This window comes from Kiloniella sp. EL199, from assembly GCF_900313065.1.
In the GTDB taxonomy this organism is placed as follows: Bacteria; Pseudomonadota; Alphaproteobacteria; order Kiloniellales; family Kiloniellaceae; genus Kiloniella.
In genome coordinates, this window is sequence record NZ_OMPU01000014.1 from 230,687 (window position 1) to 288,357 (window position 57,671).

Below are 57,671 nucleotides of genomic sequence, written 5' to 3' on the forward strand. Positions count from 1 at the left end.
AAAGGTTTAATAAGTTCTTCAATATATTCTTCATCACCCGGGGTTGCGTTTCCCTCGCCCCAAACATCCTGAATAAGCTGAATACGGAGGCTTTCCCATTCATGGCTGTCAGCACGAACATCATGCTCTTTTATAGCAGGCATAGGCGGTGCTTTTGGTACTATGCGTAATTCATAGCCAAACCACCAGGCTTTCAACCGGTCAAAAAACGATATCTGGCCTTTCATGACTTGCGTATTGGCTGATTTTGCCATCTAAGCAATGCTCCTCATGCCCAGAAGGCTACCGTACTGATATGCAAACCACAAACGCAAACAAACCCATCTCCTACACCGACCACTGATATAGTGGTCATCCCCCAAATATTTACAGTATCATTACCTTAAAATGTAATAATCCATTATAATAACGTTATTACATCTAATATTAAGAGAAACATTAATAACAGCATTTCATGATCAAGAGCAACCATCGGTTTGTCCGGGATCACGCTGAATTGAGATCAAGGCCGATATTCGCGGACTATGAATTGCCGCACGCGAAATTTGTGTCCTCTCGATAATATTATCAAAAATCAGAGGCTCATAATTATAATAAACTTCAGCAATAATTATGTTATCCAATGGATCCACATTCAAACCATTTGGGATTTGTGCAGTCGTTCCTACAGCACCAACACTCCCTGTAACAGCCAAATTACCGGCGCCGCATTGTTTCCAGTTAACTTGCGGGGGGTCTTCTCCGGTTCCACTAACAGACGAAACAATAATCACCCCATTATTTTGAAGGTCAAAGGGGTGAATAATATAGTCTGCCGCATTAAAAAGAACGTTCATCTCTGTCGCTGACATACTTCTGGATTGCGTTACAAGGTCGCTAATTTCAGCAGTTAATCTTAATATTTTGTGATGTATCCAGATATATCGGCTCATTTCAATGACGCCTGATAACATGATTAGGAGCACGGGAAGAATCAGGGCCAGTTCAACCAAAGCCACACCCTTATCACACTTAAGGAAAGGATTAAGATACTGCTTCGTACGACGAACTACTCGATAGACAAAGGAGGATGTTAGCACGACGCACCTCCTCCGTAAGGTTCATTACGGACAGCGACACTGGCCCGCAGTTTTACTTTACCGTCTTTTCCAACTAAATGAGCGATGTACCCCGTAATCAACTGTGTCTCATGTTCAACCGTATAGAGAACAACTTCAGAGCCATTCCCGGCACCATCAAACCCGGAATCAGAATCCCAAGCCCCGTTACAATTCAAATCTGTAAAAGCTTCACCAGCGTCATAAGCATTATTCCCATCGGCATCGACGTAAGGTTCTGGATCACCAATCGAATCAAAATCTTTATAAACAAGCGTGGATAATTCATCTGCCTTCACCTGAACAAAACCGGCACCATGAAAATTAATCGTTTCTAGTATTTTTTCTTCTTTTGTAACTCCTGGTGCCAAATTACCTGTCACACCATAACGCGCAGCCTCACGCAACCCACCTTCCAACAAGATAGAGGCAAAATAGACGCCACCAAGATCAAATATCCCCAAAACCATCGTTAAAAAAACCGGCAGACCAAGAGCGTATTCTAATGCCACAACACCTTTGTCACATTTTGCAAATCTGGAACGTTTGATTCTTTTGATTAGCTTATACAATGGCATTATTTTGAAATCCGAAGTTCAGATAACTCAGTGCCTATTTTTTCAAAGGCTTTTTCCAATTCCGCAGCACTGTCAGCCTTAAAATAATAAGGCGCTGTTGTCGCGCTTGCGACATTCTTCATCAAGTTAGTTTCCACATGATATTCGACAACGTATATATCAACGCCAGTTGCTTTTACCTGCGCGGCAACAGCAGACAGTCGATCATTCATCTCAGATACACTTAAATCACCTCTATAAGCATCACGATAAGAACTTGTATTCATGCCATCTGTCATGATTACGATGGCCCGGCGAAGGTTACTTTTATTACTCGCCTGATCATAAGGTTCTCCCGGCATCAAAGCACGCCAAGCCCAAACAAGTCCCTGCGCAATTGTTGTTGTACCGGTCGGATCGGAAAGTTCATTAATTGCAGCCATAGCATGACTTTTTGTGCCAGAAAGCTTTGAAATTCCCCACTCCGGGCAGCGTACCGTATACAAATAACCATTATTCGGATTAACAACCCGACGTGGCATTGGTTCCCATGCTTCCCAGACAACACCACCAACATCAGCATCATACAGCAAATGATCTGCGTCATCGTCATTTCCGTTATCAGTATAACGGGCATAAGCACACCCAACCCAATCATCATCAGGCTCTGTAATAAAAGGAACTGGAGAGTTATTTGTATACCAATAGCCATCAACAAGAGTATTAAAATCTGGATCGTAATCAACACCGCGTTCTGCAACATTTACAGCAGCTGACCACGGAACCAGCCCAACTTGCAGATTTTCGCTTTCGGTCTCATTCCCAAAAAGTTTACCAACAAGAACACCGGCAGCATCCTTGGCAGAGTCCAAACGCGATCCCGTACCATCAGATGACCCCATAGATCCCGTTGTATCAATCGAAATAACAACATCCAAAGGGGTGACAAGTCTTGTAACCTCGGCACTGGCAGAAACTGACATTGTTTCTCGGCCAAGAACCCTCATTAATGTTGTATCAAGAATAGCAGAAGCTGCAACTGTTACGGTTGTACCATTATTATCAATGACAGGGTCTTCAAGCGTAATATCAACCCCCATAAAACTGCTCGGGAAATTTGCGTTGAAATATTTCTCGAACTCATCTTCCAACTTGTTCACATCATCTGCATAAGGTGCGGCGGCCAATGCAGAAGCATCCAGTGCCTGGCTTAAACGTGCTTTGACAACATAACCACGCCCGACATCAACTCCCAGACCAACTACTCCAATCAGGGGAATAATAACCAAACCAAAATTGATAAAAATCGAGCCTTGCTCACAGACGCAAAACGCCCTCGCCGTCTGATTGATACGGGTCTTAAAATCAACAAGCCTTGTTGCTATTACTGAAAAAGGTTTTATCACCAGATCGCCCTGCTAATTTGAGCATCAATCGCTATTCAATGCATCACGTTTGCTGCTACGGCTTAATTTGCGGCCATATACTTGGCTTATCATGCACTTTTACCAAATGAGCGATTAAAAAAAGATTAACGCTAACCCATTAAAATAAAACAATAATTTAGATAAAATTTGAGATTTATTTTTAATCAGGGATAAATTCAACAATAACAGCCCTGTATCTCGCAATACCAATTCCCACAAGACAATAAACTTGAACAAAAGAGTTTTTCACTTCAGAAATACCGGGAAAGACTTAAGACACTCATTTAGCTCATTCGATGTAAAAAATAATCAAGGCACAAAAATTGGAGCCCTATATTTTTCTCGCAATCGCTTTTCTTGGCTCTCTGATTTCTGCCTTGTTTGGCCTCGGTAGTGGGCTTATCGTTCTGTCACTCGGATCGCTCTTTATCCCCATCAAGGATTGTATCGCACTGGCGACTATCCTCTTTATGGCATCAACGTTCACAAAAACCATCCTATATCATCAATATATAGACTGGAAACTCTCGGCCATAATTGCCTTGGGAAGTATCCCCTTTTCCCTGTTAGGGGCCGAAACGCTAGCTTCTATTGATCCAGAACCGCTTCGTCCCCTATTAGCAGGGTTTATTATCCTCAGTGTTATCATTAGTACTCTTGGGCTACAACTATTCCTGCCTCAAAGAGCATCCATCGCTCTCGCTGTTGCTGCGCTATATGGGTATGTATCCGGACTTCTTAGCAGTGGAAATCCCATTAAGGCGTTAGCGCTAGATCGCATGGGTTTTGAGAAGCAATCTTTTATCGGTGTGATGGCAGCAACTGCACTCGGCGTGAACATCACCAAGTTGGTCAGCTATTCAGATAACAGCATACTCCGGCCAGAACATTATCCACTTGGGATAGCCTTGATCGTCATCTCAATAACTTCGGCCCTGATCGGTAAGAAACTTATCCATCGAATTGAGAACGACAGATACAAACAAGGCCTGTCTGTCATTTTGATTTTCTCGGCAATAGCCCTGTTATTTAAATAGCTTTTGAGAAGCCAGACAAAAGAAAACCCCAAGGTTTCCCTTGGGGTTTTCATGGTGGGCGTAACTGGGATTGAACCAGTGACCCCTTCGATGTCAACGAAGTGCTCTCCCGCTGAGCTATACGCCCTGTATCCAACAAATCGTCTGATAAAACACTCTTTGTTTGGTGAGACAGGGAAGTATCAAACTGCCATATGTTTGACAAGCCCTTTCACAAAAGTTTTCCGTTACAAAAGTACTTTCTTCACTTCAATAATTAAATCTCTAAGATGAAATGGCTTCGACAAAACCTTCGCACTTTTGAAAGAAAGATCTGTCTCCTCCATCAGTACTCCCGAAAAACCAGTAATGAACATCACTTTTATCTCCGGCTGATGAAAACGGGCAATCTTGGCCAACTCAACGCCGCCCTTTTCCGGCATAACCACATCAGTAAGTACCAAATCAAATCTGTGAAACGATAAGGTTTCTTCAGCTTCCAGGCCATTCGCAGCAGATATCACATTGTGTCCAGCCCGCTCCAAGGCACGGCACAGGTAATAACGCAAGTTATCATCATCTTCTGCAAGAAGAATGTCAGCCATCAAAAAAGGTGTATCAATCAAATAAAGTTCAAAAAAACTCTCGACACTTCGTCATCATCGCATCAAGAATAGATTTAACCTTATACAACAAATCACTGCCCATAATCAAAAGAGCACCATGATAGTCACACCCTACAGGCAGAAATCAGTTTCCATTTTACAATTGGGATATATATCAGGCTCTTCACGATCATATCATGACTTACGACCTTAATGAGATGGGCGAAAACATTTCGACAACACAGCAAAAGATACCTACAGACTTCAAACAAGGGGCTGTGAGAGAGACAGAATCCTATCGGTTACACCTGCCCGATCAGCACACATTACCCGTTGTTCTCTCGTCACCTCATAGCGGTAATAACTATCCTGAATCATTTATCCAGGGATCAAAGCTGGATAGCCATGATCTGCGTCGTTCAGAAGACTCTTTTGTCGATGAGCTTTTTCAAAATGCTCCAAAGTTAGGGGCACCCCTACTGTGCGCACTCTTTCCCCGTGCTTTTGTCGATGCCAACAGAGAACCTTTTGAGCTCGATCCCCATATGTTCGAGGATGAACTGCCTAGTTATGTAAATACAAACTCACCCCGTGTTGCAGTTGGCCTGGGAACCATTGCCCGCAATGTCACGAGCGAGACACAAATTTACAAAGACAAGCTAACCTTTGCTGAAGCAAAAGATCGTATAGAGCGATTTTACTGGCCTTATCATCAGGTCCTTCGTCAACTTGTCGATGCCACAAAACGTAAATTTGGTTATTGTATCTTAATTGACTGCCATTCGATGCCCAAACTTACCACACAGGTTAACGGTATCAGTTCACGATCTTCATCTGTTCATTTTGTGCTCGGAGACCGTTTTGGCACAGCTTGTTCAAGCGCAGTCACAAAAACAGTAGAAGATATTTTAGAACAAAATTCATATCGTGTGCTCTGTAATAACCCTTATCCCGGCGGATTTATAACCCAGCATTACGGTGAACCAGCCTTGGGAATAAACTGCCTTCAAATCGAAATATCCCGCACACTCTATATGGATGAAGACAGGATTGAACGCCGCCCGGATTTTGATGATATGGCCTCATTAATGGATGAAATCGTTCTTGCTGCCGGATCAATCAAAGCAAACGTTCTCGACTATTAGTTCTGCAAATAAACTTGAGCTGCTGATACTTTTTGCCGCCCCATCTGTCATTTTGAAACTTAAAATGAACAGCCTAGGCATCATCTGTGCATAAGGTTTTACTCAATGCCAGAAACCATCAATCACGATTGTTTTTATTTTCAAAACACGCCATCTCTAACTATTTAATAAGAAAAGACTTTTCCTACCATCTTCACTTTGGACTGAAATCTTTAAAACTTTCACCCCTCTAACCATTAAAAATTGGCCTCAAAATTGCTTTCTAAATTTCAACAGTAATGGAAACTGGAGGAGAGAATGTTCGATCATGAAAGACGTCAGGATTTTCTAATTCGTAAAAACCAACAACCCGTAAAAATTTTGGCAATGAAAGAAGAAAATGTCGGGAAATTTATTAGTCGTGTAACACGCAAATTCCCAAATGAACACTGGGAAATTTTACCTCGGATGCTACCAATTCAAACCGACTAAGAAACTAAAAGATGAAAGGTCATTGGATAACAACCATTCATCAAACATCGCAAATACAACAGGGAAAGGAGTAAAAGATCATGCTGTGCAAACTGTTACAATCGCTTGTGCTTGCTATCGGTGTTCTCACATCAGCCAATGCTTTTGCTCAATCCCTTAGTACAAAAAAAAATAATGATATCTGCGCAGATATTATTACCGAAACCGAAATTCAGAAAAAAATTCCTCTTCATCTTCTCAGAGCAATTTCGCTTGTTGAATCGGGCAAATGGGATAAAGAAAAGGGAAGCAAAGTAGCATGGCCCTGGACAGTGATGGCAGAAGGAAGAGGAAGATATCTTCCGACCAAACAGGCAGCTATTGTCGAAGTACAAAAGCTCAAAGCAAAAGGTGTAAAAAATATCGACGTTGGCTGTATGCAGGTTAATTTGTACCACCATGCCAAAGCATTCAAATCATTGAATGACGCTTTCGATCCTCATAAAAATGTTGCCTATGCGGCAAAGTTTCTTGTTGAGTTACGTGGTAAATCTCCTTCCTGGACATCAGCTGTAGGCAGGTATCATTCTTACAATCAAAAATATAGTACCCCCTATCGCCGTAAGGTCTTGACCGCCTGGCGAAATGAAAAGCACCGTATCAACAAAGAACTACGCCTCGCAGCTCTCGAAAAAAGAGCTCGTGATAAAATCGCAAAACAGCAAACCAAGGCCACAAAACAGGCAAGAAACCCAGGTGGTGTTGCTGTCACTCACTTGAAAACAACAGAACCTGCATCCACTTTGAGCGTAAGTCTCCCGCAATCCAGTTCACGCAAGAAAGCAACACCTTCAACAAAAGGCCTCGCAAAAACATCTCAAAAAGCAGTTATGACGAGCTCGTCAAAAAACCGGGCAGTTCCAACCCAAGCCGCCGGACGTTCAATTGCCACCAGGATTCTTTTTGAGAAATTTGATGTGCAGTCCTAAAGTTCCATAGAAAATTAAATTAAATTAAATAAAACCACAGCATCAGATACAAATAATTGACACGTTCCCTTCTTCTAAAGTAGCTTGATATTAAATCGCGAGGTTCCCCCTGTGGGATGAAAAGGGAATTTGGTGAAGTCATAATACGACTAACTCCAAAGCTGCCCCCGCAACTGTAAGTGACGAGATATCATTTTGTAGCCCACTGGCCAAACATCGGCTGGGAAGGAAAGATTGATATTGTTGATCCACGAGCCAGGAGACCTGCCATCGCATTTATCAACCCTTAACCCGGGCGGGGTGCACCGGAGGAGAAAATGCCATGACGAGTCACGCCTCTACTCTATCTTTCGCTTCAGCGATTGTTCCTTCAAATTTAAAAAATGATCCAAAATCTATCATTCATCAAATGATTATGATGGATAAGGAAACGAACACGCCGCCAGAAGATATTATCATCGCCTGGATTTTGAGTCTTCCAAGTGAACTTGACCCCGCGCTGGCTGCCAAACGGTTACTAAAGCACTACAAAGATGTGGTCGACCAGACAAATAAAAGCACTTTGAAAACGATGATGTTTCTCAAGCAAACAGCCGAATTTCCCAAATCGCGACTGGCTGCAACATCACGTCGAGGCTCCAGATATAGGCGAAAATTGCACTCTTAATGCGTTGTAAGCTTGCCCGATATAAGAAATTAGAAATACTTCACATAAAACACAGGTGCCTCAGGATATGAAACATCACAGTGTTGCATGTAGAAAGAAAATAGTAGTACGAGAAATATGGCGGTTGAGATATAAGTCAACTTCCTGTTTCCCCTCGCCTTTCTTAAAGTACTGAATTATTGATTAAGCTGCCTGCCAATTACAAACACATACTTGCTTTAGCGACACCGCTGATATTATCAAATCTGACCGTTCCATTACTGGGCGCTGTTGACACTGCTGTCATGGGGCATTTACCAGACCCAGCCTTTATTGGCGGTGTTGCTGTGGGGGGCACAATTTTCAGCTTCCTTTTTTGGGGCTTCGGCTTTTTAAAGATGGGAACGGTAGGCTTCACATCTCAGGCTTTTGGCGCTAGAAATTTACTTGAACAACAAGCTGCATTTTTGCGGCCAATGCTACTTGCTCTGTTCTTCGGGTTACTGCTAATTCTGCTACAAGCTCCGTTGTTACAGCTATGCATTACACTGATTGACGGTAGCGCTGAAGTACAGCAATTAGCATTTCAATACAGCACGATACGTATATGGAGCGCCCCAATCGCTCTATCCAACTATGTCATTATCGGTTGGCTCATAGGCAAAGGCGAACCGAAACTAACCTTTATTCTTCAGATAATTATAAACTCTGTGAACATTGTTCTGGATCTGATTTTTGTCATTGAATTGGAATGGGGGGTAGAAGGTGTCTCCCTGGCCACAGTGATTGCTGAAAGCGTTGGTTTTGCCGTTGGGCTGTGGATTATTTTGAAAAAATCTGATTTTTTTGCAAGCTCGATTAATTGGCAAAACGTTTGGCTCCGTACTCATATTCTCGCCCTCTTTACAGTAAACAGAGACATCTTTATCCGCACTCTATGCCTCATCTTTGCTTTTGCCTGTTTCACACGATTAGGCGCAAGCATGGGGGATGAGATTCTTGCCGCCAATGCCGTATTAATGCATTTCCTCTATTTCTCAGCCTATGGGCTGGATGGTTTTGCCCATGCAGCGGAAATAACAACGGGTCATGCAAAGGGGAGAAACGACAATGAAGAGTTCAGGAAAGCCGTAAAAGCCAGTAGTGCCATGGCGTTTTTCACTGCAATTATCTTCGTTATACTCTTTTATCTGTCTGGGCAGTTTATTGTAGATTTGTTCACAGATATCCCAAGTGTCAAATCGACTGCAGCAAGTTATATTTATTGGCCTATTATTATGCCGCTGATAAGTGTTGCAAGCTTTCAATTGGACGGCATTTTCATTGGCACAACACGCACAGCAGATTTGCGAAATGCCATGATACAGTCATTGGCTACATTTCTGATCAGCGCATGGCTTCTTGTCCCAACATGGGGAAATCACGGACTATGGCTTGCAATGACTATTTACATGGCTGCGCGTGGTATAACGCTTCTGAAATATTACCCTGCGCTTGCCAGATCAATTGGCCCCGGAACGAGCGAAATCAAATCTATTAAATCTTAACTTCACTGAGATCAGAAATCCGGTGGATATTTAGGGCCATTATTCACCATTCTGTGGTAGAGAAACAATAATAGACAGTCCACCGTCTTGACGGTTTTCTGCCCGGACATAACCGCCAATTGCCTCTACATTTCTGCGAACAATCCATAATCCAATACCCATGTGATTAGAGGATCCCACACTTGTTCCATACTGTTCACCTCCTCCGACATCCTGTCCTATTTTCTTTGGCCTGTAAGAAACATATCGTTCGAAAATACGCTCCAACTCACTTTCCGGCACACCGGGTCCACGGTCACGAACCGCCAACTCCGCTGTTTTTCTGCCATTGATTAAATCAACGGTAACTGTCGTACCACGCGGAGAAACTTCAAGAGCATTATCAATAATATTCTCAAGAATTGTCTCCAGCATGTCTTCACCTGCAAGAACAGAAATTTCATGATCTATAGAGCTTTGCAAGATCACCCCTTGCTGGGAGAAGCTCACATTATAAGCTTCAAGCATCCTCAACAAGAGAGCAGAGAGATCAATATTTTCTCTGGGCGGATTCAAAAGTTCAGCTGAGGTATGTTCGAGATGACGAGCTGTCGAAACCAAATTCTCCAGGCGATCAAGAGCCTCCTCAACAACCTGAAGAGCCCGACGGCCTCTTTTATTCTCTGTCTCGACCGTCTTGTTCAAAGGTTCAAGCGCTTGCCTGATAATTGCCAGAGGTGTTTTGAAAGCATGCGCATTATCCTCTGCAGCCCTACGAATAGAATCAGATGACTCCCGCAACGTATGAGTCATCCGATCAAATTCATGAGCAACAGGCTCCAGTTCTGGAACTTTGTTACTCATCATAAAGCTGCTTTTGTCAACGCTCCCCTCACGAATACCACGGGCAAGATCACGAAAACGCATCAAATCACGCCACACGGTAAAAACAAGAATAGTGAGAATAAGTGCCATGCCAAGATAAATTGCAGCCGCAATCTGAACCTCAAGTGTTTTCCAGTAAGGTTGCCCGATAGAAGACCCAAGGAAAACTTCTGCCGACTGTGTTGCAATAACCGCCCAACACCCTGCATCTGTTCTGATTGCTGTCATTGAGGTCAGAAGCTCTTCAATCCCACTAGGTCGAAGATGTCTTATCGCCATAGGCCGTTCGATCAGACAGCTGGCAGTCAGATTATCGAAAACCCCTTGAGAGACCAGTGTTTCACGCTCTTTGCGTAACTCGTCCCCCGAAATTCGTGGCTCAGATGCAACAAAGAACACTCCCTGTACACCTTCTTCTCCAGCAGGGCGGAACAGAACTTTAATACCGTTGCCTTTAGTTGCTATGCGCTCGATTTCATCAGGTAAATCCAACAAAATAGATGGATCGGCACTCTCAAGCATCGGCCGCAAGCTTTCGGCCATAAGGCGTCCTTGTTCACGGACAGCGGTTAAAACAATATTTTGGCGATCCAGATCAGCCTGACGAAATTCTTGATACAAAAGGGCCGGGACAGCAAAAAACACCAAAAGCATAATAACAAACTTGGCAAACAACGAGTGTACGGCCCGGCTCACTCGTGATCGCCGCACTTTCTGTTCACTCTCGTTTATGATCACGCTTTGATGCTTCACGATCTAACCTTCTGGTGAATTAAGCCGTACCTGACGGACCATCATTCCGCCAGCGATAGCCAAATCCGGGATAGTTTTCAATATGTTCAAAACCATCATCAATTTCACGGAATTTCTTACGTATGCGCTTAATGAATGACCGAACATTCGCTTTGTAGCCATCCGTACCGTAACCAGCGACGAAGTCCTTACCATGTACAAGATCGTATATCTGGCGGTAGCTGACATCGTTACCAATACCAGTGGCAAGAAAGCAGACAATTGCAAACTCTGTAAGTGTCAGATCAAGCTGTTCTCCTTTCCAGTAAGCCCGCATGATATCTTCCCGAATTTCAAGATCACCAATACGAGAAGACAGTGGATTGCCTGCATCCTGTTCATCTGATTGAGCGGAAGAACTTCCCTTTGTACCTTCGGCAATCAACCGTAACCGTTGTAAAATGATCGGCAAACGCCTGGATTTATCGATAAAATCAACGGCTCCCCAGCGAAGAGCAGCTTCTTCGTAAATTTCATCACTGAGCATTGTCAAAAAAATGACCGGATTATTCATACGCGCTTCGCGCAAGCGTCTAAGAACAGCTAAACCATCAAGCCCGGGCATACGCCAATCCAAGAGAATTGGATCAAGCGAGGGTTCATTCAATAAATAACTCAACACATCAGAGCCATTATCAAAATCAATAACATTAAACCCTTCTTCGGAAAGGTTCAGCCCAAGTGATTCTCGAAAAAGATCATCATCATCAACCAAAATAACGCGCGGACTTACTGTCTCAACTACTGTCGTCGCTGCCATCATTTTTTATCTCCTGCATTCACATTCATTACTCTTGAGTGGTCACACACATCACAAATTCATCAAAGAATTTACTGTACAAATCAATTTGCCTCATGAATCAGGCGACAAACTGTCAAGAACGTCTCTTTTTAAAGAGTTCGTATCTTCCATTATTTTTTGAAAACAGGCCTGAACGACTGCATGATCCTCTTCGCTGATTGCACTTGGCTTTAACGGTGAAGTACTTTCTGTCAGTTTTTCATCATCGACTTTCAGCGATGTAACCCTTGAAAGACCATCCCCGTTCAAACCACTTTCATAAGCCAGAACTCGATAATCCCCAGCCTGATCCAGTTTCGGGTAGAAAAAAATCTGCAAACTACAGGTCTCAATATCGTAACCCCAAACACGAGCGGGATAGACATCCCTAATCCATACAGGCTGTCCCAGTTTCTCCCGGACCTGAAGAAAAGACATGCCAAGCAGTTCGCTAATTTCCGGTGTAACCAATAACGATTTTTCTGAAGCATCCTGTTTTTCTGAAGCATCCTGGTCGGATTGCAGTTCCAGCAAGCCTCCTACCGGTTCCGGCCTATCTGGTATATCTTCAGGCTTCCAGTTTGGTTTCGGAACCTCGAATTCAGCAACCTCTTGCGGTTCATGCTCCGCATTACCGCGTGCAGCAATCTGAGGTTCAGCAGGCTTCTGTGCATCACTCGCAGTATTTTTGTTCGCAAAGAAACCGCCCTTACCTGGAAAATTACTGCATCCAGCTAAAAGAAGCATCATTACAAAGAAAAATGGATAACGAAGTGATCCCCCGACCCTGTTCATTCCTAGATGACATCCCAGCATAATTGTCTCGTAGCGCGAACGCTGATTATCCCTTATCGACACAAACCTTCCAAGGCTTGTGTTTATTTTGTGGTCAAGACTTAATCGATGTTAAAACAAACAACGTATAAGCAATTCAAAACTGCCTGATAACAGTAAACCCTGATAACAGTAAACAAAGAGCAACCTTTCCCCTCAGAAGCCCGGCAAGAATTCCGTCAGGATACCGGAGGAAACAAAAGCCGCCGTTGCCATCATAAACGATAACATCATTGATGACCACGGAAAGGCGATTACACTAACGTTTCCTTATAGGCTTTAAAAAATGTCATTTTAAAGGAAGCCTAAACAAAATAGTAATTACTTGAGAAAGAAAGACAACCGGAAACCAGTAGAACTCCTGCTTTCAACCATTGCACCGCATCAAATAAATCGGTATGTCAAACACTCCGTTTTGGAAATAATTTTACTAATGCATTTCCGTATGGGCCCGACAACTATATGATGCCCCTGTCCGGGTATGTTTTCTTAGAATATAATCAGCAGGAACCGAATGAAAATCTGCCAAATTTGCGCTGTCGATTTCTCGCTTTACCATATGCTTCTTCCCTTGATGAAGGGAATGCGGGATGCAGGACATGAAGTTGTTGGCGTATGCAGTGACGGCCCTTTGATCGAAAAGATTCGAGCTGAAGGATTCCGAGTTGAAACCATCAAAATTGAGCGATCTTTAAATATTTTTTCGCATACCAAATCATTTGGCACTCTTACCCGCTTTTTCAAAAACGAGAAATTTGATCTGGTACACACACACACGCCTGTGGCATCTTTGATTGCTCGCTTTGCAGCCCGTGCTGCCAGTGTTCCCCAAATAGCCTATACAGCGCACGGTTTTTATTTTCACGAAAATATGCCTGCAATAAAGAAAAACATCTTTGTCGGACTGGAATGGATTGCCGGACGCTTTACAGATACGCTGTTCACCCAAGCCCAGGAAGATGCAGAAACAGCAAAGAGACACAAGCTGTGTAAAAACGGAACTATAGTTGCCATTGGCAATGGCATTAACGTCAACAAGTTTTATCCTGCGACCCCAAAATCCTACAGAAAAGCACTCAGGACAGAACTGGGGGCAAAGGACGATGAAACTGTTATTTTGATGGTTGGACGCCTGGTCCGGGAAAAAGGCTATGTTGAGTTGATTGAAGCCATGAAGAAAGTCAACGCAACACTGTGGATTGTAGGAGATCGCCTTGCGAGTGATCACGCCACAGATATTGATGATGCCATGACACAGGCTAAAACAGATGAGAAGTTAAAAAAACGCATTCGGTTTCTCGGCTACCGTGATGATGTGAACCAAATCATGCGGGCTGCTGATATTTTTACTCTCCCCTCTCACCGAGAAGGAATGCCAAGATCAATTATCGAGGCAATGATGACTGGCCTTCCCGTCATTGCTACGAACATCCGGGGGTCTCGAGAAGAAGTAGATGATGGAAAGACGGGCATTCTGGTTCCTGTCAATGAACCAGAAAAGTTGTCCGATGCACTTTGTAAGCTCGTGAATAGTCCCAAGCTACGAGAAACCATGGGTACTGCAAGCAGAAAGCGTGCCCTAGATCTCTATGATGAGCAGAAAATAATCGCAACCCAACTCAAGCTTTTAAATCTCAATTAAGGCAAAGTGCATGACGACATTACGCACAAAAATTGCCATGGGTTTATACGCTTCTGTTGCAACCTTTATGACACCGTTCGTTAAATATCATCTAACGAAACGTATAAAACGCGGTAAAGAGCATCCTGTTCGTTTTACAGAAAAGCTTGGCCATGTGTCTCAAACAAGACCCAAAAGCAAGTTGGTATGGATACACGGGGCATCTGTCGGGGAATCTCTTTCGATCCTTCCTCTACTTGAAACTTTTCACAACCTACAACCAGATCTGAAGTTCCTTGTTACAACAGGGACAGTAACATCAGCACGATTGATGGAAGAGCGCTTGCCGCCATACGCTATGCATCAATTTGTGCCGGTTGACCTGCCTCTGGCCATTGGACGTTTTCTTAAAAATTGGCGCCCGGATATTGCTCTGGTTGTTGAATCAGAGCTATGGCCCAATATGATTTTCCAAACGAAAGCCCGGAATATTCCCCTTGTACTTCTCAACGGGCGTATGTCACAAAAATCTGCAAAGTCCTGGGGCAAAGCGTCATTTTTCATTCAAGATTTACTGAATCAATTTGACCTAATCCTCGCCCAATCAGCAACAGATGTACGTCGCTATACAGAATTGGGGGCACCACATGTTAAGAAGCAAAGTAATCTTAAGTTCGCAGCCGCACCTTTAAGTTATAAACAAGATGACTTTGATAAGCTTTCAACACAGATAGGCACACTACCTGTCTGGTTTGCCAGTTCCACCCATAGGGGTGAAGAGGTTTTTCTGGCAGAGACACATGAAAAGCTTAGAGAAAAAATTCCAAACCTGCTTTGTATCATTGCCCCCAGGCACCCGGAACGAGGTCCCGAAATTCTCAATGAATTTCAAAGAAAAAACCTTCCTCTTACTCTCAGAAGCGAAGGCAAGGGTATAACGCCCGATACCTCCATTTATCTGGCCGATACTTTGGGAGAGCTAGGGCTTTTTTATGCCCTCTCACCTGTGGTCGTCATCGGGGGATCATTGTTACGCAAAGGCGGTCAAAATCTTCTGGAACCAGCCAGACAGAACTGCGCTATTATCTGTGGACCTGAAATGCAGAACTTTGAAGAAATCTGCAACGAAATGGTTGAAAATCATGCTGTTATAAAGCTCACTCAAGCGGAAGATGTCACAACACAACTGGAAGCGCTTTTACTCAATGAACCACATCAACAGAAATTGGCGCAAAAAGCTGCTGTTTATGTGAAAGATCGCGGACAGGAAATTAATGATGTGGCTAGAGAGATACTGCAAAAAATCCCGGTTGGGTAACAATTAACCGGGCAAGCAACAGTACCCTATGATATTCGATCCAGTTTCTGAGACAAAAGGATCAACCCTTCCAATGTAGATGGTGCCATATACCTTTCAAAAATCGGAAGCTGTGTTACAGGATCTTTTTGTAGTGCCCTATTCACCGATTGCCTGCTCATCAAAACAGCAGAACATTTTGCTTCCTTGGCGCAGATAAATGTATGCACATCCACGTCTTTTGTCCCACCGAAAGGAACTGCAAAGGAAGAGGTCGTTCTATATTCCCCACTATTGAGCCAAGCTTGACAGGAAGTGATCTCTTCACGCTGCTGATCTTGTGACAAAGAAGATAAAACATAATGAGAGGCACTGTGATTTCCGTAACTGATCAGAGGGTTCACAATCAGATCATCCTTTTTCGCAATCACCTTGGAAAGGTCAAGCAACTCATTGTCAAAATTGTTCTCGGCAAAAAAATCATCTAATGCCTGATCTATAAGCTTACTATTCAGCTCTGGCTTTTTGCTATCTTTATAAAATCGTTCTGATCTTATTTGTTGCGCCCATTTTTCTTGCGAAAAGTATCTTAAAAAGGCTCCTTCAAGCCCTTTTGACAGGACAAGCCGTACTTTGTCCCGCCAAAAAATGCCCCCATCAATCAGGTTACTGTTGAGAAATATCGTAGATGGCAATTTTTCACTAATCAACCAAGGTATCGCGTGGGTAAATAGATCTGTATAGGCATCGTCAAAAGTAATTACTGCAAGGCCTTGCCGGTTCTCTGCCGCAATAAAATCATCCAAAGAAACGATTTCAAACTGATCTCGCAACCACGTTATCTGTTTCCTGAATTCAATCGGGTTGACGTTATGCAAACGACTTTCCAAGCCCATTGGAATATTTTCAAAAACGCCATGATACAACAGGATGTGACCACTTTGATATTTAGCCGTCAATTATTTTTCCTAATGTAACCATTTCCTTGACACCAGTTATTCGAACGAAAGTTAGGAACTTCATTCTTTATAGGCAATAACCTCTACCCGGCGATCTTCATCTGCCTTATCTCCGGTTCCCCAAAGAGAGAAACTCCCATAGGCTTCACCACGGAAAACGGTTTCAATCCTCTTTTTGGCTATACCTTTTTTAACCAGGTAATTCTTGGCGCTTTGCGCCCGTTTAAGAGACAATTTTTTATTGGCTTCCGGATCACCCTGTTTATCAGCCTGACCGATGGCACAGATTTTAAGTGAAGGATGACCATCAACAACGTCAAATAGATCATCTATTTTTTTTTGCGCTTTTTTGGAAAGGCTGGATTGCCCAACGTCAAAATAAATGACTTTTTTCACCAGAGGGTTTTGATCAACTGGCACTGAACAATCAACCGGGCTAGACATCGCAGTAGAAATAGTAACACCCAGCACCAAGCAGCCAGGAACCAAATACCGAATGACAAACTTCACCATGATAAGTACCCCCTTAAATATGTCTTCTGTAAATCAGTTTAGCTTACTGACCACGAGAAAACTACCTCAAGCCACTTCACGTGATTGTCCTGCGGCCAAAAACTCTTCGTATGCCTGTTGAATAACACGCTCATCTGAACCCGGTTTAAATGCATTTTGACTCAAGCTTCTTCGCCAGGCACGGGCACCCGGTAATCCATTAAAAAGCCCCAGAACGTGTCGTGTGATTGACTTAACTGGAACACCTTCAGCAACTCTTTCAGCTGCATAAGCACAGAGCTCATCAATAACTTCGCCCCGATCCTTGATCTTGGCTTCGCCATAAAATCTCTTATCAACTTCTGCCAGAACATAAGGATTTTGATAAGCCTCCCTGCCAATCATGACACCATCTACCTTTGTGAGATGATTTTCGACCTGATCCAGCGTTTGCACACCACCATTAAGAATAATTTCCAGATCCGGAAAATCCTGTTTAACCCGGTACACCACATCATACCTCAATGGCGGAATCTCTCTATTCTGCTTTGGACTTAACCCCTCCAACCAGGCTTTGCGAGCATGAACAATCAATGTTTGGCAACCTGCGTTTTTGACCTTTGTTACTAACTCGTGCAAAAATTCATATGAGTCTTGCTCATCAATTCCGATACGCGTTTTGACTGTTGCTGGCAATCCAGATTGGGCCATAGCAGAAACACATTCAGCAACCAGATCAGGTTCAGCCATCAAACATGCACCGAACCGTCCTTTCTGAACACGATCACTCGGACACCCGACATTAAGATTAACTTCATCATATCCAAAGTCGGCTGCTTTAGTAGCACAAGCTTTGATTGCTTCAGGGTCACTTCCCCCTAGTTGCAACGCAATTGGATGCTCTCTTTTGTCGAACCTCAAAAAACGTTCCGGATCTTTGCCATGAAGTAAAGCGCCGGTAGTGACCATTTCCGTGTAAAGAACTGTATGTTGTGAAATCATGCGCAAAAAAGAGCGCTCGTGCCGATCTGTCCAATCAAGCATAGGAGCAACACAAACTTTTCTGTCCATTGTTTTCTTTTCCATCAACCTACCCAACGTCATCTCACCTACAAAACCTGTGGTTCACAAACTCAATACAATGGAGCCATGATAACAAACCAGAGTTTTTAAAGCATTGGCCTTTTAACAGGTATCGCACAAACATCAAACGATAGATGCCTCCTTCACGCCAAAGAAACGCCTTACTACCCACCAAGAAATTGAGCTTCCCCCTAATGAACAGAAAACAAGGCCACTAAGCACCACAAAAACCATTTTTCAAGCAGTCCAATTACTCAAAATTGCCAAACATACATCAAATAAACCACACAAAAACACAAATACCCACTATTATCCCACTTTTAACTTGTTCAAAATGACATTCCCTTTTATGATCGCCCCATAAGTCAAAAATGACACAAACACCTACTAACTCTGCGTTCAAAACCACGCACAGACTGAAAGAGGAAGCCCGCAATGATCAAGGCCATCACCTTTGACCTATGGGACACAATTGTCGATGACGATTCAGACGAACCCAAACGTGCCGCTCAGGGCTTAAGAAGCAAAAAGGAAGAACGTCGTCACATCGTATGGACAGCCCTGAACGAAGTTGCTCCTATAGATATGGAAACGGTTAACCTTGCCTATGATGTTGCCGATGCTTCTTTTAATATTGTCTGGAAAGAACTCTTTATAAACTGGACTGTTGAACAACGCATTCGCGCTATTCTCAACGGTCTGGATCGCAGCCTTCCAAAAGACCTTTTCGATCGCGTTGTCAAAGAGACTGGCGACATGGAGATCAACATCCCCCCCAATGCAATAGATGGTGTCAAAGCAGCCCTGGCAGATCTTTCAAGCCGCTATAAACTCTGTATTGTCTCAGACGCCATTGTCACGCCGGGAACAGGTCTTAGACAAATTCTCGAAAACTACGACCTAAAACAATACTTCAGTGGCTTTGCCTTTTCTGATGAAGTCGGACATTCCAAGCCTCATCGCAGCATGTTTGATACAGCCGCAAAGCAGCTTGACGTTCAAGTCGAAGAGATGTTGCATATTGGTGACCGAGACCACAATGACATCAAAGGGCCGCATGCATTGGGAATGAAAGCCATACTTTTCACAGCAACGCGCGATGTTGACAAAGATCACACAACAGCCGATGCAATTGTCAACAGCTACGCAGATTTACCTTCTGCAATTGATGCCCTTGCGAACACCAGTAAATAACACTTAGATCCAAACCGGAGAAAGACAATATGTCTCAAAGTCCACGTTTTCTCGTTGTTGATGGCTATGCCAAAGAAGGACGTGACGGCCTGAAAGAAGGTGGCGCTTCTACTGCAGGTGACCTTTATGTTAAAATGCTGGAAACACAAAGCCCCGGCGCCAAATGTGATATCGTTTATCCAGCAGATCCGGGGGCCAGCCTTCCTTCTGGTGCTGGTCTTGAGCAATATGACGGCATCGCCTGGACCGGATCGAGCCTGACGGTTCACTCTGATGATCCAAAAGTTGTTCCCCAGATTGAATTTGCCAAAGCTGCCTATGAAGCACAGGTTCCAAGCTTTGGCAGTTGCTGGGCGGCACAAATTTCTGTCGTTGCAGCCGGTGGTGCCTGCGCAGTTAACCCCAAGGACAGAGAAATGGGCTTTGCCCGCAAAATCTCTCTGACCCCTGAAGGTCGTGCCCATCCTTTGTTCGAAGGTAAAAAATCAGTCTTTGATGCCTTTATCAGTCACGACGATGAAATCACACATCTTCCTCCCAATGGACAGGTACTGGCTTCTAACGACTGGACATCAGTTCAGGCCGTATCCGTAACCCACAAGGGGGGCGTGTTCTGGTCTGTACAATACCACCCGGAATATGATCTCCACGAGATGGCAAGACTATGTTATTGCCGCAAGCAAAAACTTGTCGACAAAGGCTTCTTTACAAACCTTGAAGATGCTCAGAAATTTGTAGACATGCTCGAAGCACTTCATCAAGATCCAAGCAGAAAAGATCTATGGTGGCTGCTCGGTATTGATCATGACATCATGAACGCCGACATTCGCCAGGCCGAAGTTAAGAACTGGATTGAACGCCTCGTCATTCCAACAATGGCTCGCAGACGCTAACCCGCTGCAGACGATTTGCAAAATCAGGTCTGTGGCTCGCAACGAGAAACAGACCTGATTTATGAGTATCTCTAAGAAAGAAAAATCTGTACCAGCGCCTCGCGCATGGCAGCGCATGCTAAGCGGACGAAGACTAGATCTTCTTGACCCCTCTCCCCTCGACATCGAGATCGAAGATATCGCGCTCGGCCTTTCCCGTGAAGTACGATGGAACGGACAGACACTTGGCGAGTGGGGCTATACCATCGCCGAACATTCTCTTCTTGTAGAAGAAATTGTAAACCTGCTTAAACCGGATACAAAACCCGAGATCTGCTTAGCCGCTCTGCTCCACGATGCCCCGGAATATGTCATTGGCGACTTGATAACCCCTTTTAAATACGCAATTGGCAGTAGTTACAAAGATCTGGAGAACAGATTAATGCAGACCATTCATGTCCGCTTTGGCTTACCCGCCAATTTACCAGACACAACCAACAAACTGATCAAACGTGCGGATCGTATGGCAGCCTATCTTGAGGCAACCCAGTTGGCTGGCTTTAGTGACAAGGAAGCCAGCAAAATATTTGGCAAGCCCCGCGCCATGCCAAATATTCGCATCACAGCTATATCACCACAAGAAGCCAAAAAAAATTTCCTAAAGCGTTTTGAAGAGCTTTCAGAACACACGAAATTTTAACTGCGAAACCTCTCGGCAACCGCATGAAAAGCTTTTACAATTCTGAGTTCTCTTCGACGCTTCAGCGTTAAGAGGTATTCTGTAGTTTCCAGGTCAGCATCTATGACTTCTAAAGTATGAACACGTTGATCTCGTGGTAACTCATGAGAAGATACAATCCCGATACCTAAGCCAGAGGCAACAGCTTCGAACAGGCTTTCCCGGCTTGCAATTTCCATGATGGGCTTAATATCAAGCGATTTTGCCTGACAGGCTTTTTCAAAAACCTGACGTGTTATGGATTGAGGCTCGCGCCAAATCATTTTTTCTTCACTTAATTCAGAAAGCTTGATTTCTTTTTTGCCGGATTGCGCCCAAGGATGTGTATGGCAACAGAAGACAACCACGTTATGACGATAGAAAGGAATTGCTTCAACCTGTGGATTTTCTTCCCATTCGGTTTGTAAGGCGATATCGACTTTCTCTGTCAAAAGATCCGCTGTCACTTTTTGCGAGTTACCAATATTCAAGCCAATGTGTACCTCCGGATACTTCTTCTGAAAAGCCGCGATGATTGGAACAATGAAATAGGGACTTCCCGCAGCAATCCGACACGTCCCGCTCCGCAGTTCCTTGGTCGCATTCAAAAGTTCTACTGCTTCATCTTCAAGTGCAAAAATTTGAACTGAAATTTTTAAGAGATCCTCACCCACTTCAGTCAAGGTAACGCCACGGCTGTTTCGGCGGAAGAGACTAAGCTCGTATCTCTCTTCCAATGCCCTGATATGTGCAGTTACAGCTGGCTGGCTTATAGATAACTGTTCTGCAGCTTTCGTCAAACTTCCTTCACGCGCCACAACATTGAATGCTCTCAGTTGAGATAGGTTCATCTCTTATCCATAATTTTTAATTATATCTGAAATAAAAATATCCAATTAGATTTATACCTATAGATATTTCATAGTTCAGAACAAATCAACAAAACCTGCAAAGGCCCTTGTCTTATGACCAGTCATCTATCCTCACAAACTACAACACCCCAAGGGGCGGAGGGGGATGTCAATCACTCCCCTCGACGTAAAGTATGGCATGAGAAAAATATTGATGAAGATGCCAAGGAACTGCTGCGCAGGGATGAGCAGGTTTTCCTCCACCAATCCGTTTCCACGCCCTGCCTCTCTGTCATCAAAAAAGCCGAGGGGATTTGGATCGAAGATAATCGCGGACATCGGTTCATGGATTTTCACGGCAACAATGTGCATCATATTGGCTATGGTCACCCGCGCTTAAAACAAGCAATTAAACAACAACTGGATGATCTTCCCTTTGCGCCACGGCGCTTTACCTGTGATCCCGCAGTAGAGCTTGCCGAAAAGCTGACAAGTCTGGCACCCGGCGACCTAGACAAGGTCCTCTTCGCAACCGGGGGATCAGACGCCATTGAAATTGCCCTTGCCTATGCCCGTGCCAAGACAGGACGGTTCAAAACGATTTCTTTCTGGGATTCATTCCACGGGGCCGGTTTTGGTGCGCGTTCAATTGGCGGGGAAGAAATGTTCCGTTCTGGCCCCATAGGTCCCCTCTTACCCGGCTCAGAACACGTACCGCCATTCGGTGATTACCGCAATGCCTGGGGCGTTACGGAAGGTTCGGCCGAGCTTTGTGCAAATACAATACGCTACGTTCTGGAAAAAGAAGGGGATGTTGCCGCAGTCATAGCCGAGCCAACCCGTGCTGTCCCTTATATTGCGCCGCCCGGATTTTGGAAAAAAGTTCGCAAAGCCTGTAATGACTTTGGCGCTCTTCTCATTTTTGATGAAATTCCAACAGGACTGGGAAAAACCGGAAAGATGTTCTCTTGTGAATACGATGAGGTTATCCCTGATATTCTGGTTGTCGGCAAAAGCCTTGGCGGGGGTATTCTCCCCATTGCAGCCACCATCTGCCGCCCGGAACTGGATATTGCTGATCGCTATGCCTATGGTCATTACACACACGAAAAGAATCCTGTAACGACACGTGCTGCGCTGACCACGTTACAAATCATCGAAGACGAAGGCTTGGTTGAAAATGCCGCAAAAGTTGGGGCTTATGCCCTTGAACGCCTGCGGGAAATGCAAAACCGTCACCCCCTGATCGGCGATGTTAGAGGACGTGGCTGTTTATTCGGCGCAGAACTTGTTACAGACAGAGACACCCGCGAACCCGCTAATGACGCTGCCGACATGGTTTTATATGCAGCTCTGGACAAAGGCCTTAGCTTCAAAACCACCATGGGTAATGTTCTTACCTTCACACCTTCTCTGGTCACAACTCAGCAAGAAATTGAAGACGCGATGAACATCATTGATCACTGTCTGGATGAAGTAGAAAAGAAGCTGGGGTATAAATAGATCCTCAGCTTTTTTCAGTTCATAGAATCTGATTGAGATTATGACATTGCAGAGCAATGAGATCGCTTTTATCCTGCAATCATGACAAATATTACATTCAGACACGCAGAGGAAAAAGATCTTCCCGCTATCATTTCCATGCTGGCAGATGACGAACTCGGCGCGAAGCGTGAAGATGCGTCTTTACCTGTGAATCAAAAATACAAAACAGCCTTCGAAGCCATTGATAAAGACCCGAACCAATACCTCGCCGTTGTAGAGCAGGGAAAGGAAATTGTCGGCTGTCTTCAACTTACCTTCATCCCAGGTCTTTCTCGTCTGGGGATGTGGCGGGGACAAATTGAGAGTGTTCGCATAACTTCCAGCCATCGAGGGTCAGGCCTTGGCAGCCAAATGTTTGAATGGGCCATTGCAGAGTGCCGTAAGCGCGGGTGCGAACTTGTCCAGTTAGCAACAGACAAAGCGCGTCCTGATGCCCTCAAATTTTACGAAAAACTCGGTTTCAAGGCGAGCCACGAAGGTATGAAACTCAGTCTAGACTGATCCTTTCTTTTCAATCACCAGAACTCTTGCAGCACCAACGGGATGAGCAACATGCTCGTCCCCTTCTCCGGCATAGAATATATTTCCGGCTTCGATCAACTGTTCCAGTTCTTGCCCTGCTTCTTTATAAAACATTCTGACCTTGCCATCCAAAACAACAAAAACCTCATCTCCGTCGTTCTGATGCCACTTATAAGGCTTGTCAGTCCAATGCAGTCGGATGGTTGCCCCTTCGATTTGTGCAATGTCCATCGCATCCCAAGCTGCATTCCCGATAAACTTGGCTGTTTCTATAAACTTCACTTTGCACCTCATCACTCAATAGTTAATTCTCCTTTGATGGTAAGGACTTGTCCAAAGCGATGATATAGGCATGATGTATAGTTAAGCCTGTTATTTTAACTATACCATTTTTAGAAATATGACCCGATCTCTTGATCACAAAGACCTAAAACTCTTAGCCCTGCTACGCAACAATGCGCGTGCGTCAATCAAAGAGCTGGCTGCAGGTGTCGAACTATCCCGTACGGCATTGATAGAACGCATCAGGCGTCTGGAAGAAGATGGTGTCATCGAGGGATACACCCTAAAGAAAGCGCAAAGAGAAGCGCCTCTGACATTTTTTCTGTTGATAAAAACGCATCAACCATCATGCGAACTTATTGCACCTCGCCTGACAGAAATTCATGAGATAACAGCCTGCCATTCACTTGGTGGAGATATTGACATAATTATTGAGCTATCAACAAATACCCCACAACGCGCAAATGAGATCAGAGAAGAAATATCCGGCTACCCGGAAGTCGCCCACATAGCGACCTCAACACTTTTGAAAACTCATTTCGAAAAATAAAAGGCCACCTTGAACAGATGGCCTTTTCATCACTGCTTATAAGAACAGTTTTAACATTATCCGCGAATTGCCTGCTCCAGATCTTCTTTCAGATCATCGGCATCTTCAAGGCCGACCGAAATCCGTAAGAAGCCCTGTGTAATGCCAACTGCCAGACGTTCTTCTTCGCTCAGGCGTTGATGCGTTGTCGAGGAAGGATGTGTAATCAAGGTTTTGGAATCCCCTAGATTATTTGAAATATCGGCAACACGAAGACGATTTAAGACTTTAAAAGCAGCTTCTTTGCCACCCTCTAGTTCCAGACCGATCAGCGTACTTCCCTTCCCGGACATCTGCGTCATGGCAAGGTCATATTGTGGATGTGATTTCAACCCGGGATAAATTACCTTTTTAAGGCCCGGCAATCCTTCGATATGGCTTGCCAGTGCCAAAGCATTATCACTCATTCTGTCAACGCGAAGGGCAAGGGTTTCAAGCCCCTTAACCATCGTCCAGGCGTTAAAGGGACTCATAGACGGACCTGTATGACGCAGGAAATCCTTGAGATGGTCAGCATCAAATTCCTGGGAACACAGAATAGCGCCGCCCATACAACGCCCCTGTCCGTCTATATGTTTGGTTGTTGAGTAAACAACAATGTCCGCACCAAATTCCAGTGGCTTTTGCAGCATTGGTGTCGCAAAAACATTATCAACAATGACCAAGGCACCTGCAGCGTGCGCCATATCACAAACAGCTTTGAGATCAATGATATCCAGGGCCGGATTTGAAGGTGTTTCCAGCAAAACAGCTTTAGCGCCTTTGGCAAGGGCTGCTTCCCAAGCTTTCAAGTCCGTTCCGTCAACAACTTCTGTCTCAACACCATACCGGGGTAGAAGTTCGTTCAAAATAAACAGGCAGGATCCGAAAAGAGCCTTGGCACCGACAACGCGATCCCCGGCTTTAACCTGTGAAAGGAGCGCTGCATTAACCGCGGCCATACCGCTTGCTGTTCCACGGCAAACTTCTGCTCCTTCCAGCAATCGCATTCTCTCTTCAAACATGGAAAGGGTAGGGTTTGCATAGCGGGAATAGACATAGCGTTCACGATCACCATTGAAAGCTTCTTCTGCTTCTTCTGCTGAACTATAAACATAGCCAGAATTCAGATACAGCGCTTCGCTTGTCTCATCAAAGCCACTGCGCATGAGCCCGCCTCGCACCAGTTCAGTCTGGGGGCGAAGCTTGCGTGCTGAAGCATTTGAATTGCTGTCCGTCATCTTTCTATTCCATTTACTCTATTCAAACCCTTTGGAAGTTATCCCAAAAGACATACAATGTTGGTTCCAAATTAATTTTGCTTCCAGGGCATACCAGCGGCTTTCCAACCTGCAACGTTTCCCCGATGGCCGCGTTCATCTGCAGGTCCTTCGAAACCGTGCAGAATATTAAAACAATTTTTATATCCCTGTGTCGTCAGGGCAATTGCGGCTGAAACAGAACGCACACCTGAACGACATAGAATATAAAGGGATTGTTCTTCCCTAATCCTCAACTGCTTTACCGTCGTCACAAAATCAGGATTCACCTGCATCTGCGGGTAGGCCTGCCAAGGCAAGAGTTGCGTATCTTTCCCCAAGGCAGACAGATCAGGTACGCCCACGAACTGGAACTCTGGGATACTTCGCACATCAAGTAAAACAGCATCGGGATCTTTTTCCAAGACATCCCATGCTTGCTCTACCGATACATCGCCAGCGTAGTTTTGTTCCATTCCGATCTCCATTTGTGCCCGGCAATTGGTTAATGGCGCTTATTAATATTGAGAATTAGGGATTTTAAAACCTTTTTCATCAAATACTTTATTCAAATACTTTTGAAATAGGATTCAGGCATGTCTGATTTAGAAGAACTTCGTACCCGGGTAGAAGCAGCTGAAGAACACTTTGGTCTCATCGCTGATCAGCAAAAAGGCTATAGCCAACGCTTGATTGCCCTGCTCAATATTACCGAGCAGAAGGATCAGACCATCGGAAAACTCGAATACGAAAACGAGCAACTTCGTACAATGCTGTTCTCTCTTTTACAATCTATCGAAAAGGGAGACACCACAAACACCCTTCAGGATATGGATACGCGCATTTCGGCAATGACGAGAGAACCTGTTGAAATAGAAAACAAATCAGCGGATTCCGATCTATCCCTTCCTGCTCCCGAAGACGAGGTTGCAGCCGAAGAAGAAGCTTCTGACGTTGAAGAAGACACACCGGAACTAGACAATTCTTCACCACAAGAAAACGCTGATGAAGACAGCATCGACGAGATCGAAGAACTTGTCACGGACCTGGAATCTTCGGACAGCGACAGCTACATGGCTGTGGATGAGAATGACCTTTCTATGGATGATACGAACGAAAGCACAGATGATGAAATAGTCGACGTGTCTATGGCAGATGTCAGCGAATCTGAAAGCGAACCCGATTCTTCAGAATCCGAACCAGATGAAGTTTCTCTGGCAGATTCGACTGTAGACGTTTCAGAAACAGAAATAACCGAAGATATTTCTGAAAACCTGGCAGAGGATATAACTGAATCGGAAACTGCCGATGCCGCTGGAGATGATGTCATCGCTGAAATCGCAGACAACCTTGAAGAAGCATTGCCGGCAGAAGGCAAGGACGAAGACAGCACTGAAGAAGCTATGACTGAATCTGCAACAGCAGAAGATATCGATAGCCCGTTAGAAGGGCTGGAAGATCCTCTCGAAGATCAAATTTTATCTCAGGATGCAACCACAGAAGAAACTTCGCCGAAAACAGGAGCTGCAGATGGTATGTCTGCCGAAGCAGAACCCCCTGAAGCGACGGAGGCATCAGAAGAGGTCGTAATTAATGATGAAGAAATCCCCGTGAGTGAAGATACTGACATTGACAGCTTCCTTGATGAAAACGCTGGTGAAGAAGAAAAATCAGGCAGCCCGGAGATCGAAGATATAATGGAACGCATTTCAAAACAGGCGCTTTCTCAGGGTGAATAAAGAAGGAGATCATTCACACAAAAGATCGTTTCTATTTTCCCTAGGCACTGTCTTGCGTTAATGCCTGTTTTTACGTCTTTCTTTTTCGAGAAGCATCCTTACCCGTGATTTCGGACTATTTAAAATTATACCTGCCACCAACACTGCTCGTCACAGGGGCTATTTATCTCGTCGCCTATCCTCAAAACTATCCTGCGCCTATAAATCTGTTACTTGGCATTGCCCCGACGGCTCTATCCGTTTTAGGTGCAGGGCTTTGCCTTTGGTTTAGAAAGTCCAATCCGGTTTTTTGTTTCGCTATTGCAGTTTCCCTTGCCTATTTCAGCAGTGATATGTCCGAAACCCAATCCTCTGCCGCATTTCTTTTCATACCATTGGCATGGATGGGGCTGGCAATCAGTGAAGAACGGGGCCTTTTAACACCTTCCGGTTTTACCAAGGGACTCTTGCTGTTCGTCGCGGGATGCATGATTGCCACACTGGGTTACCCCGCCAATGACCTGGGCATATTTTCCAACCTTTGGATTGATTTAAACTACGCGATGCAATGGCGTCCTGCATGGGGATTATGGATGCCTTTACCTACCCTGGCTTTTGGCGGTTTCAGCCTTGCTGCTCTGGTTTTGACCGTTCGTCTGATCATAAAACACAGACCAATGGATGCGGGATACCTCGGCGGGATCATTGCACTCTTTGGTGTTGCCCTTCGGTACGGCGATTCACCAGCCACGCCAATGTTTATAACCCTCGCTTCTCTTCTACTCATTCTCAGTCTTTTCCAGGAATCACACCGTATGGCGTTTCTGGATGAACTAACCCGTATTCCCGCACGACGGGCACTTCTTGCAGATATGAAGAAGTTAGGGCGCCGCTATACACTGGCGATGGTAGACATCGATTTTTTTAAAAAGTTCAATGATACCTATGGGCATGATGTCGGTGATCAGGTTCTTAGAATGGTCTCGTCTCGCCTCAGCCAGACTGGTGGCGGTTGCCGCGCCTATCGCTATGGCGGTGAAGAGTTCACGTTGCTTTTCCCCGGAAAATCTATTGATGACGCCTTTGACTATCTTGAAGAAGTCCGGGAACGTATCCAGGGAACTGTCTTTGTTATCAGGGGGTCAGATCGCCCCACAAAAAAACCGACAAAATCAAAGAAAAGCTCGCAAAAAAACACGGGAAATAAAAAGGTCAAAGTCACCGTATCTATCGGTGTCTCAGAACGCACTGAAAAGCACGAAGACCCAATGGACGTGATGAAAAAAGCTGACCGCGCCCTGTACAAAGCAAAAGACAAGGGCAGAAACTGTGTCATTGAAATGTAAGTGATAGACACCACCAGATTATAAAGAAGCTCAGATTTCACAGGAAATTCCGAGCTTCTTTATTATTCATCCAATGTATTTTGTGCAATACAGGCTTTATTCCTGCCCACCCAGAAGAAGCGCATCATTGTCATCAATGGGAACCCCTGGGGTATTCTTCGAACTTCTGATGACCTGAATGGTTTGCACTGTCGCTACATGAGGTGCAGCAGTCAGTTTTTCCGTCAATTCGTTTTCATGACTGGTATTGCGGGCAACCAGCTTCAAAACAAAGTCGTTTGAGCCACGTGTCATGCTGCATTCACGCACTTCGGGCCACTCATTCATATAGCTCTCAAATTCTGTCAAAACCTGCTCGGACTGACCTGTCAGGCCAACCAAAGCATAGAATGTCACTTCATAGCCCAAGGATTCAGCCTCTAGCTCTGCGTGATAGCCCTTGATAAAACCAGCTTCTTCCAAAGCCCGGACCCGTCGAAGGCAAGGAGGAGCCGAAATACCTGCCCGGCGGGCGAGTTCGACGTTCGTGACACGTCCATCTTCCTGAAGATCCTGAAGTATACGAAGATCTATACGATCTAACTTTACGCGGCGCATGCAAACGTCCTGTACAGTGTTTCCGGTAACACCCTAAACCTTCATGTTCTTACATGATAAACAATTAGAGCGAATCGAGTGATTTTGAGTAACAATATTACTCGCGACCTCCGGTTTTTCAAGATACAACAAACAAATTCTATTAGGTTACTGTCTCAATGATGGTCTTTTCCTTGCCTAGATCCTCTTGTCGCGCGATATTCCCTGAACAATGACAGAGATTAAGAAAAACCTTGTTTGCTGGGCTGTTAGCGATGGACGCGCCGGTATCGAAGCCAATTGTCTGGGCCTTGCAGCGGCTATGGGATTATCCCCTGTCATTCACCATGTGCAGATGAAATCCTTTTGGAAGTGGCTACCACCTTCGCTGATCCCTTTACATACCAGCATCTATGATGCATCCGCGTTTTCGCCAAAAAATGCCCCCAAAGCCAAAGGAAAACCAAAAGACAACTGGCCAGATATCATTATAGGTTGCGGGCGTCAGGTTGCTCTTTTCACGGCATTGGTTCGTAAACTGAGTATGGGAAAAACTTTTGCCATTCAGATTCAAGACCCCAAAGTATCCCCCAATCTCTATGATTTGGTTATTACACCTGAGCACGATAGATTAAGAAGCCCCAATGTTCTAGCTACTTGTGGTGCCCTCAACAAAATTACGCCTGATCTTCTTGAACGGGGCAAAGAAGAGCTCACCCCTCGCATAACGCATCTGCCCAGACCACTAGTTGCAGTTTTGATCGGTGGCAAAAGCAAAGCCTATGACCTCACAGCCGATATTATTCACCAGCTAGGTAACAAACTTCAGAAACTGCACCAACAAACGGGATGTGGTTTTTTGGTGACAACATCCCGGCGAACCGGACAGGACAACGAAGCGCTATTATCAAACTACCTGAAAGACCTCCCCGCATTTGCGTGGGATGGACAATCCCCCAACCCCTACTTTGGTTTTCTGGGATCTGCCGACGCCATAGTCGTCACCAGTGATTCAGTGAACATGGTTACAGAGGCAGCGAGTACCGGTCGCCCTGTCTTTACCGTTGATCTGCAAGGCGGGAACAAAAAGTTTGATCGTTTTCACAGGAAGCTCAGGGATGATGGCATCATTCGCCCTTTTACTGGTACGCTGGATTCATGGCATTATCCGCCGCTTTGTGAATCACAGCGGGTTGCCAAAATCATATTGAAAAAACTGGATGATTCCGGACGGTTATAACAGAAAAACAAAAGCCTGTAGAGAAAGCTGAAAAGATATTGATCTCCCCCTTGTAGAGAGCGAGAAGGCACTCTATTTTTCACACAAGCACAAGACGATTCTATCGTGATTTTCGCCGAGATTTCCCCAAGATTATTGTAGGGATTTCCACCTCGTTTCTCACCATTAAGATCAGCTATTGATCAATTTTGGTGTTGTTATGGTGTCTCGGAACAATGTTGATCCGGTAAAGATATAAACGAGAAAGATACAAAGAGCATGTCCGAAACCCACCGCACCAAAGTACTGATTATCGGTTCTGGCCCCGCCGGTTATACCGCCGCCATCTATGCAGCGCGCGCGAACCTGGAGCCAATTCTGGTTCAGGGCCTGCAGCCCGGCGGCCAGCTGACGATCACCACAGAGGTCGAAAACTACCCCGGGTTTGCAGACGTTATTCAAGGCCCGTGGTTAATGGAACAGATGCAGAAGCAGGCTGAGCACGTTGGCACAAAAATGCATTTTGATATTATTAATGAAGTCAACTTTGATGAACGCCCCTTTGTCTGCACAGGCGATAGCGGCAACAGCTACGTTGCCGATACAGTCATCATCGCGACCGGGGCTCAGGCACGCTGGCTGGGGCTGCAAGGGGAAGAAACATACAACGGGCGCGGTGTTTCCGCTTGTGCAACCTGTGACGGCTTTTTCTATCGCGGCAAAGAAGTTGCCGTTATCGGGGGCGGGAACACCGCTGTCGAAGAAGCCCTCTATCTTGCGAATATCTGTTCCAAGGTAACACTGGTTCATAGAAGAGACGCCCTGCGGTGTGAAAAGATCCTCGAAGATCGCCTGTTGAAAAATGAAAAAATCGATATTCAGTGGAACAAAGTTGTTGATGATGTCTTGGGCACGCCGACAGATGGCGTAACAGGTCTGAAGCTAAGAGATACTCAGAATGATTCATTCTCTGAGCTTGATGTCAGCGGCATGTTTGTGGCCATCGGGCACGATCCTGCGACAGCAATCTTCAAGGGCAAGCTGGATCTGGATGACGAAAACTACATTCTGGCAACCCCCGGCACGGCAACAACCAATGTTCCCGGTGTTTTTGCGGCAGGTGACTGTGTCGACAAAATTTATAGACAGGCCGTAACCGCCGCCGGAATGGGCTGTATGGCTGCACTGGAAGCAGAACGCTATTTGACTGAAATGAATGACTAGAACGGGTCACACAATCAGGATAAAAAAGCGGAGCTTGCAAGAGCTTCGCTTTTTTTATTTGTCCAAAATACACTCAAGTGGGGATTGAATTTGGACATTTAGTTTGATTTGGGCCTTCCCAAAAGCATACGCTTAGGCACAATTTGTTAAGAAGCTGTAATTACAGTAAGATATTGATAATTTACGAATCGCTGCCGCGAATTCAACGCGCAGACTAAGGGAGAAATGGTTTGTCAGAGGGCACAAAACGCCGGAGTGGCCTGAAAGCATCGATTATGGACTGGGATAAGCTGCGTATTTTTCACGCCGTTGCCGAAGCCGGAAGCTTTACCCACGCCGGGGAGCAACTGAACCTCAGCCAATCAGCCGTCAGTCGACAAATCTCTGCTCTGGAAGACAGCCTCAAGGTATCTCTTTTCCATCGCCATGCGCGCGGGCTGATCCTGACGGAACAGGGGGAACTCCTTTACAGAACGGCTCATGATGTCTTTGGCAAACTTGCCATGACAGAGGCACAGCTAACCGAGAGTAAAGACCGCCCCAAAGGCCCACTTAAGATCACAACAACCGTTGCTTTTGGCTCAACATGGCTCTCACCGCGCCTGCACGAGTTTATTGATCTCTACCCGGATGTCGAAGTACAGCTTATTCTATCAGACAAAGAGTTGGATCTTTCCATGCGCGAAGCTGATGTCGCCGTGCGTCTGCATCCGCCAAGACAGGCCGACTTGATCCAGCGGCACCTGCTCACAGCCCAGATGCATATCTATGCATCCGCCAGCTATATTAAGAAATATGGCATGCTGCGCACTGTCGAGGAAATCTCTGATCACAGGCTCGTTGTTTATGGCGACGATACAAAACCGCCGCTACCAGATATCAACTGGCTCTTACATGTGGGAACCGAAGGTCGTGGACTGAGACGTGCATCCATGGCGATTAATAACATCTATGCCATTATGAAGGCTGTGCGCTCTGGTGCAGGTCTGGGGGCGCTTCCTGACTTTATGACACAGGAATCAAGCGATCTCGTACAGGTATTACCAGAGGTTGAAGGACCTCAATTCGACGCCTACTTTGCCTATGCCGAGGAAATGAGATCATCAAAACGAATTGCCATTTTCCGCGATTTCCTATTACGCAAGGTCGCAGAATCAAAATTCTAAGGCAAAACGCCTAAAATTACGCTTTTATTACAAAATCTTAATAGGTATGCACATAATGCATATCGGCACTGTAATAATGTAAATCGACATCCGCAAAAAAAATGCTACATTCATTGTCATCAGATGTTGCGTTGCAATATCTACTTTGACTGGCTGTTGAGCTTGCTCCGGCTGGTCTGTTTCCAGGCTCCGGCCTGGGGGTCTTCGGACCCCACGTCTCCCAGACGTGAAGCCTCCCTGTTCAACTTGCCCCCAAGACATTGTTCTTGGGGGTTTTTTTTGCTCAATCGATTCCTGATATTACTCTAATGTATTTATTTTACTCCTTTTCACAATGTTCTCACCACATTTAGTCATCTTTCTAATCGTTACGATAACTATGAATGGCCAAGCCAGCATGCTACACAGCTTATGAGTAATGAAGCAAACGTCCAAACAGGAAACACTATGAAAATATTTATGGCTCTATCTTTTTTGCTTGTTACAGCGTCTATCTGTTCTGCTGATGAATTTAATGAAGTTAAAGCCGCTTGCGATGCTGGAAACCCAAAAGGATGTTATTATCTCGGGTTATCTTACGAGGGCGGAATTGGGGTCGAACAAAATTTTCAAAAAGCAGTTATTCCATATAATTACGCATGCAATGGCGGATACTCTAAAGGATGTATTAATCTAGGAGAGATGTATAGAAATGGTTATAAGATCGAACGAAATCTTGAAAAAGCAGCAGCCCTATTCACACATGCATGTGAAAATAATTACATAATAGGGTGTTACTCCCTTGGAATCGCGTATTTGCATGGAGAAGGCATTCAGCAGAATTCTCAAAAAGCCGCGATCAAATTCAAACAAGCCTGTAATGCCGATGACGCGCCATCATGTTATGTCCTAGCAGATTTGTATCATGACGGAGAAGGCGTCGTACAAAATATCGAAAACACAACAATATATTTCCAGAAAGCCTGTAACTTAGGGCTTTCAAAAGCTTGTGAAAGGCTTAATTGAAATATGCACAAATCTAAACCATAATAAAATAAGAGTGCTGACGAAGAGTATCAGCACTCCAATAAGATACAGCTTGCCCCCTACTCCGCAGCCTGCGGCAAAGATTGCGTCCCACCTATAACAACCTCATTACCCGGCCTTGGATCTCTCGGTACATTGAAAGCCAAAATCAAGGATATCACAGCCATGCCTGCACCAGCAGCGAAGACCATCCACATGGCTTCGTCGGGGAAGGCATGTCCGAAGAGGACCGGTATAAAGACAGCCGGGATATGGTTGATGGAAAAGCTGACGCCAGAGGTAGAGGCAATATCTTTGGGATCAGCGATTTTTTGCAGGTAGCTTTTCTGTGCAATGGCAAAGGAAAAGAACAGGTGATCCAATATATAGAGGACAGCACCGATCCAGGCTTCTGCGACCAGGGCATAGCCAGAAAATACCAGAATAAGCCCGATGTATTCACAGACCAATGCGCGGCGCTCGCCCCAGCGTGAGATGAATTTACCGATTTTAGGCGCAAGCCAGAAATTAATCGCCTGATTCACCAAGTAGAGCATGGTGATTTCGGCCACAGAAAAATCGAACTTCACGACCATCATAAAGCTGGCAAAAGCGACAAAGATCTGACGACGCGCTCCGCCCATAAAGGTCAGCGCATAAAAGAGCCAATAGCGTTTGCGCAAGATCATCTTCTTGTGCTGCACTTCCTTTGGCTGATAGGAAGGAAAAGCAAATACAACAAACAGGACGAGCAAGATGGTCATGGTACCACCCGCCAGATAGACCCATTTATAATCAAGGCCAAAAAAGGTGAAGATCACCCAGATCATGCCGTAGGCAATGATTGACGCGATGGAACGGGCAGAAAGCTGTCGCCCCATAGACAAGGGCGCGCGTTCCTTATCAACCCACTGCAGGGTTAGCGACATCTGGACGGTTTCGTAATAGTGAAACCCCACAGACATGATAACGGTGGTCACATAGAGGCCAAAGGCACTGGGGTAAAAGCCCGTAACGGCAACACCCACGCCCAACAGAATTAAAGCCATAAGGCCAAAAGTGCGTTCCTTGATAAAAAGAAGGAACAAAAGAGCGCTCACCACCAAGAGGCCGGGAATTTCACGCACAGACTGCAAGATGCCGATTTCAGCGAGACCAAAGTCGGCCTTTTCCACAACAAAATTATTCAGCAGGCTCATCCAGGTTGCAAAGGCCAACGGCATGGCCGCGGAAAGAATGATCAGGCAACCTTCAGGCGTACGCCAGACTTCCGGTTTCAAATAATGACCGAGGGATTTCATATGTTATTTTCCATCAAGACTTTTTTTAATTATCGTTACAATAAGACATAGCGACGAAGGCTGTCTTGCGTTATCGTGCCATATGATATCGACAAACGGACATTTGCGGGAAAAACCTCATGAGAATTGAACCGCTACCCAATCAGCCCTTGGTATCGAAACCCAATGATGTGCCAGAAGAACTGGTGCGCCCGGTAATGGTACGCGCTGCGAATATGCGCCCCGGCAGGCGGGTCTTGCCCCACAGTCATGCATGGTGCCAACTCGCCTACGCAGCCGAAGGGGTTCTCGCTATTTACACAGATCAGGGTAGCTGGGTCGTGCCCCCGCAACGGGCCGTGTGGATCCCCCATGAAACTGATCACGAAGTCTATTCCCCCCACGGTTCAAAATGGCGGGCGCTGCATCTGGACAAAGAATTCTCTCAGGGTATGCCAGATAGCTGTTGCGTTATTTCCGTCTCAAAGCTGTTGAGGGAAATGTTACTGCACGCTGCCAATCTACCCATAGAATATGATGAGCAAGGGCCTGATGGGCGGATGATGCAGGTTCTTATGGATCAGATCCGGACAGCCAGAACCGTTCCCCTTCACTTACCCCTTCCTCAGGATCTCAGGTTACGTCGTGTTACCGAGTGTTTAATCCACACTCCTTCTGATCCGAGAGGATTAGGAGATCTCGCCAACGATGCGGGCGCAAGTAGCCGTACGCTTGCAAGATTGTTTTCCAAAGAACTGGGCATGACCTTTCGCCAATGGCGTAGCCAGTGCCGCCTGATGGCATCCATGGAACGTCTGGCTCATGGCGAACCGGTGACATCTGTCGCTATTGATTTGGGATATGACAGCCCCAGTGCCTTTATCGCCATGTTCAAACGTACCTTGGGAAAACCCCCTGCCGCCTATTTCGCCGCTCAATAAAAAAAGCCACGCATTTCTGCGTGGCTTCTTAATTTTCATGCCGAAAGATTATTCAGCTGCTTGTGTCGTCTCTGCAATCTTCTCTCTGTGGTTATCTCTATAGAGAGCCTTGGCAAGAGAGATCACCATCAGAACCATCACCATTGTGAAGGGAAGCGCCCCAATGATCATCGCATTCTGAAGCGCGCCAAAAGGATTTGCTTCTGCACCACTATTACCAGCAATAATCAAAGCACCGATTACACTGGTTAGAATCACGCCCCAGATAATGCGGTGCTTGATACCTGTTTCCTGCTCACCACCGGACATAATTGTATTCATCACAAGAATACCAGAGTCAGCCGATGTCACCAGGAAGGTCATGATCAGAACAACACACATGATCGTTAAACCGGACAGAACACCGCCGGAAAGCATCTGACCAAGGGTCACAAATAGCTTTGCAGTATTGGTCGCGCCGATAATCGCGCCATCAGCAACGCCCGTTAGCTCAAGATCAATTGCTGTTCCGCCAAGGATGGTCATCCACAGGAAACAAACAATCGCCGGTGCGATAACACATCCAAGGATGAATTCACGAACAGTACGACCTTTGGAAATACGCGCAAGGAAAAGACCAACAAATGGAGAGAAAGCAATCCACCACGCCCAGTAGAAGGTTGTCCAGCCGGCTTGCCACCCAAACTGACGTCCTTCTGTACCAGCAGCATAAAGTGCTACCGCGACTTCGTCTGAATTCTCAAGTGCAGTCACAGAGGCAGGCAAAGTCTCTTTGAAACCGTCCAAAGATCCCCATGCGTTGGTCGCACCGCTAAAGATAGACGCAATGTCTTCGGCTGGCAGACCTTTGGCAACGTCAGGAAGCGCCATCGCAAACTCTTCAGCAGACAGCGGGCCATAAGCACCAAATGACATTTGAGCGAAGTGAAGGATATAATCAACCAAACTCGTACCAAAGGTTGTCATTGCAAAAGCAAAAGAGCCAAAGAAAACAAATGTCAGAAGCAGGATGATTGATAGTACCAGGTTGAGGTTAGAGAGATACTTGATCCCGCGACCAACACCAGAAACGGCAGACAGGATTGATAACCCCATAATGATGAACAACGCCGCAAGCAAACCAACGACACTTGGTTTTGGCGCTTCGGCATCGCCGTTCATAAGCCAGCTCATATCTGTGACAGCATAAACACCATCTACAAATTGGCTGACACCAAAGCCAATGGTCACTGATACACCAAGAATGGTCGCAACAACGCCAAGAACATCAACGATGTGACCAAATGTTCCATTGATCATTTTACCAAAAAGAGGGGTCAGAGCTGAACGAATCGTCAAAGGCATATCGCGAGTGTATGCGTAGTAAGCCAATGACAGTCCTGTGGTCACATAAATAGCCCAGGCATGAAAACCATAGTGCAGGAAGGTATAGCGATAGCCAGATTGGACCGCCTCTTCAGTATTTGGAACCACATCTCCATCAATGATAACCGGGTTTGATCCCCATAGACCGAGAGGTTCTGCGGTCGCGAAGACCATCAAACCAACTCCAAGGCCAGCACCAAACATCATTGAGAACCATGAAAAGTTGGAAAATTCAGGCTTAACCCCTTCAGCACCCAGCCTTTTCCTGCCTGAGGCCGGTATCAAGGCAATGATAAACAGGAAGAATGCAAAACCGCCAACGGCGATAATATAAAAGGTGTTAAAACTATTCAGGACGTTAGAATTCAAAGCAGACAGGACGCTATTGGCATTGCCCGGCCAGACCAGCGCCCATATAACAAGTAGGGTCATACTGATCTTACTGATTAGGGCAATGGGGACACTGTATCCCTCATAAAAGCCTCCCTCGGCCTTCTTGATCTCAAGATCAGTGAATGGTGGTTTGATTGACATTATGTTTCCCCGTTTAGATCTTTATTATCGTTTTTTGTGTAGCAGCTTTATTAACTCTGATTACTCAAAACGATTTTTGGCAAAAACGGGTGCAGTCGAGTACACCGGAGTATTTTTATTATCTATCTATGTCTTTGCAAGAAGCCCAAGTATGATTTCACAGAGTTCAAACAGATAGCTGTCACCAGAGTACTTCATTTTTCCTCATAACGTTACACAAATATTACTTTAACTTTCACACAAATATTCAGTCAAATTTAAATTATTTAAGTTTATTAAAATAAAATTGAAATAACCTTAAGAATTATTGACCTAAAAACCATGAATATACGAGACCAAAAAAGCAGATCGATCCTCATCGACACTTTCTCTTTTAGATCTTTCCAAGCATCTTTTAAGCTAAAACGTTACGCGTCCTGTCAACACCACAACCTGCTGGCAAGAAAATTATTTCGGTTAAGATTAGTATCGAATGTTCATCCAGTTATAACTCGAACTGACAATACTTTTCATATCATTTTTAGCAACATTCTCATGAACCTAAAACTCCCTCTAAAATAGAAAAATACAACTATTAACTCTCTTTGTATTTGACCTTAAACAGAACCTAGGGGAGTATATAGCTCCTCACATTTTGCGGTCATTTCCTGGAATTCAATCATGCAAATCAAAAGCTTAATTTGTTTAGCGTTATCACTGCTAATTTCAGGATGCGGAATATCAGCCACATATCAATCAAAAGGCGACTATTCTGCGCAGAATGATAAGCAGTACAACTATGCAATTTTATCACCACTGTCTCATCCTCTAGCTAAACAAGAGATGCGTGGTTTCCTCCTTGAGAGAGGTTATACGGTTATACCAGCCAACCTGTACAAAGCTGTTCTAGAAAACTTTATCATTCATGATGCACTCGTTTTTCAATGTAATGCAGCCGGTACAGCGGAAAGAGCCGTGATAGGCATCTCACAAAAAGTAAGCTGTTCAGCAGTCGATTATGAAACAGGAAAACCAGTTTATAACGGCTTTGGGGAACATATGGGGGACTTTGAGGAAGATGACTTTATCGGTGCAACAGCAGCAGCCTTAAATAACATTTTTCCTACCGGACAGGTAGGGCGTATTTTGACGATACAAGAGCTCGCAACAAACTTTGCTCAAAAAGAAACTTCTCCTTCTGCATCAGGATCAGAAAAAGAGAATGAATCATCTGAGTCAACTGGCACAGGCTTCTTCGTTAACAACAAAGGTTATGTAGCAACAAATCATCACGTCATAGATGGGTGTAAACAAATCAATATAAAAAACAGCCTTGGCGCAACATCAAGTGCTGAAGTCATAATATTTTCCGAAGAAGACGATCTTGCAGTAATAAAAACCAAGATTAAATCTAATAAATTTGCTTCAGTTTCAGCGCCTCCCCTGCAAGGAGAATATGTAGCAACATATGGCTTCCCTCTTCCTGGGCTTTTATCAACAGATGGTATTTATACTGATGGAAGAATTAATGCTTTAAGAGGTATGGGAAGCAATAAAAACTTCCTACAGGTTTCAGTTCCTGTGCAACACGGAAATAGTGGTGGAGCATTAGTAAACAAATACGGTGAGTTAGTCGGAGTTATTGCCTCAAAGCTCAATGCCGTTGCAGTCGCGGGTATGACAGGTGACATCCCTCAGAATGTTAACTTCGCCGTCAAAGAAAGCCGCTTAACGCGGCTTCTTGACAGAGTCGATGTACCCTATAATTCACACGAAACAAAAAACACCAAATATTTACCTGAAGACCTGAATAACAAAATCAAAGCTTACTCAGTCTTAATTCATTGCAAAAGCTGATCTTCTCTCAATTTAAGTATAAAGACGTTCGCCTTTAATATCTTTATATAGATCAGCGACTTCATCAGCATATCCGTTAAACAACAGTGTCGGCACCCGCTCGCTTTTGCCGAGTGGTTGCTCAGTAGCCTGGCTCCAACGCGCATGGGCAACGTCCGGGTTAACATTCGCCCAGAACCCATATTCCGATTCTTGAATTTCTTCCCAGAATGAAATCGGTCTTTCATCTGTGAAGGTAAATTTTATAATCGACTTCGTAGATTTAAAACCGTATTTCCACGGTGTTACTAATCGAAGCGGTGCTCCGTTCTGTTTTGGCATTGGCTTGCCATAAATCCCTGTGGCAATAAACGCAAGATCGTGAGATGCCTCTTCAATCGTCAATCCCTCGATATAGGGCCAGGGATACCAATGCGCTTTCTGACCGCTGGCAATATCAGGCAGATTAAAGGTCTCCATACGGATATACTTTGCACTGGACAACGGACGAGCAAGTTCGACCAGTTTCCGTAAAGGAAACCCGGTCCACGGAACAGCCATCGACCATGCTTCAACACAACGATGACGGTAGAAACGTTCTTCAAAATCAATCCTTGCAAAAAGATCATCTACATCCAGCAGCATCTCCTTCTCTACCATGCCATCTATGGCAATCGACCATGGGCGCAAGTGCAAAGCCTGAGCTTTTTTATGAATGTTTTTCGAAGAACCAAATTCATAAAAATTGTTATAGGTTGTCGCAAGCTCTTCAAGACTCAGATCCCGATCAAGCTTATAGTGATCGTTTCGTTTCGCAGGATAATATTTGGCGCTTGGATCCAGACTGGACTGCGTTGTTGTCTTTTCGGACGGTGCTGTTGCCTCTGCCGAGGGTTCATCACACCCCGTCACAAGGCCGGCGGATAAAACTGCTGATCCCAAAGCAGCTTGCTTCATAAAATTGCGCCTATTCAAATATACACTTTCCTCGGTTAACTGACTTTCTTTCAGCTCCCAAGGTTTGCAAAATTTCAATAACATTATAAATCCTCTGTCATGTTACAGTTACAGAGATACTCTTTGTCTTTCTCACAAACAAATCACTGCTGCGTTAACACCCCGTGTAACAGATACTTCAAGCTATCAACAAAATGAAAAAGGGTACATCGAATGATGCACCCTTTCATAGTTTTAAACCAAATCCTCTCGTTCAAATATTTCGCGAGAAACTGATCGTATCCTTAACTCATCTTTAGCTCAGAGCTTCACAAGCCCGTTTGATACGCTCACAAGCTTCTTTCAATGCTTCTGTAGATGTCGCATAGGAAATACGGAAGTAAGGTGAAAGACCAAAAGCCTCTCCCTGCACCGCAGCAACATCAAAACTTTCGAGCAGGTAGGTCACAAAATCACCATCAGATGAAATCTGTTTTCCATCCGGGGTTGTCTTGCCAATAGTACCCTCACAAGACGGATAGACATAGAAAGCACCTTCAGGCTTTGAACAATTAATGCCCGGACAATCATTGAGTAAATCAACAACCATATCACGGCGCGCTTTGAAAACTTCGTTATGCTTGGGAATGAAACTTTGATCCCCACGAAGAGCTTCAACAGCAGCTGCCTGACTGACAGAACAAGGGTTTGATGTACTCTGAGACTGAATTTTCGCCATCGCTTTGATCAGTGGCACAGGACCACCGGCAAAACCGATACGCCAACCAGTCATGCAATAGGCTTTGGAAACACCATTCATGGTCAGCGTACGATCATAAAGGGACGGTTCAACCTGTGCGGGTGTTACGAATTCAAAGTCATCGTAGACGAGCTTTTCATACATATCATCCGTCAAGATCATCACGTGTTCATAACGTTTAAGCACATCTGTCAGTGCCTTCATCTCGTCATAAGAATAGGCTGCACCCGTCGGGTTTGAGGGGCTATTCAGCAACACCCATTTTGTTTTATCAGTGATTGCTTCTTCCAGATCTTCGGCCTGTAGCTTAAAACCATTGCTTTGCATACAAGGCACAGCAACTGGTTCGCCGTCAGCCAACAAAACCATATCAGGATATGACACCCAGAAAGGTGCCGGAATGATAACTTCATCACCCGGATTCAGCGTCGCCATAAAAGCATTATAGAGGATCTGCTTACCACCAGTACCAACCGTAATCTGTTCTGACTTATAGCCGAGACCATTGTCTCGTTTAAATTTTTCACAGATTGCCGCTTTAAGTTCCGGCGTCCCATCAACGGCTGTGTAGCGTGTGTCCCCACCATTAATGGCGGTAATAGCGGCTGCTTTGATGTTATCCGGCGTATCAAAATCCGGTTCACCAGCGCCAAGGCCAATGACGTCACGCCCGGCAGCTTTCAGTTCACGGGCTTTTGTAGTTACAGCAATAGTCGGAGAGGGTTTGATTCGCGAGAGGCGATCCGCAAGTTGCGGCATGACCTTATGCTCCTGTTGTTTCGCCGAATCTAGACAAGATTAGGTCTGATCGGACTTACGAGTTTCAAGACGGGGTGTTGCACAGCGGCACCGTAATATAACCGACACAGACATCGCAACAGTGAATCTCAGAATAAGGCATTTTTACGATTTTCCTGTCAATTCGCACACCACAAAAATAACACCCTTCAACCGACATCCTTAAGATGCTGTTGCCCTAAAGCATAAACACCAAATTGCCGCATTTCTTCTAAATAGCTGTCACACTTTATCTCTAAAAGAGGTAATCAGCAGAGCTTCAATGTACAAACTACAAACTTAAAGACCCACTTCCTGACAGGAATAGGGCGTATTATACAAACGCGAGGAGATGCGGGATGCACCGAACAGGATATGTCCGCGATTCATACAAGCAAAATGATCGGAAAACTGGTCTTGTGAGTCTGACAGCTCTTTTGGTTCTGTTGGTATTTGTTTCGACAGTTTCTGTTTCTTTAGCTGCGATCCTGTCCCCAGAAAGCTTTCTTGCTGACCGGATGACCCACCAAGAACGAGACGAAATAAAAAAAGAGTCTCAATAGCCTCTTTCCTTGCACACTGCTTTTAAATCTTAGAAAGTTACTTTCCTATTCGGCCAAAGCATCTTCACCATCAAACGTAGCAGCAAGAGCATGCATTACAGACGCAATACGTATAGCGTCCTGAATACCTTCTTTGGAAATACCGCCCGCAGCAACCTGCTTTTCATGGGATTCAATGCACATGCCACAGCCATTGATGGCTGAAACTGCCAAGGACCAAAGTTCAAAATCAACTTTATCAACGCCAGGGCGACCGATGATATTCATGCGTAATCTGGCTGGAAGCTTCAAATAATCCTCATTCCCGCTTAAATGTGCAAAGCGGTAATAGATATTATTCATCCCCATAATGGATGCCGCTGATTTTGCTGCTGAATAAGCTTCAGCAGACAATTTTTCTTTTGCTTCAGCGTTAATTGCCTTGATGACAAAAGCATTTCGACTAGCCAGAGCAGAAGATAGCGCAGCTCCCCAAATTTGCTGCTCATTCAGGGATGTCGACGTCAGAACATTGGTGATGTTCAATTTGAGGTCTTTGGCATAATCAGGAACTGCTGACTTCAGATCACTAATAGACACGATCTATATCTCCCTTTATCGCGTGATGTCATAATTTTGATACTAAGTTGAGGTTTAACTGAAAAAGGCGGGTTCGGTTGCCCGGACCCGCCCTTTTCTAAAGCTCTTGGTTCTTAAGCAACTTTAAGAACGTCGTCGCCTTTGTTCCAGTTACATGGGCACAGCTCATCAGTCTGTAGCGCATCAAGGATACGAAGAGTCTCTTGTGGGTTACGACCAACATTCAAACCATTTACACCAACGTGCTGAATGATTCCGTCAGGATCAACGATGAAAGTTGCACGAAGAGCAACACCAGCTTCTGCGTCCAGAATACCAAGATCTTCACAAAGCTCGCGCTTGATGTCGGAAACCATTGGGAAAGGAAGGTCATTCAGATCTTCGTGGTCTTTACGCCATGCCATGTGTACAAAATCGCTATCGGTAGAAACACCAAGAATCTGCGCATCACGATCTTCGAACTCTTCGTTCATTGCACCAAAGGCAGCAATTTCAGTTGGGCAAATGAATGTGAAATCTTTTGGCCAGAAGAAAACAACTTTCCATTTTCCTTCATAGCTTTTGTCTGTGATTTCAACAAAACCATCAGTTGGGTTATTAGAAACAACAGCCGTCAAAGCGTATTCAGGAAACTTATCACCAATCGTAAGCATGCTTACTTGTCCTCATAATTATGCCCACCTTGTGAGCGCCGGTATTAATGCAAATTTTAATTGCGTCAAAATCTAATTGCGCAAGGCCCTGCGCAGAGGGTATTTTCATGCACCTACTTAATCTCCAGAAATTCACGAAGTCAAGATTTTTTTAGAATAATTCTAATTAACAACTAACTTTGTGTCTTTACCCTCTTTCCCTCTCTTTGGAAAAAAGTTTAACTAGGCAGAGCCAAGTACCTTTGAACACGGTAGATTAAACCAAATGGACCGCTATTTCTCAATCTGGAAAAGATCTCAATTCAACCTTCTTCCCAACCCTGATGCGTCCAGATCCATGGCTTATGGAGAGGATCTCGATCACATACTCTCCAAAGAAAGCTGTCAAAAGGCCCTTGAAGAAATAACCAGTTGGCCTGAGTATAAAGTCAGCCCGCTTGTCTCATTGCCAGGTCTTGCCAGAGAACTTAATCTTGTCGACATCAGTTTCAAGGATGAAAGCAAACGATTTCACCTCGGCTCTTTCAAAGCACTCGGCGGCGCCTATGCTGTTTACAGATTTTTGAAATCAACTGTTGAGCAAAAGTTGGAGACAGAAATAGGCGCTGACGATTTAAGAAAAAAAACTTACCGTGACATCACGTCTGAATTAACAGTTACAACTGCGACTGATGGTAATCATGGACGTTCAGTTGCATGGGGCGCCCAAATCTTTGGATGTAAAGCGACAGTCTTTGTTCCAGAGAGTTGTAGCACATCTCGCATAGCCGCCATTGAAGAATTTGGAGCAACTGTAATCCAAACGTCCCTGGATTACGACGACACTGTTGAATACTGCTCCAGGGACGCTGAAAATCAAGGTGCCCAGATCATCTCGGATACGTCATGGGATGGTTATCGCGACATTCCTGCACAGATAATGCAGGGCTATAGCATTATTGCAGAAGAAACCCTGAAGGAATATTTCACACGTCGTTTTCGACAGGCAATTCCTCCATCACATATATTCCTTCAGGCTGGTGTTGGAGGATTAGCCGCGGCACTAACCGGTTATTTCTGGGCTCATCTTGGCGAAAGACGGCCAAAAATCATCATTGTGGAACCAGAAACTGCGGCCTGTTTATATGCATCTGCAGCCGAAGGCTCTTTAATCAAAGCAAGTGGTGATAAAGAAACCGGAAAAATTCACACGATTATGGCTGGGCTGGATTGTGGCGAAGCATCTCCTATCGCTTGGGAAATTCTATCTCATGGAGCCGATTTCTTCATGACAATACCAGATACAATAACGGGCCCGACAATGAAGTTAGTCGCAGGTTCCCCCTTTAATGATCCTGTTTTGGAAGCAGGCGAATCAAGTATCGCAGGCCTCGCCGCTTTGATTATGACAGCAACACACGAGGATACACGTGAAGTACTTGGCTTATCACCTGATTCACGTATTCTTCTTATTAACAGTGAAGGTATTATGGACCAATCCCTGTACCGAAAACTTGTAGTTGAAGATCAACCTAATTGAGCTTACATAACTTTCTAAATCTCCAGACCAGAAAACACGCCAAACCAGAGAATATAAATGACGTCTCCATTAATAGAACGCATCTCGGACAGTTTTTTCAAAGATGATTCGAAGCCCTTTCGCCTTGATTCAGAGTTCTCGCCATCAGGGGATCAACCCCAAGCAATTAAAGAACTCTGTGATGGATTAAATGAAGGAGAGCGCAGTCAGGTTCTACTGGGGGTAACCGGGTCTGGTAAAACTTTCACAATGGCGCAAACAATCCAGAAATTGCAACGCCCCGCCCTTGTTCTTGCCCATAACAAAACGCTCGCAGCTCAGCTCTATACAGAGATGAAAGGTTTTTTCCCGGACAATGCGGTTGAATACTTCGTCTCGTATTATGATTATTATCAGCCCGAAGCTTATGTCGCTCGTACTGATACCTACATAGAAAAAGACAGTTCAATCAATGAACAGATTGATCGCATGCGCCATGCTGCAACCCGTGCACTTTTTGAACGAGATGATGTCATCATTGTTGCTTCGGTCTCATGCATTTATGGTATCGGGTCCCCTGAAACCTACGCCCAGATGACACTTAGCCTCAAGGTCGAGCAGGAAGTCAACATGCGTGATATTCTGAAATCACTCGTAGAGCTTCAGTATACCCGTAATGATATCGCTTTTGGCCGCGGCACTTTCAGAGTACGTGGTGACACGCTAGAGGTTTTTCCGGCACACTACGAAGATCGTGCATGGCGGATATCTTTTTTTGGCGATGAAATTGAAACAGTTCAGGAATTTGATCCACTAACTGGTGAGAGAACCGCAGATTTAGAGGGCGTTAGAGTATACGCCAACAGTCACTATGTGACCCCCCGCCCCACACTCTTACAAGCAGCGAAAGGCATCAAAGCGGATCTAAAGGTTCAACTGGAGAAATTCAATCAGGAAAACAAGCTCCTTGAAGCCCAGCGTCTAGAACAACGAACAATGTTCGATCTGGAAATGATCGAGGCAACAGGAGCCTGTGCAGGTATTGAAAACTATTCCAGATACTTGACCGGGCGCGCGCCCGGTGAACCACCGCCCACTCTATTTGAGTACCTGCCTGACAATGCACTGCTCTTTGTCGACGAGAGCCACGTGACCATCGGGCAGCTTAACGGCATGTACAATGGTGACTTTGCAAGAAAATCCAATCTTTCTGAATATGGTTTCCGTCTCCCCTCTTGCATAGATAACCGCCCACTTAAATTCCAGGAATGGGAAGCCATGCGCCCGCAAAGTATTTTTGTGTCGGCTACGCCGGGTCCATGGGAACTCAATGAAACCGGTGGTGTTTTTGCTGAACAGGTTATCCGCCCGACCGGTTTGCTGGACCCTGTTTGTGAAATCAGACCTACAGAAACCCAGGTCGATGACCTTATCAAGGAATGTAAGGGTGTCGTCAGTCGAAACATGCGTGTTCTTGTCACAACACTGACAAAACGCATGGCAGAAGACCTGACAGAATATCTGCACGAAGCCCATCTGAAAGTCCGTTACATCCATTCCGATATTGATACCTTGGAAAGAATGGAGATTATCCGGGACCTTCGCAAAGGTGTGTTTGACGTTCTAGTTGGCATCAACCTTTTACGTGAAGGGCTTGATATTCCCGAATGTGGCCTGGTCTGTATTCTTGATGCGGACAAGGAAGGGTTCTTGCGTTCGACCACGGCTTTGGTTCAAACCATTGGCCGTGCCGCACGTAATGTTGATGGCAAGGTCATTCTTTACGCCGACAAGATGACACCTTCTCTGACCAAGGCTCTTGATGAAACCAATCGCCGCCGGGAAAAACAACAGGCTTATAACGAGGAACATGGGATTACCCCTGAATCTGTTCGCAAACAAATAGGGGATATACTCGGCTCTGTATACGAAAGCGACCATGTCACTGTTGACCTGAAAGATACAAGTGACAGTCATCGTGTCGGACACAACCTCAAATCCTACATAGACGATCTGACCAAGCGAATGCATGAAGCTGCCGCTGATCTGGAATTTGAAGAAGCCGCCAGAATTCGGGATGAAATCAAAAAACTGCAAGATGATGAGCTTGGTCTCTCAAACACCTCAGGTGGCGATCTGTCTGATCGTATGGCTGTTGCCGAAGCGAAATCCAAAAGCAAGAAGTACCGTAAAGCGAAACGGTAACTTGATTCAAAACATTCTCTCCCCGTCGTGCGGGTTAAACTTCCAAACTCCTTCGCGCAATGATATCCTGCGATTAACTACTGGATAGAATATATGACTTCGTCTATGACTGGAAAGCTGCCAGAGTTTCAATTCTGGCAGGATTTATTAGCCTTTAACAGGCTAAGTACAGCCATTTGGGTCTTCGATATAGAAGGCCATAGTATCTGGTGGGGAAATGAGCCCGCTCTCAAATTTTGGGATGCCAATACGCTTGATGATCTGATCCAGAGAGATTTCTCAACGGACTCCAGTTCAGTAAGAAGACGCCTCTATGAGGTGTTTGAAACATCTGCCAAAGGTGACCGGGTTGAAGAAAACTGGACGCTCTATCCAAATGGCCAACCACAAATGGCTATTCTGACCTTCACACCAATTTTGATCGAAAGCGAAAAAAAAGCCCTTCTTATTGAGGCAACACCGCAGGTAAAAGATGAACTGGATCACAGAACAAAAAGAATTTTGGAGGCGATCAGACACACTCCTCTGATGATCACCACGTTTGATGGAGACGGCAGTTTACTGGCACAAAATCCTGCCGCGGCCAATGCTTATAATGTTCAAGAAAAATCAAAAACTATAGAAGACCGGTATAATGACCCAGAAATCCTCAAGCGTATTCTGGATCACCACGGTACACTCAAGCGCTTTAAAAGAGACATCAAGACATACACAGCCTTTGGAGAACGCTGGCATACCTTAACAGCGGAAATGGGCCTTGACCCCATTTCCGGGCGACAAGTTATTGTCACGACAGAAGAGGATATAACAGAACGTGTTAAAGCGCAGGAAGAACTGAGACGACTTAACTTGAATCTGGAACAACGAGTTGCTGAACGCACACACAAGCTAACTATCGCCCGGCAGGAAGCCGAGAACGCAAATAAATCCAAAGGTAATTTTCTGGCAACAATGAGCCATGAACTCCGCACCCCTTTGAACGCAATTATTGGCTTCTCCGACATGCTTGAACATCAAGTTTATGGGCCAGTAAACGCCAAACAAACAGCAGCGTTGAAAGACATTCATTCCAGTGCCCAGCACCTATTGGAATTGATAAATGAATTACTTGATGCTTCTACCATTGATAGCGGCGAACTGAAGCTGTTCGAAGAGTATTTTCAGCACGATGATATCGTTGATTATTGTCATGCCACTTTTGAACTCGAAGCAATGAAAAAAGACCAGAATCTGATTGTAGAAAACAACGTCAGAGACATATTGATCAAAGGAGATTCCAGACGGTTTCGTCAAATATTGATCAACCTGCTTGGTAACGCGTTTAAGTACACACCCGAAAAGGGATCTGTCTCGCTAAAAATAGATTATGACCCGGACAATAATCTTCTTTTCCAAATAACAGATACCGGAATTGGTATCGAAGAAACACGCCTTCCTGATATTTGCAAAGCCTTTACACAAGCAGCCTCTTCTTCTTGGGCCGCAGGCAAAGGTGTTGGGCTTGGTCTCTACATTGCTTCACGTTTAATTGATGCTCATGACGGAACGCTCACTATCGCAAGCAAAATCAATCAGGGAACAACTGTAAAGGTTTCAATTCCGAATAGCCGCCTGAAAGACGCTTAACAGGATTCTGCTTCCTTCAAATAAGTGTGAGAATCTTGTTTTTATTTATATACCAAGTCAATTTTCTGACACACAGACAAACAAGCAGTTGATTTTTTTCTGCCTCGTCTCACATAAAAGAGAGATAAAGGAGCGTGGTGTTTTGATGGTACAAAGAATACGATTCTGGAAGTAGCTGACCTTCATTTTAAGAACCTGTCAATAACGGCTACGTCATGACGGGAGAAGGCCATTCACACGGAGAGCATTGGATAGAAATTCTTGGTGCGAAATGCAACACCCACTTAAGCCATGTTTTTCTCAACAGACCAAAACCCACAGGCTTGAGCTACTGTGCCAATTCATCCTCTTTAAACCTGAAAGTAAAAGCAGAGCCAAAACCCGACAAATAAGGCCAAAATTTGACAATCCTTAAGATAGACTATTGAAATACTCCTCAATGAGGGGCATTTAATGGCCTGTATTCTCTCGCAGTATAAGCCGAGAGAGATCCGGCGCGAACATTAATAGAGTGAAGTACATATGACGGCAACAGCATTTCTGGCAGCAGGTGGCGGCCTTGTCCTATTAGCAGTAGGCGGCGAAGTTCTCCTCCGTGGTGCACTGGGAATTGCTCGAAAGCTTGGTATTTCACCGATGTTAATTGGCCTGACTATTGTGGCCTGCGCAACTTCAATGCCGGAACTTATGGTAACGTTAGTTGCTGGACTTGATGGAGCAACAGACATCGGGGTTGGCAATGTTATCGGATCAAATATCGCCAACATCCTTTTAATTCTCGGGGTTGGTGCGTTGATATCCCCGTTGGCGACAAAGCCTTGTGATGTCATGCGTGATACAATCGCAATGTTGATTGCAACGGCGATTTTTATGATCTTTTCTTTTTTAGGTACCTTCACTATTTGGCATGGCGTCTTTATGCTGGCCACCCTTACATTCTACATCTGGCGTAGTTATTACCGCGAAAAAAAATGTAACCCCAAAGAAGAGGCTGATCCTGAATTGGCCGAAGAATTGGAAGCTGCTCCCGGTTCAATTCCCGTTTCAATTTTTCTTCTGATAGTGGGTGTTGCAGGCCTTATCATTGGCTCTGACCTGCTTGTTGATGGCGCCGAAACTATCGCGCGGGCCGCAGGTATTTCCGAAACAGTTATTGGTGTAACACTTGTTGCTCTGGGAACATCACTTCCAGAATTGGCAACAGCCATTGTCGCAGGTCTGCGGAAACATACGGATGTTGCCCTCGGCAATGCTCTTGGTTCAAATATATTTAACCTGCTATTGATCTTGGGTGTTCTGGCAATTGTATCCCCTTTTAGTGTTTCCCAAGCCGTTATTGAATTTGATATGTGGGTAATGGCTGGCGTCAGCCTGTTGATTGTGCCAACCATGTTTCATGCGGGTAAAATCTGTCGATCCAAAGGGGTTCTTTTTATTGCCCTCTATGCTGCTTACATTCTTTATCAGTTCAAAGACAAGCTTTTTCTGACTTAGGAATAAATGCTTCAACACCTCAAGGTTTGCTTTTGACCAATAAAGGTTCACGGCGTAGATTATGCCCGAGAAATTGCCCGTGATTCGGGCTTGAAATAGACAGTTTAAATGAAAAGGAATGTCGGGATGACATCCGAAAAATCAACCATTTCCAGAAGCCAGTTAACAGAGCAAAAATTAACTGTGCGAGACCTTACTCTCAGCTGCAATATCGGGTTAACAGAAGAAGAAAGGCTGCGTCCACAGAGATTAAAGGTCAATCTTGAGCTAACATTAAATCCTTTACCGGTTCTCAACGATGAAATTGATGAAACCATCAACTACGGCACTTTGGTAAAGAAGGTCAGAAATGTATGCTTACAAACAAAAGTGAAACTTCTGGAAACACTCGCCAACGACATCTCTGAAACCTGTTTTTTTGACGATCGAATTAAAACAGTTCATATGCGTATCGAAAAACTTGATCGCTATCCTGATGTCGCAGGGGTAGGTATTGAAATTACCCGGCACCGATCCTGATAAAAGATACTTTATAAATTGAAAGACCAGAAAAAACTCTGACCTTTTCCATATATGAAATTACAGGAAACCTTAATCTTTAATAGCGACTCGCGACCTAATAATTTTCTAGCCAGATTCGCCCCTTACTCATAACGACCATAAATAAAACCTAAAGGAATCAAAGAGATTTAATTCTGAGAATCCTTGACTTGTGCACAGGAGAAATCTTTCTGTAACCGTCAAGCCATAAAAAAGAATTTTTTTTATAGTTTTGAACATTGACTTTGAATTTAACAACAAAATCAAATACTTACAAAATATGCCTATTTTTTAAGCAGCTTATTGTAACACTAGTGTTTTCAAGGGGTATAAGCTTAGGCTCACAAGATAGCCACAAAGTTATCCACAGGATCCGTGGATATAATTCACCCCGGTTTCACAAGGGAAACACAACAAATGGGACGAATCCTATAACTTCTAAAGAGTCCCTCTAAAACGTTAACAAAGTGTTCTTGACCTGTTCCACATTAAACGCCATCTAAGATGTCATTATGTACTCATTCACTTCTTAGGTTACCTGTATGCTGTTACATTAACTCCGAGAGTGTCAGATCAGTTCATCAATTAAAGCAGCCATGACAAAAATACCCTCGCGCAAAGCAAGAAAAAAAGACCCCTCCCAAGGCGGTAAACGCTCGGCAATGGCAGCGCATGAAGATTTGGATCAGACAGCTTCCAACAACCTGCTTGATACTGTTTCTGGCTTATCTGAGGAAACCATCAGTTGGGAAGCTGGATCACAGTCTGAAACTGAGCAGTCAGCAGGAACCAGTAATATAGAAATAGGAACGAGTGTTATTCTCGGTGTCGTCAAAACTCTACCGGGTTCCCCGGGTGTTTACAGAATGATGGACAGCGAGGGGAACCCTCTCTATGTAGGGAAAGCAAAGAACCTCAAGAAACGTGTTGTTTCTTATACCCGGGTTGACCAGCTTCCATATCGAATAAAGCGTATGGTTTCAGAGACCCGATCTATGGAAATCGTACAGACCAATACCGAAGCCGAAGCCCTTTTGCTGGAAAGCAATCTCATCAAACGGCTTGCGCCACGTTACAATGTCTTGCTTAGAGATGATAAATCATTTCCCTACATTCTGATTACTGGTGATCACGAGGCACCGCAGATCACAAAACATCGCGGAGCTCAAAAAAGAGAAGGTCAATATTATGGTCCCTTTGCCGATGCACGATCTGTAAATCAGACCATAACAGCATTGGAAAAAGCTTTCTTACTTCGCTCGTGCAGTGATGGGGTTTACACAAATCGCACTCGGCCTTGTCTGATGTATCAAATTAAACGTTGTTCAGCTCCCTGTGTTGGTCGCGTTTCCTTATCCAATTATGCCTCTCATGTACGTGAAGCAGAAAGCTACCTAAGTGGTTCATCCTCGGATTTTCAAAAGGAAATGGCCGAGAAAATGCAAACTGCAGCAGAAGAGCAGGATTACGAACAGGCCGCAGTATACAGGGACCGCATTCGTGCCCTTACGGCAATTCAATCCAAACAGGAAATCAACATTGCTGAGCTGGATGATGCAGATGTTTTTGCCCTTTTTGAAAAGGCCGGACAATCCTGCATTCAAGTGTTTTTCTTTCGCGCAGGCCGAAACTATGGCAATCGTTCTTACTTTCCAAAGCATGATAAAACCATAGAAGCAGAGACTGTTCTCACGTCATTTATTGCTCAGTTTTATGCAAACAAACCTGTCCCCAAGTTGGTGATGGTGAGCCACAAGTTGCCCGAAGCCTCAATCCTTGCCGAAGCCCTTGCGACAAAAGCCGGACGCCGCGTCGATGTCACACAGCCATCACGAGGTCCCAAAAGGAAACTTGTTGAAAACGCAACAGTCAATGCTCGTGAAGCCCTAGCTCGACGCATGGCAGAAAGCGCGAGCCAACGTCGCTTGCTGGAAGGCTTGTCTGATATGTTATTTCTGGAAGCAACGCCAGAACGGGTAGAAGTGTATGATAACTCGCATACCCAAGGTTCAGAAGCTTACGGCGGAATGATTGTTGCCGGCCCCGAAGGCTTCATGAAAAAAGCCTATCGAAAATTTAAAATTCGCGGCGATAAACCCCAGGAAGATCAAGGCGAAGAAGCCTCTGCCACCTATCAGGCAGGTGACGACTACGCCATGATGCGAGAAGTTTTAACCCGCAGGCTCTCAAGAAGCCTAAAGGAAGATCCTGATCGGCAGACGGATCAATGGCCTGACCTCTTGATACTCGACGGGGGACAAGGACAGTTATCAGTTGGCATAGAAGTTCTGGAAGAACTTGGGCTCACAGACATTCCGATCGTAGCCATTGCGAAAGGGCAAGACCGAAACGCCGGGCGTGAAAGAATTTTCCTTCCCAATCGCCCTTCGTTCCTCGTCGATCCAAAGGACCCGGTACTATACTTCATTCAACGTCTGCGAGATGAAGCCCACCGCTACGCCATAGAAACCCATCGTAAAGGTCGCACCAATGCGCGTTTGAAATCGGCCCTTGATGGTGTGCCTGGAATTGGTGCCAAACGTAAAAAAGCACTATTGTTCCGTTTTGGCTCAGCAGATGCTGTTGCCCGTGCAGGTGTAGAAGATCTGGCTACGGTAGAGGGAATCAGCCGTGTCGTGGCACAGTCAATTTATGACCATTTCAACACCGAATAACTTTCTATCCCGCAGCGTCTTATTCCGTGGTCGCCATCACCTTATTTGATCTATAACATAGCAACCGCCTTATCCAGGCATTATATAGCTTGTAATAACTTACCAACACGTCAGAGGATTTATTATGAAGGTTTTTGGCCTTGCAGGTTGGAGCGGTAGCGGCAAGACAACTCTTCTCAAGCAGTTGATCCCGGTTTTCGTCAAGCGCGGCTTAAAGGTTTCAACATTAAAGCATGCGCACCACAAATTTGACGTCGACAAACCTGGCAAAGATTCTTACGAACACCGCGAGGCTGGTGCCAGTGAAGTTATGATTTCATCAGGAAACCGTTGGGCTCTGATGCACGAACTGCGGGATGAAAAAGAGCCAACACTGGAAGAGTTAATCCCCCATATGACCCCCGTGGACATTCTTTTAATCGAAGGGTTTAAGAGGGAAAGTCATAAAAAACTGGAAATTTTCCGTCCGGCACTTGGCAAGCGCATGCTTCACAAAGATGACCCCAACATTATCGGGATTGCAACAGATGACGAAGAAATAGATACCTCACTGCCTGTAACAAGTCTCAACGACATTGAAGCTATCGCTGATTTCATCTGCTTGTCCTGCGATCTACATGACAAAATCAGAAAGGCCGCGGACTAATGGCCCAGCTTTCAGATGATTGTTTCGCTCACGGCGGCAAGTTAATGACAACTGCCGAAGCCCTTTCCCTGCTGGAAGAAAAGCTTAAATGCATTACTGAAACAGAAACAATATCTGTTGTTGAGGCTTTAGGCCGAATATTAGCTGAAAATATTGTCTCACCTTGCAACGTCCCCCCGCATGACAATTCTGCCGTTGATGGCTATGCTGTATGTTTTGAAGATCTAAGCCATACATCTGCAACCATTTTGCCAATTAGTGATCGTATAACCGCCGGAAGTCACGTTAGAGAAACTCTTCGCAAAGGCACTGCAGCACGAATTTTTACCGGCGCTTCCATGCCACTGGGCGCAGATACTGTACTAATGCAGGAAGACTGCACGCTTGAAGGAGCCGACAAAGTCTCTATTCCCGTTGGCATCAAGCCAGGATCAAATAGAAGGTTTGCTGGTGAAGATGTAGAGAAAGAATCTGTTATTTTCGCTGCAGGACGCACAATACGGCCACAGGATATGGGGTTGATTTCTGCAGTCGGCATATCGACCATAAAAGTACGTAAATCTCTTCGCGTTGCTTTTTTCTCTACAGGCGATGAGCTTAAAAGCCCCGGAACACCATTAGAAAGCGGGCAAGTCTACGATTCAAATCGCTATACAATAAACGGCTTGTTAAAAAATCTGGGCTGTAACGTAACAGATCTTGGTATTCTTCCCGATAAGCCTGACCTTATTCACAAGGCGCTCAAGAACACGATTAATCAATATGATCTCGTTCTGACATCGGGAGGTGTATCTGTTGGTGAAGAAGACCATGTAAAGCAGATTGTCGAATCTTTGGGATCACTCCACGCCTGGCGACTGGCAATCAAACCCGGCCGACCTATTGCGTTGGGCCAGATAGGATCAACTGCTTTTGTCGGACTCCCCGGCAACCCTGTGGCTGTCATTGTCACCTTCTCAAACTTTGTCCGCCCACTGATCAATTTACTTTCCGGCGCATCAAATACACAGCCCAAGGTATTTCCTGTTATTGCCGCCTTTTCCCATAAGAAGAAAAAAGATCGCAAAGAATGGGTCCGTGTCCATCTGAAAGAAAACCTTGAAGGACATTTGGAAGCACATAAGTATCCAAAAGAGGGTGCTGGCATTCTCTCATCAGTTTGTCATTCCGATGGCTTTGCCGTTCTTGGCGAAGATATATTATCCATCAAACCGGGAGACATGATTTCCTATTTGCCATTTAACGAGGTTGCTTTATGAAAATTCTCTACTTTGCCTGGTTAAGAACCACAATTGGCAAATCTTACGAGGAAATTTCGCCTCCTGACACTGTCAGAACCGTGGAGAACCTTCTCGATTGGCTACCCTCCCTTGGTGAAGATTATTCTATCATCCAAGAGAAAAGAGACCTCTTACGTATCGCGATTAATCAGGAATATGCCAATCTTGAGCAGAAAATTAAGCAAGGTGATGAAATAGCCCTCTTCCCACCAGTAACCGGGGGATAAAAATGATCAGGGTACAGGAAAGCGATTTTGATGTCGGACAGGAGATTAAAAACCTCACCAATGGAAATCATGCCATCGGTGGTGTTGCCTCTTTTCTAGGTCTTGTCCGAGACATAGCAAGTGACGAAGAAATATCAGCCATGACGCTCGAGCACTATCCCGGAATGACCGAGAAAATGCTCGAAGAAATAGAAGCCGAAGCAAATCGTCGTTGGGAACTTGATGCCAGCTTGATTATCCATCGCTATGGACGCATGGAACCGGGCGAACAGATCGTTTTGGTTATCACCTGTAGCAAACATCGCAAAGCAGCTTTCGAGAGCTGTGAATTCCTGATGGATTATTTAAAGACAAAAGCCCCTTTTTGGAAACTTGAAGAAACACCAGAAGGCGGCAAATGGGTGGATGCACGCGATAGTGATGACACCGCAGCATCCCGCTGGATAGAAACGTAATTTCTTAACAGCAGCCATAAAGATAGCCCCATATCAATGAAGCACGGTGCTATTTTTATAATGTTTTTCTCTTGTAATGCCCCGGTAAATTTAATGCCCAGTAAATTTATACAGCAGGCGCACGAACCAACTGGTCATAAGCCAGTAAAAAATCTTTTGTTACCTCGCCGGGAGTGAACTTATAATCACCGATTTCGGAAACAGGAGTTACTTCAACCGCAGTCCCTGTCAGGAAAACTTCCTGCGTTTGTGCGAGCTCTTCTGGCATAATAGACCGCTCAACAACGTCATAGCCTTTTTGTTTGGCCAAATCGATTACAGTACGCCGCGTAATCCCATCAAGAAAACAGTCCGCAATTGGCGTGTGAAGTTTCCCGTCCTGTACCAAAAAGACATTAGCGCCTGTCGCTTCTGCAATTTGTCCCCTGTAATCAAGCATCAAGGCATCATTATACCCCTTTGCTTCTGCAGTATGTTTGGACAATGTCGCAATCATGTACAGTCCCGCAGCTTTGGAATGAACCGGTGCCGTAGCTGGATCAGGACGGCGCCACT

General features: G+C 45.0%; 57 protein-coding genes, 1 tRNA gene, 1 pseudogene and 1 riboswitch (2 of these 60 running past the window's edge). Of the genes and pseudogenes, 34 read left to right on the forward strand and 25 right to left on the reverse strand.

Features of this window, described 5'->3' with window-relative positions; translation table 11 throughout:
* The 4 genes from D9A03_RS18910 to D9A03_RS18925 all read right to left on the reverse strand — a co-directional run.
* Positions 1-254 carry the start of a class I SAM-dependent methyltransferase gene (locus tag D9A03_RS18910; protein WP_120498776.1) on the reverse strand. Its footprint begins 685 nt before the window's first position, so 254 of the gene's 939 nt are visible here — the first part of the coding sequence; it begins with the start codon at positions 252-254; the stop codon falls past the left edge of the window.
* 204 nt (positions 255-458) lie between these two features.
* Positions 459-1,079 carry a TadE/TadG family type IV pilus assembly protein gene (locus tag D9A03_RS18915; RefSeq protein ID WP_120498777.1) on the reverse strand — a complete coding sequence of 207 codons (621 nt, stop codon included), beginning with the start codon at positions 1,077-1,079 and terminating at the stop codon, positions 459-461.
* Positions 1,073-1,675, reverse strand: a complete 603-nt coding sequence (locus tag D9A03_RS18920; protein WP_120498778.1) for a TadE/TadG family type IV pilus assembly protein — start codon at positions 1,673-1,675, stop codon at positions 1,073-1,075. The genes D9A03_RS18915 and D9A03_RS18920 overlap by 7 nt, the downstream gene beginning before the upstream one ends.
* Positions 1,675-3,060, reverse strand: coding sequence for a pilus assembly protein TadG-related protein (locus D9A03_RS18925; protein WP_120498779.1), 1,386 nt, complete (start codon positions 3,058-3,060; stop codon positions 1,675-1,677). Before D9A03_RS18925 ends, D9A03_RS18920 begins: the two co-directional genes overlap by 1 nt.
* Positions 3,061-3,404: 344 nt before the next feature.
* Here D9A03_RS18925 and D9A03_RS18930 point away from each other — a divergent pair, with 344 nt between their 5' ends.
* Positions 3,405-4,118 carry a sulfite exporter TauE/SafE family protein gene (locus D9A03_RS18930; protein ID WP_162938251.1) on the forward strand — a complete coding sequence of 238 codons (714 nt, stop codon included), beginning with the start codon at positions 3,405-3,407 and terminating at the stop codon, positions 4,116-4,118.
* 52 nt (positions 4,119-4,170) lie between these two features.
* Here D9A03_RS18930 and D9A03_RS18935 read toward each other — a convergent pair.
* Together D9A03_RS18935 and D9A03_RS18940 are read right to left on the reverse strand one after the other, a co-directional pair.
* Positions 4,171-4,245: transfer RNA gene (locus D9A03_RS18935), tRNA-Val, on the reverse strand.
* Between the two features lie 100 nt (positions 4,246-4,345).
* Positions 4,346-4,723, reverse strand: a complete 378-nt coding sequence (locus tag D9A03_RS18940; protein ID WP_305778179.1) for a response regulator — start codon at positions 4,721-4,723, stop codon at positions 4,346-4,348.
* A 176-nt stretch (positions 4,724-4,899) separates the two neighbouring features.
* Between D9A03_RS18940 and D9A03_RS18945 the strand changes: the two genes are divergently transcribed.
* The 5 genes from D9A03_RS18945 (at position 4,900) to D9A03_RS18960 (ending at position 9,479) form a co-directional block, all read left to right on the forward strand.
* Positions 4,900-5,847 carry an N-formylglutamate amidohydrolase gene (locus tag D9A03_RS18945; protein WP_120498781.1) on the forward strand — a complete coding sequence of 316 codons (948 nt, stop codon included), beginning with the start codon at positions 4,900-4,902 and terminating at the stop codon, positions 5,845-5,847.
* A 297-nt stretch (positions 5,848-6,144) separates the two neighbouring features.
* Positions 6,145-6,318 (forward strand): hypothetical protein, encoded by a 174-nt coding sequence (locus D9A03_RS19825; protein WP_162938252.1) that lies wholly within the window; start codon positions 6,145-6,147, stop codon positions 6,316-6,318.
* Between the two features lie 80 nt (positions 6,319-6,398).
* Positions 6,399-7,286 carry a transglycosylase SLT domain-containing protein gene (locus D9A03_RS18950; protein ID WP_120498782.1) on the forward strand — a complete coding sequence of 296 codons (888 nt, stop codon included), beginning with the start codon at positions 6,399-6,401 and terminating at the stop codon, positions 7,284-7,286.
* Between the two features lie 84 nt (positions 7,287-7,370).
* Positions 7,371-7,573: riboswitch (cobalamin riboswitch) on the forward strand.
* Between the two features lie 35 nt (positions 7,574-7,608).
* Positions 7,609-7,953, forward strand: a complete 345-nt coding sequence (locus D9A03_RS18955; RefSeq protein WP_120498783.1) for a hypothetical protein — start codon at positions 7,609-7,611, stop codon at positions 7,951-7,953.
* Positions 7,954-8,132: 179 nt separating this feature from the next.
* Positions 8,133-9,479 (forward strand): MATE family efflux transporter, encoded by a 1,347-nt coding sequence (locus tag D9A03_RS18960; protein ID WP_254055093.1) that lies wholly within the window; start codon positions 8,133-8,135, stop codon positions 9,477-9,479.
* A 39-nt stretch (positions 9,480-9,518) separates the two neighbouring features.
* Here D9A03_RS18960 and D9A03_RS18965 read toward each other — a convergent pair whose 3' ends face one another.
* The 3 genes from D9A03_RS18965 to D9A03_RS18975 form a co-directional block, all read right to left on the reverse strand.
* On the reverse strand, positions 9,519-11,039 hold the full coding sequence (locus tag D9A03_RS18965; protein ID WP_162938253.1) for a HAMP domain-containing sensor histidine kinase: 1,521 nt from the start codon (positions 11,037-11,039) through the stop codon (positions 9,519-9,521).
* 76 nt (positions 11,040-11,115) lie between these two features.
* The gene (locus D9A03_RS18970) at positions 11,116-11,898 is read right to left on the reverse strand and encodes a response regulator transcription factor (protein WP_254055094.1); all 783 of its coding nucleotides are present in this window, start codon (positions 11,896-11,898) and stop codon (positions 11,116-11,118) included.
* A gap of 90 nt (positions 11,899-11,988) precedes the next feature.
* Positions 11,989-12,774: a hypothetical protein gene (locus D9A03_RS18975; protein WP_162938254.1), complete on the reverse strand. Its 786-nt coding sequence runs from the start codon at positions 12,772-12,774 to the stop codon at positions 11,989-11,991.
* 490 nt (positions 12,775-13,264) lie between these two features.
* Between D9A03_RS18975 and D9A03_RS18980 the strand changes: the two genes are divergently transcribed.
* Positions 13,265-14,392 carry a glycosyltransferase family 4 protein gene (locus D9A03_RS18980; protein WP_120498786.1) on the forward strand — a complete coding sequence of 376 codons (1,128 nt, stop codon included), beginning with the start codon at positions 13,265-13,267 and terminating at the stop codon, positions 14,390-14,392.
* Between the two features lie 10 nt (positions 14,393-14,402).
* Complete coding sequence (locus tag D9A03_RS18985) at positions 14,403-15,689, forward strand: 3-deoxy-D-manno-octulosonic acid transferase (RefSeq protein WP_120498787.1); 1,287 nt, start codon at positions 14,403-14,405, stop codon at positions 15,687-15,689.
* A 26-nt stretch (positions 15,690-15,715) separates the two neighbouring features.
* Here D9A03_RS18985 and D9A03_RS18990 read toward each other — a convergent pair whose 3' ends face one another.
* The 3 genes from D9A03_RS18990 to dusA all read right to left on the reverse strand — a co-directional run bounded on the left by D9A03_RS18990 (position 15,716) and on the right by dusA (position 18,205).
* Positions 15,716-16,627 (reverse strand): polysaccharide deacetylase family protein, encoded by a 912-nt coding sequence (locus tag D9A03_RS18990; protein WP_120498788.1) that lies wholly within the window; start codon positions 16,625-16,627, stop codon positions 15,716-15,718.
* 60 nt (positions 16,628-16,687) lie between these two features.
* On the reverse strand, positions 16,688-17,140 hold the full coding sequence (locus D9A03_RS18995) for an OmpA family protein (protein ID WP_120498789.1): 453 nt from the start codon (positions 17,138-17,140) through the stop codon (positions 16,688-16,690).
* 66 nt (positions 17,141-17,206) lie between these two features.
* Positions 17,207-18,205, reverse strand: a complete 999-nt coding sequence (gene dusA, locus D9A03_RS19000; RefSeq protein WP_120498790.1) for a tRNA dihydrouridine(20/20a) synthase DusA — start codon at positions 18,203-18,205, stop codon at positions 17,207-17,209.
* 432 nt (positions 18,206-18,637) lie between these two features.
* Between dusA and D9A03_RS19005 the strand changes: the two genes are divergently transcribed.
* The 3 genes from D9A03_RS19005 to D9A03_RS19015 all read left to right on the forward strand — a co-directional run bounded on the left by D9A03_RS19005 (position 18,638) and on the right by D9A03_RS19015 (position 20,968).
* Positions 18,638-19,396 (forward strand): HAD family hydrolase, encoded by a 759-nt coding sequence (locus tag D9A03_RS19005; RefSeq protein WP_120498791.1) that lies wholly within the window; start codon positions 18,638-18,640, stop codon positions 19,394-19,396.
* A gap of 29 nt (positions 19,397-19,425) precedes the next feature.
* The gene (locus tag D9A03_RS19010; protein WP_120498792.1) at positions 19,426-20,289 is read left to right on the forward strand and encodes a type 1 glutamine amidotransferase; all 864 of its coding nucleotides are present in this window, start codon (positions 19,426-19,428) and stop codon (positions 20,287-20,289) included.
* A gap of 61 nt (positions 20,290-20,350) precedes the next feature.
* Positions 20,351-20,968, forward strand: a complete 618-nt coding sequence (locus D9A03_RS19015) for a YfbR-like 5'-deoxynucleotidase (protein ID WP_120498793.1) — start codon at positions 20,351-20,353, stop codon at positions 20,966-20,968.
* On the opposite strand, the gene D9A03_RS19020 is transcribed toward D9A03_RS19015, so the two are convergent.
* Positions 20,965-21,837, reverse strand: coding sequence for a LysR substrate-binding domain-containing protein (locus D9A03_RS19020; RefSeq protein ID WP_120498794.1), 873 nt, complete (start codon positions 21,835-21,837; stop codon positions 20,965-20,967). The genes D9A03_RS19015 and D9A03_RS19020 overlap by 4 nt on opposite strands.
* Positions 21,838-21,951: 114 nt before the next feature.
* Between D9A03_RS19020 and D9A03_RS19025 the strand changes: the two genes are divergently transcribed.
* Positions 21,952-23,340, forward strand: a complete 1,389-nt coding sequence (locus D9A03_RS19025) for an aspartate aminotransferase family protein (protein ID WP_120498795.1) — start codon at positions 21,952-21,954, stop codon at positions 23,338-23,340.
* Between the two features lie 81 nt (positions 23,341-23,421).
* Positions 23,422-23,883: a GNAT family N-acetyltransferase gene (locus tag D9A03_RS19030; RefSeq protein WP_120498796.1), complete on the forward strand. Its 462-nt coding sequence runs from the start codon at positions 23,422-23,424 to the stop codon at positions 23,881-23,883.
* Here the strand turns inward: D9A03_RS19030 and D9A03_RS19035 are convergent.
* Positions 23,875-24,186, reverse strand: a complete 312-nt coding sequence (locus D9A03_RS19035) for a hypothetical protein (protein WP_216825542.1) — start codon at positions 24,184-24,186, stop codon at positions 23,875-23,877. The genes D9A03_RS19030 and D9A03_RS19035 overlap by 9 nt on opposite strands.
* Before the next feature lie 118 nt (positions 24,187-24,304).
* Here D9A03_RS19035 and D9A03_RS19040 point away from each other — a divergent pair, with 118 nt between their 5' ends.
* A complete protein-coding gene (locus tag D9A03_RS19040) occupies positions 24,305-24,736 on the forward strand; it encodes an Lrp/AsnC family transcriptional regulator (RefSeq protein ID WP_120498798.1) in 432 nt (143 codons plus the stop codon).
* Between the two features lie 56 nt (positions 24,737-24,792).
* On the opposite strand, the gene metZ is transcribed toward D9A03_RS19040, so the two are convergent.
* On the reverse strand, positions 24,793-25,995 hold the full coding sequence (metZ, locus tag D9A03_RS19045; RefSeq protein ID WP_120498799.1) for an O-succinylhomoserine sulfhydrylase: 1,203 nt from the start codon (positions 25,993-25,995) through the stop codon (positions 24,793-24,795).
* 71 nt (positions 25,996-26,066) lie between these two features.
* The gene (locus tag D9A03_RS19050) at positions 26,067-26,489 is read right to left on the reverse strand and encodes a rhodanese-like domain-containing protein (protein ID WP_120498800.1); all 423 of its coding nucleotides are present in this window, start codon (positions 26,487-26,489) and stop codon (positions 26,067-26,069) included.
* Positions 26,490-26,609: 120 nt separating this feature from the next.
* Here D9A03_RS19050 and D9A03_RS19055 point away from each other — a divergent pair, with 120 nt between their 5' ends.
* Both D9A03_RS19055 and D9A03_RS19060 read left to right on the forward strand, forming a co-directional pair.
* Complete coding sequence (locus tag D9A03_RS19055) at positions 26,610-27,752, forward strand: hypothetical protein (RefSeq protein ID WP_120498801.1); 1,143 nt, start codon at positions 26,610-26,612, stop codon at positions 27,750-27,752.
* Between the two features lie 104 nt (positions 27,753-27,856).
* Entirely contained in the window at positions 27,857-29,077 is a 1,221-nt protein-coding gene (locus tag D9A03_RS19060; protein WP_120498802.1) for a diguanylate cyclase, read from the forward strand.
* 96 nt (positions 29,078-29,173) lie between these two features.
* Here D9A03_RS19060 and D9A03_RS19065 read toward each other — a convergent pair whose 3' ends face one another.
* On the reverse strand, positions 29,174-29,674 hold the full coding sequence (locus D9A03_RS19065; RefSeq protein ID WP_120498803.1) for an Lrp/AsnC family transcriptional regulator: 501 nt from the start codon (positions 29,672-29,674) through the stop codon (positions 29,174-29,176).
* 211 nt (positions 29,675-29,885) lie between these two features.
* Between D9A03_RS19065 and D9A03_RS19070 the strand changes: the two genes are divergently transcribed.
* From D9A03_RS19070 to D9A03_RS19080, 3 genes are all read left to right on the forward strand, one after another.
* On the forward strand, positions 29,886-30,893 hold the full coding sequence (locus tag D9A03_RS19070) for a mitochondrial fission ELM1 family protein (RefSeq protein WP_120498804.1): 1,008 nt from the start codon (positions 29,886-29,888) through the stop codon (positions 30,891-30,893).
* A gap of 258 nt (positions 30,894-31,151) precedes the next feature.
* Complete coding sequence (trxB, locus tag D9A03_RS19075) at positions 31,152-32,096, forward strand: thioredoxin-disulfide reductase (RefSeq protein ID WP_120498805.1); 945 nt, start codon at positions 31,152-31,154, stop codon at positions 32,094-32,096.
* 275 nt (positions 32,097-32,371) lie between these two features.
* Entirely contained in the window at positions 32,372-33,262 is an 891-nt protein-coding gene (locus D9A03_RS19080) for a LysR family transcriptional regulator (RefSeq protein WP_120498859.1), read from the forward strand.
* Positions 33,263-33,402: 140 nt separating this feature from the next.
* Here D9A03_RS19080 and D9A03_RS19930 read toward each other — a convergent pair whose 3' ends face one another.
* A complete protein-coding gene (locus D9A03_RS19930; RefSeq protein WP_216825543.1) occupies positions 33,403-33,549 on the reverse strand; it encodes a hypothetical protein in 147 nt (48 codons plus the stop codon).
* A gap of 124 nt (positions 33,550-33,673) precedes the next feature.
* Here D9A03_RS19930 and D9A03_RS19090 point away from each other — a divergent pair, with 124 nt between their 5' ends.
* On the forward strand, positions 33,674-34,267 hold the full coding sequence (locus tag D9A03_RS19090; protein WP_120498807.1) for a tetratricopeptide repeat protein: 594 nt from the start codon (positions 33,674-33,676) through the stop codon (positions 34,265-34,267).
* Positions 34,268-34,347: 80 nt separating this feature from the next.
* Here D9A03_RS19090 and D9A03_RS19095 read toward each other — a convergent pair whose 3' ends face one another.
* Complete coding sequence (locus D9A03_RS19095; protein ID WP_120498808.1) at positions 34,348-35,568, reverse strand: MFS transporter; 1,221 nt, start codon at positions 35,566-35,568, stop codon at positions 34,348-34,350.
* Positions 35,569-35,687: 119 nt separating this feature from the next.
* On the opposite strand from D9A03_RS19095, the gene D9A03_RS19100 reads away from it, so the two are divergent.
* Positions 35,688-36,488, forward strand: coding sequence for a helix-turn-helix domain-containing protein (locus D9A03_RS19100; RefSeq protein WP_216825544.1), 801 nt, complete (start codon positions 35,688-35,690; stop codon positions 36,486-36,488).
* Positions 36,489-36,536: 48 nt separating this feature from the next.
* Here the strand turns inward: D9A03_RS19100 and D9A03_RS19105 are convergent, their stop codons facing one another.
* A complete protein-coding gene (locus tag D9A03_RS19105) occupies positions 36,537-38,387 on the reverse strand; it encodes a BCCT family transporter (protein WP_120498809.1) in 1,851 nt (616 codons plus the stop codon).
* Between the two features lie 660 nt (positions 38,388-39,047).
* Here D9A03_RS19105 and D9A03_RS19110 point away from each other — a divergent pair.
* Positions 39,048-40,223: a serine protease gene (locus tag D9A03_RS19110; RefSeq protein WP_120498810.1), complete on the forward strand. Its 1,176-nt coding sequence runs from the start codon at positions 39,048-39,050 to the stop codon at positions 40,221-40,223.
* Positions 40,224-40,235: 12 nt separating this feature from the next.
* On the opposite strand, the gene msrP is transcribed toward D9A03_RS19110, so the two are convergent.
* Together msrP and D9A03_RS19120 are read right to left on the reverse strand one after the other, a co-directional pair.
* Positions 40,236-41,243 carry a protein-methionine-sulfoxide reductase catalytic subunit MsrP gene (gene msrP / locus D9A03_RS19115; protein ID WP_120498811.1) on the reverse strand — a complete coding sequence of 336 codons (1,008 nt, stop codon included), beginning with the start codon at positions 41,241-41,243 and terminating at the stop codon, positions 40,236-40,238.
* 211 nt (positions 41,244-41,454) lie between these two features.
* Positions 41,455-42,657 carry a pyridoxal phosphate-dependent aminotransferase gene (locus D9A03_RS19120; protein WP_120498812.1) on the reverse strand — a complete coding sequence of 401 codons (1,203 nt, stop codon included), beginning with the start codon at positions 42,655-42,657 and terminating at the stop codon, positions 41,455-41,457.
* A gap of 377 nt (positions 42,658-43,034) precedes the next feature.
* On the opposite strand from D9A03_RS19120, the gene D9A03_RS19125 reads away from it, so the two are divergent.
* Complete coding sequence (locus D9A03_RS19125) at positions 43,035-43,238, forward strand: hypothetical protein (protein WP_120498813.1); 204 nt, start codon at positions 43,035-43,037, stop codon at positions 43,236-43,238.
* 45 nt (positions 43,239-43,283) lie between these two features.
* Here D9A03_RS19125 and D9A03_RS19130 read toward each other — a convergent pair whose 3' ends face one another.
* Together D9A03_RS19130 and D9A03_RS19135 are read right to left on the reverse strand one after the other, a co-directional pair.
* Positions 43,284-43,817 (reverse strand): carboxymuconolactone decarboxylase family protein, encoded by a 534-nt coding sequence (locus D9A03_RS19130; protein WP_120498814.1) that lies wholly within the window; start codon positions 43,815-43,817, stop codon positions 43,284-43,286.
* Positions 43,818-43,930: 113 nt separating this feature from the next.
* Positions 43,931-44,470, reverse strand: coding sequence for a peroxiredoxin (locus D9A03_RS19135; protein ID WP_120498815.1), 540 nt, complete (start codon positions 44,468-44,470; stop codon positions 43,931-43,933).
* 265 nt (positions 44,471-44,735) lie between these two features.
* On the opposite strand from D9A03_RS19135, the gene D9A03_RS19140 reads away from it, so the two are divergent.
* The 11 genes and pseudogenes from D9A03_RS19140 to D9A03_RS19190 all read left to right on the forward strand — a co-directional run bounded on the left by D9A03_RS19140 (position 44,736) and on the right by D9A03_RS19190 (position 57,116).
* On the forward strand, positions 44,736-45,989 hold the full coding sequence (locus tag D9A03_RS19140; protein WP_120498816.1) for a diaminopropionate ammonia-lyase: 1,254 nt from the start codon (positions 44,736-44,738) through the stop codon (positions 45,987-45,989).
* 57 nt (positions 45,990-46,046) lie between these two features.
* Positions 46,047-48,173, forward strand: a complete 2,127-nt coding sequence (uvrB, locus tag D9A03_RS19145; RefSeq protein WP_120498817.1) for an excinuclease ABC subunit UvrB — start codon at positions 46,047-46,049, stop codon at positions 48,171-48,173.
* A 93-nt stretch (positions 48,174-48,266) separates the two neighbouring features.
* Positions 48,267-49,799: a PAS domain-containing sensor histidine kinase gene (locus tag D9A03_RS19150; RefSeq protein ID WP_120498818.1), complete on the forward strand. Its 1,533-nt coding sequence runs from the start codon at positions 48,267-48,269 to the stop codon at positions 49,797-49,799.
* A 206-nt stretch (positions 49,800-50,005) separates the two neighbouring features.
* Positions 50,006-50,191: pseudogene (locus D9A03_RS20305) on the forward strand (peptide-methionine (R)-S-oxide reductase); the annotation flags it as partial.
* A gap of 130 nt (positions 50,192-50,321) precedes the next feature.
* Positions 50,322-51,293, forward strand: coding sequence for a calcium/sodium antiporter (locus D9A03_RS19160; RefSeq protein WP_120498820.1), 972 nt, complete (start codon positions 50,322-50,324; stop codon positions 51,291-51,293).
* A gap of 126 nt (positions 51,294-51,419) precedes the next feature.
* Complete coding sequence (locus D9A03_RS19165; RefSeq protein ID WP_162938256.1) at positions 51,420-51,812, forward strand: dihydroneopterin aldolase; 393 nt, start codon at positions 51,420-51,422, stop codon at positions 51,810-51,812.
* A 617-nt stretch (positions 51,813-52,429) separates the two neighbouring features.
* Complete coding sequence (gene uvrC, locus D9A03_RS19170; RefSeq protein WP_256386306.1) at positions 52,430-54,508, forward strand: excinuclease ABC subunit UvrC; 2,079 nt, start codon at positions 52,430-52,432, stop codon at positions 54,506-54,508.
* A gap of 124 nt (positions 54,509-54,632) precedes the next feature.
* The gene (gene mobB, locus D9A03_RS19175; protein WP_120498822.1) at positions 54,633-55,154 is read left to right on the forward strand and encodes a molybdopterin-guanine dinucleotide biosynthesis protein B; all 522 of its coding nucleotides are present in this window, start codon (positions 54,633-54,635) and stop codon (positions 55,152-55,154) included.
* Positions 55,154-56,413: a gephyrin-like molybdotransferase Glp gene (gene glp / locus D9A03_RS19180; RefSeq protein ID WP_120498823.1), complete on the forward strand. Its 1,260-nt coding sequence runs from the start codon at positions 55,154-55,156 to the stop codon at positions 56,411-56,413. The genes mobB and glp overlap by 1 nt, the downstream gene beginning before the upstream one ends.
* Entirely contained in the window at positions 56,410-56,661 is a 252-nt protein-coding gene (gene moaD, locus D9A03_RS19185) for a molybdopterin converting factor subunit 1 (protein WP_120498824.1), read from the forward strand. Before glp ends, moaD begins: the two co-directional genes overlap by 4 nt.
* Before the next feature lie 2 nt (positions 56,662-56,663).
* Positions 56,664-57,116: a molybdenum cofactor biosynthesis protein MoaE gene (locus D9A03_RS19190; protein WP_120498825.1), complete on the forward strand. Its 453-nt coding sequence runs from the start codon at positions 56,664-56,666 to the stop codon at positions 57,114-57,116.
* 106 nt (positions 57,117-57,222) lie between these two features.
* On the opposite strand, the gene D9A03_RS19195 is transcribed toward D9A03_RS19190, so the two are convergent.
* On the reverse strand, positions 57,223-57,671 hold the 3' portion of the coding sequence (locus tag D9A03_RS19195; RefSeq protein WP_120498862.1) for a branched-chain amino acid aminotransferase. The gene runs 433 nt beyond the window's last position; only the last 449 of its 882 coding nucleotides appear in the window; the start codon falls outside the window, past its right edge; it ends in the stop codon at positions 57,223-57,225.

What these genes read in the sequence shown, in the direction of transcription:
- D9A03_RS18920 (WP_120498778.1), bottom strand. Translation starts at nt 1,675, where the DNA reads ATGCCATTGTATAAGCTAATCAAAAGAATCAAACGTTCCAGATTTGCA.
- D9A03_RS18945 (WP_120498781.1), top strand. Translation starts at nt 4,900, where the DNA reads ATGACTTACGACCTTAATGAGATGGGCGAAAACATTTCGACAACACAG.
- D9A03_RS19825 (WP_162938252.1), top strand. Translation starts at nt 6,145, where the DNA reads ATGTTCGATCATGAAAGACGTCAGGATTTTCTAATTCGTAAAAACCAA.
- D9A03_RS18950 (WP_120498782.1), top strand. Translation starts at nt 6,399, where the DNA reads ATGCTGTGCAAACTGTTACAATCGCTTGTGCTTGCTATCGGTGTTCTC.
- D9A03_RS18955 (WP_120498783.1), top strand. Translation starts at nt 7,609, where the DNA reads ATGACGAGTCACGCCTCTACTCTATCTTTCGCTTCAGCGATTGTTCCT.
- D9A03_RS18970 (WP_254055094.1), bottom strand. Translation starts at nt 11,898, where the DNA reads ATGATGGCAGCGACGACAGTAGTTGAGACAGTAAGTCCGCGCGTTATT.
- D9A03_RS18980 (WP_120498786.1), top strand. Translation starts at nt 13,265, where the DNA reads ATGAAAATCTGCCAAATTTGCGCTGTCGATTTCTCGCTTTACCATATG.
- D9A03_RS18985 (WP_120498787.1), top strand. Translation starts at nt 14,403, where the DNA reads ATGACGACATTACGCACAAAAATTGCCATGGGTTTATACGCTTCTGTT.
- D9A03_RS18995 (WP_120498789.1), bottom strand. Translation starts at nt 17,140, where the DNA reads ATGGTGAAGTTTGTCATTCGGTATTTGGTTCCTGGCTGCTTGGTGCTG.
- dusA (WP_120498790.1), bottom strand. Translation starts at nt 18,205, where the DNA reads ATGGAAAAGAAAACAATGGACAGAAAAGTTTGTGTTGCTCCTATGCTT.
- D9A03_RS19005 (WP_120498791.1), top strand. Translation starts at nt 18,638, where the DNA reads ATGATCAAGGCCATCACCTTTGACCTATGGGACACAATTGTCGATGAC.
- D9A03_RS19010 (WP_120498792.1), top strand. Translation starts at nt 19,426, where the DNA reads ATGTCTCAAAGTCCACGTTTTCTCGTTGTTGATGGCTATGCCAAAGAA.
- D9A03_RS19015 (WP_120498793.1), top strand. Translation starts at nt 20,351, where the DNA reads ATGAGTATCTCTAAGAAAGAAAAATCTGTACCAGCGCCTCGCGCATGG.
- D9A03_RS19020 (WP_120498794.1), bottom strand. Translation starts at nt 21,837, where the DNA reads ATGAACCTATCTCAACTGAGAGCATTCAATGTTGTGGCGCGTGAAGGA.
- D9A03_RS19025 (WP_120498795.1), top strand. Translation starts at nt 21,952, where the DNA reads ATGACCAGTCATCTATCCTCACAAACTACAACACCCCAAGGGGCGGAG.
- D9A03_RS19030 (WP_120498796.1), top strand. Translation starts at nt 23,422, where the DNA reads ATGACAAATATTACATTCAGACACGCAGAGGAAAAAGATCTTCCCGCT.
- D9A03_RS19040 (WP_120498798.1), top strand. Translation starts at nt 24,305, where the DNA reads ATGACCCGATCTCTTGATCACAAAGACCTAAAACTCTTAGCCCTGCTA.
- metZ (WP_120498799.1), bottom strand. Translation starts at nt 25,995, where the DNA reads ATGACGGACAGCAATTCAAATGCTTCAGCACGCAAGCTTCGCCCCCAG.
- D9A03_RS19050 (WP_120498800.1), bottom strand. Translation starts at nt 26,489, where the DNA reads ATGGAACAAAACTACGCTGGCGATGTATCGGTAGAGCAAGCATGGGAT.
- D9A03_RS19055 (WP_120498801.1), top strand. Translation starts at nt 26,610, where the DNA reads ATGTCTGATTTAGAAGAACTTCGTACCCGGGTAGAAGCAGCTGAAGAA.
- D9A03_RS19065 (WP_120498803.1), bottom strand. Translation starts at nt 29,674, where the DNA reads ATGCGCCGCGTAAAGTTAGATCGTATAGATCTTCGTATACTTCAGGAT.
- D9A03_RS19070 (WP_120498804.1), top strand. Translation starts at nt 29,886, where the DNA reads ATGACAGAGATTAAGAAAAACCTTGTTTGCTGGGCTGTTAGCGATGGA.
- trxB (WP_120498805.1), top strand. Translation starts at nt 31,152, where the DNA reads ATGTCCGAAACCCACCGCACCAAAGTACTGATTATCGGTTCTGGCCCC.
- D9A03_RS19080 (WP_120498859.1), top strand. Translation starts at nt 32,372, where the DNA reads ATGGACTGGGATAAGCTGCGTATTTTTCACGCCGTTGCCGAAGCCGGA.
- D9A03_RS19090 (WP_120498807.1), top strand. Translation starts at nt 33,674, where the DNA reads ATGAGTAATGAAGCAAACGTCCAAACAGGAAACACTATGAAAATATTT.
- D9A03_RS19095 (WP_120498808.1), bottom strand. Translation starts at nt 35,568, where the DNA reads ATGAAATCCCTCGGTCATTATTTGAAACCGGAAGTCTGGCGTACGCCT.
- D9A03_RS19100 (WP_216825544.1), top strand. Translation starts at nt 35,688, where the DNA reads ATGAGAATTGAACCGCTACCCAATCAGCCCTTGGTATCGAAACCCAAT.
- D9A03_RS19105 (WP_120498809.1), bottom strand. Translation starts at nt 38,387, where the DNA reads ATGTCAATCAAACCACCATTCACTGATCTTGAGATCAAGAAGGCCGAG.
- D9A03_RS19110 (WP_120498810.1), top strand. Translation starts at nt 39,048, where the DNA reads ATGCAAATCAAAAGCTTAATTTGTTTAGCGTTATCACTGCTAATTTCA.
- msrP (WP_120498811.1), bottom strand. Translation starts at nt 41,243, where the DNA reads ATGTTATTGAAATTTTGCAAACCTTGGGAGCTGAAAGAAAGTCAGTTA.
- D9A03_RS19120 (WP_120498812.1), bottom strand. Translation starts at nt 42,657, where the DNA reads ATGCCGCAACTTGCGGATCGCCTCTCGCGAATCAAACCCTCTCCGACT.
- D9A03_RS19125 (WP_120498813.1), top strand. Translation starts at nt 43,035, where the DNA reads ATGCACCGAACAGGATATGTCCGCGATTCATACAAGCAAAATGATCGG.
- D9A03_RS19135 (WP_120498815.1), bottom strand. Translation starts at nt 44,470, where the DNA reads ATGCTTACGATTGGTGATAAGTTTCCTGAATACGCTTTGACGGCTGTT.
- D9A03_RS19140 (WP_120498816.1), top strand. Translation starts at nt 44,736, where the DNA reads ATGGACCGCTATTTCTCAATCTGGAAAAGATCTCAATTCAACCTTCTT.
- uvrB (WP_120498817.1), top strand. Translation starts at nt 46,047, where the DNA reads ATGACGTCTCCATTAATAGAACGCATCTCGGACAGTTTTTTCAAAGAT.
- D9A03_RS19150 (WP_120498818.1), top strand. Translation starts at nt 48,267, where the DNA reads ATGACTTCGTCTATGACTGGAAAGCTGCCAGAGTTTCAATTCTGGCAG.
- D9A03_RS19160 (WP_120498820.1), top strand. Translation starts at nt 50,322, where the DNA reads ATGACGGCAACAGCATTTCTGGCAGCAGGTGGCGGCCTTGTCCTATTA.
- D9A03_RS19165 (WP_162938256.1), top strand. Translation starts at nt 51,420, where the DNA reads ATGACATCCGAAAAATCAACCATTTCCAGAAGCCAGTTAACAGAGCAA.
- uvrC (WP_256386306.1), top strand. Translation starts at nt 52,430, where the DNA reads ATGACAAAAATACCCTCGCGCAAAGCAAGAAAAAAAGACCCCTCCCAA.
- mobB (WP_120498822.1), top strand. Translation starts at nt 54,633, where the DNA reads ATGAAGGTTTTTGGCCTTGCAGGTTGGAGCGGTAGCGGCAAGACAACT.
- glp (WP_120498823.1), top strand. Translation starts at nt 55,154, where the DNA reads ATGGCCCAGCTTTCAGATGATTGTTTCGCTCACGGCGGCAAGTTAATG.
- moaD (WP_120498824.1), top strand. Translation starts at nt 56,410, where the DNA reads ATGAAAATTCTCTACTTTGCCTGGTTAAGAACCACAATTGGCAAATCT.
- D9A03_RS19190 (WP_120498825.1), top strand. Translation starts at nt 56,664, where the DNA reads ATGATCAGGGTACAGGAAAGCGATTTTGATGTCGGACAGGAGATTAAA.